Here is a 57671-nt window from a genome sequence, read left to right as displayed (position 1 = left end):
AGTGGAGTATGCCAACGGTGTATCGCGTGGGCGACAAACCGGCGGCAGGACTGTTTATCTTCAGTCAGCAGGATAACGAACCGGTGGCGCTGGTGACTAAATTTGCAGGCGCTGAGATGCGCCAGACGCTGACGCTGCACAAAGGGGCGAATTATATTTCGCTGACGCAGAATATTCAGCAATCTGGCTTGTTAAGTGCAGAACTGCAACAAAATGGGCAAGTGCAGGACAGCATTAGCACAAAACTGTCTTTTGTGGACAACAGCTGGCCCGTTGAACAGCAGAAAAATGTCATGCTCGGCGGTGGCGAGAACGCGCTGATGTTGCCCGAGCAGGCGAGTAATATCCGGCTACAAAGTAGTGAAACGCCGCAGGAGATTTTCCGCAACAATCTTGATGCGTTAGTCGATGAACCGTGGGGTGGGGTGATCAACACCGGTAGCCGTCTGATCCCGCTCAGTCTCGCCTGGCGTTCGCTTGCCGATCATCAAAGTGCCGCCGCTAACGACATTCGTCAGATGATTCAGGATAACCGTCTGCGGCTGATGCAACTGGCGGGGCCCGGAGCGCGCTTTACCTGGTGGGGTGAAGATGGCAATGGTGACGCCTTCCTTACGGCATGGGCATGGTACGCCGACTGGCAGGCCAGCCAGGCGCTCGGCGTAACGCAACAACCGGAATACTGGCAGCATATGCTCGACAGTTATGCCGAGCAGGCGGATAATATGCCGTTATTGCATCGGGCGCTGGTGCTGGCGTGGGCACAGGAGATGAATCTGCCGTGCAAAACGTTGTTGAAAGGGGGGGATGAAGCTATCGCCCGGCGCGGAACTAAAGATGAAGATTTCTCTGAGGAAGACATCCGCGATATCAATGACAGCCTGATCCTCGATACACCGGAATCTCCACTGGCAGATGCGGTGGCAAACGTCTTAACCATGACGTTGCTGAAAAAAGCGCAGTTGAAGTCCACGGTGATGCCACAGGTTCAGCAATATGCGTGGGATAAAGCGGCAAACAGCAATCAGCCGCTGGCGCACACGGTTGTGCTGCTCAATAGCGGTGGTGACGCTACCCAGACGGCCGCTATTTTAATGGTTTGACCGCTGAGCAATCCACTATTGAGCGCGCGCTGGCCATGAACTGGCTGGCGAAATATATGGCGACAATGCCTCCAGTTGTTTTGCCTGCGCCTGCGGGCGCATGGGCTAAACATAAGTTAACTGGAGGGGGCGAAGACTGGCGTTGGGTTGGTTAGGGTGTGCCGGACATTCTCTCTTTTGGTGACGAATTATCGCCGCAAATGTGCAGGTCCGCTGGCGTGAACCGGCAAAAACGGCTCAACAAAGTAACATTCCGGTGACCGTTGAACGCCAGTTGTATCGGCTTATCCCCGGTGAAGAAGAGATGAGCTTTACTCTGCAGCCGGTGACCAGCAATGAGATTGACAGCGATGCGCTGTATCTCGATGAAATTACGCTTACCAGCGAGCAGGATGCAGTTCTGCGCTATGGTCAGGTGGAAGTACCGCTCCCGCCGGGAGCTGACGTTGAGCGCACAACATGGGGCATTTCAGTCAATAAACCCAACGCCGCGAAACAGCAGGGGCAATTGCTGGAAAAAGCGCGTAATGAAATGGGCGAACTGGCCTATATGGTGCCGGTGAAAGAACTGACGGGAACGGTCACTTTCCGCCATTTGCTGCGCTTCTCGCAAAAAGGGCAATTCGTTCTGCCTCCTGCTCGTTATGTGCGTTCCTATGCACCTGCGCAGCAAAGTGTCGCGGCAGGGAGTGAATGGACCGGGATGCAGGTGAAATAAGTGAACTGGCGCAGAATCGTCTGGCTATTGGCGTTGGTTACTCTGCCAACGCTTGCGGAGGAGACGCCGTTACAACTGGTGCTGCGCGGTGCGCAGCACGATCAACTGTATCAGCTGTCGTCATCAGGCGTGACCAAAGTCTCAGCATTACCTGACTCGCTCACCACGCCGTTAGGGAGTTTGTGGAAACTGTATGTTTACGCCTGGCTGGAGGATACCCATCAACCGGAGCAGCCCTACCAGTGTCGCGGAAACTCCCCGGAAGAGGTTTATTGTTGTCAGGCTGGGGAGAGCATAACGCGCGATACCGCGCTGGTACGTTCCTGTGGGCTCTATTTTGCGCCGCAGCGGTTGCATATTGGCGCAGATGTGTGGGGGCAATACTGGCAACAGCGTCAGGCACCTGCGTGGTTAGCGTCTCTTACAACGCTGAAGCCAGAAACCTCGGTAACGGTTAAATCGCTGCTTGATTCATTAGCGACGTTACCTGCGCAAAACAAAGCTCAGGAAGTCTTACTGGATGTGGTGCTGGACGAGGCGAAAATCGGTGTCGCATCCATGCTCGGTAGTCGGGTACGGGTGAAAACCTGGAGCTGGTTTGCCGATGATAAACAGGAAATCCGTCAGGGTGGTTTTGCTGGCTGGTTAACCGATGGTACACCGCTGTGGGTTACTGGCAGTGGCACCAGCAAAACGGTACTAACCCGTTATGCGACGGTGCTTAATCGGGTTTTGCCAGTGCCGACGCAGGTTGCCAGTGGGCAATGTGTAGAGGTGGAGCTGTTTGCCCGCTATCCGCTGAAGAAAATCACAGCGGAAAAGAGTACGACGGCAGTAAAACCCAGCGTACTTAATGGGCGCTATCGTGTGACGTTTACTAATGGTAACCACATTACGTTTGTCAGCCACGGTGAGACGACCTTACTGAGCGAAAAGGGCAAACTGAAATTGCAGTCGCATCTCGATCGTGAAGAGTACGTTGCCAGAGTTCTGGATCGCGAGGCGAAAAGTACGCCACCTGAGGCAGCGAAAGCCATGACTGTGGCGATACGTACTTTTTTACAGCAAAACGCCAATCGGGAAGGTGATTGCCTGACCATCCCCGACAGCAGCGCCACGCAGCGTGTTTCTGCTTCGCCAGCGACCACGGGGGCGCGAACGATGACCGCCTGGACGCAGGAGCTCATCTATGCAGGCGATCCGGTTCATTATCATGGCAGTCGCGCTACCGAAGGGACACTTTCCTGGCGGCAAGCCACGGCCCAGGCGGGGCAGGGGGAGCGTTACGACCAGATACTCGCGTTTGCTTATCCCGACAACAGCCTTAGCCGCTGGGGAGCTCCACGCTCAACCTGCCAGTTATTACCCAAAGCGAAAGCCTGGCTGGCGAAAAAAATGCCGCAGTGGCGGCGTATATTACAAGGCGAGACGGGGTACAACGAACCAGACGTGTTTGCGGTCTGTCGTTTAGTCTCAGGTTTCCCCTATACCGATCGGCAGCAGAAACGGCTGTTTATTCGTAACTTCTTTACGCTTCAGGATCGGCTGGATTTAACCCATGAGTATCTGCACTTGGCCTTTGATGGTTATCCCACCGGGCTTGATGAGAACTATATCGAAACGCTGACCCGACAATTATTAATGGACTAATGCTATGCGAAAGATTTTTCTTCCGTTGTTACTGGTGGCACTTTCGCCTGTCGCTCACAGTGAAGGTGTGCAGGAAGTCGAGATTGACGCACCGCTCTCTGGCTGGCATCCGGCAGAGGGCGAAGATGCCAGTTTTTCACAATCGATCAATTACCCGGCGTCGTCCGTCAACATGGCAGATGATCAAAATATCTCAGCGCAGATCCGCGGCAAAATAAAGAATTATGCTGCGGCGGGTAAAGTTCAGCAGGGCCGGCTGGTGGTCAACGGTGCCAGTATGCCGCAGAGAATTGAATCCGATGGTTCATTTGCACGCCCTTATATTTTCACTGAAGGCAGCAACAGCGTGCAGGTCATCAGCCCGGATGGGCAAAGCCGGCAAAAAATGCAGTTTTACTCAACGCCGGGTACAGGAACTATTCGTGCACGTTTACGGCTGGTTCTCTCGTGGGATACGGACAATACCGATCTCGATCTCCATGTTGTCACGCCCGATGGCGAACACGCCTGGTACGGTAACACCGTGCTGAAAAACAGTGGTGCACTGGATATGGATGTCACGACGGGGTACGGACCCGAGATTTTCGCCATGCCAGCACCAGTTCACGGGCGCTATCAGGTGTATATCAACTACTATGGTGGGCGCAGCGAAACGGAATTGACGACCGCCCAACTGACGCTGATCACCGATGAAGGATCGGTCAATGAGAAACAGGAAACATTTATTGTACCGATGCGTAATGCTGGCGAGCTGACGCTGGTGAAAAGTTTTGACTGGTGATCCATCCCTTCACACAACCTGGCTCTCTCTTTTTTCAGATAAGACTGCTGGGCGATCTGCCGACGCCAGGATATAACCATTAACAAGCGTCGGCAGATTGGTCATTTCTTATTTTTCGTACTGAGAACTGTCCATCTACTCCGGCTTTCCTGGTTAAGGCAATGGTTTCTAAGCGATACGCATTATTGCAATGGTGACAGAACATTGCGGTAACACGCTTTTACCGCTACCTTAACCACACTCCATCGGTCACCTGAGGCGGAGCTTCTCCCCTTTGAAATACCTTGCTTCTTTTCGTACAACCCTGAAAGCCTCGCGCTACATGTTCAGAGCATTGGCGTTAGTGCTCTGGCTGTTGATTGCTTTTTCATCCGTTTTTTACATCGTTAATGCGTTACATCAGCGAGAATCGGAAATTCGTCAGGAATTTAATCTGAGTTCCGATCAGGCTCAGCGCTTTATTCAACGCACCTCTGATGTGATGAAAGAGCTTAAGTACATCGCCGAAAATCGCTTATCGGCAGAAAACGGTGTGCTTTCCCCGCGTGGACGAGAAACGCAGGCGGATGTGCCTGCGTTTGAACCGCTGTTTGCCGACTCCGATTGTTCCGCAATGAGTAACACCTGGCGAGGTTCTCTGGAGTCATTGGCGTGGTTTATGCGCTACTGGCGCGATAATTTTTCTGCGGCTTACGATCTCAACCGGGTATTTTTAATCGGCAGTGATAACCTCTGCATGGCCAATTTCGGTCTGCGTGATATGCCAGTGGAACGCGATACCGCGTTGAAAGCGTTGCATGAACGCATCAATAAATATCGAAATGCACCACAAGATGATAGCGGCAGTAACCTCTACTGGATCAGCGAAGGTCCGCGCCCTTGCGTCGGGTATTTTTACGCGTTGACGCCAGTTTATCTGGCGAACCGGTTGCAGGCGCTTTTGGGTGTCGAGCAGACCATCCGGATGGAGAACTTTTTCTTACCGGGTACGTTGCCGATGGGGGTTACCATTCTTGATGAAAATGGTCATACCCTGATTTCGCTTACCGGACCAGAAAGTAAAATTAAGGGCGATCCTCGCTGGATGCAGGAACGCTCCTGGTTTGGCTATACGGAAGGGTTCCGGGAGCTGGTGCTGAAGAAAAATCTGCCACCCTCATCGCTAAGCATCGTGTATTCGGTGCCGGTTGATAAGGTGCTGGAACGCATTCGCATGTTGATCCTTAACGCAATTTTGCTGAATGTGCTTGCCGGAGCTGCATTGTTTACTCTCGCGCGGATGTACGAGCGACGTATTTTCATTCCGGCGGAAAGCGACGCCCTGCGACTGGAAGAACATGAGCAGTTCAATCGCAAGATTGTCGCCTCCGCGCCAGTGGGTATCTGCATTTTGCGTACCGCTGATGGCGTCAATATTTTAAGTAACGAACTGGCGCATACCTATCTCAATATGCTTACGCATGAGGACCGCCAACGACTGACGCAAATTATCTGTGGGCAGCAGGTCAATTTTGTTGATGTCCTGACCAGCAACAATACCAATCTGCAAATCAGCTTCGTCCATTCGCGCTATCGTAATGAAAACGTGGCCATTTGTGTGCTGGTGGATGTTTCTTCGCGCGTGAAGATGGAAGAGTCGTTGCAGGAGATGGCACAAGCAGCGGAACAGGCGAGCCAGTCAAAATCGATGTTCCTTGCCACCGTCAGTCATGAGCTGCGAACGCCGCTGTATGGCATTATCGGTAACCTGGATCTGTTGCAAACCAAAGAGTTACCGAAAGGCGTCGATCGTCTGGTGACGGCAATGAACAACTCTTCCAGCCTGTTGTTGAAAATTATCAGCGATATTCTCGATTTCTCGAAGATTGAATCGGAACAGTTGAAGATCGAACCGCGTGAGTTTTCACCGCGTGAAGTGATGAACCACATCACCGCCAACTATTTACCGCTGGTGGTACGCAAGCAGTTAGGCTTGTACTGCTTTATTGAACCGGATGTGCCAGTGGCCTTAAATGGCGACCCGATGCGTTTACAGCAGGTCATCTCCAACCTGTTGAGTAACGCCATAAAATTCACCGATACCGGCTGTATAGTTTTGCATGTTCGCGCTGATGGCGATTATCTCTCTATCCGTGTTCGCGATACCGGCGTGGGGATTCCGGCGAAAGAAGTGGTGCGCTTGTTTGATCCCTTCTTCCAGGTTGGAACGGGCGTACAGCGAAACTTCCAGGGGACCGGTCTGGGTCTGGCGATTTGTGAAAAACTGATCAGCATGATGGACGGCGATATCTCGGTAGATTCAGAACCGGGAATGGGCAGCCAGTTTACCGTGCGTATTCCGTTGTACGGCGCTCAGTACCCGCAGAAAAAAGGCGTGGAAGGGTTGAGTGGTAAACGCTGCTGGCTGGCGGTCCGCAATGCGTCGCTCTGTCAGTTCCTGGAAACCAGTTTGCAGCGCAGCGGCATCGTCGTTACAACATACGAAGGGCAGGAACCGACTCCCGAAGATGTGTTAATCACTGACGAGGTAGTGAGTAAAAAATGGCAGGGCAGAGCGGTAGTGACCTTCTGTCGTCGCCATATTGGTATTCCGCTGGAGAAAGCGCCAGGGGAGTGGGTACACAGTGTGGCTGCTCCGCATGAGCTACCGGCATTGTTGGCGCGTATTTATTTGATCGAGATGGAGAGCGACGATCCTGCTAACGCTCTGCCGTCGACGGACAAAGCGGTCAGCGATAACGACGATATGATGATTCTGGTCGTGGATGATCATCCGATTAACCGACGTCTGCTGGCAGATCAGTTGGGATCGTTGGGCTATCAATGTAAAACCGCGAATGATGGCGTCGATGCGCTTAATGTACTTAGTAAGAATCATATTGATATCGTGCTTAGCGACGTCAACATGCCAAATATGGATGGTTACCGCTTGACGCAACGCATTCGTCAGTTGGGACTGACGTTGCCGGTAATCGGAGTAACTGCTAATGCGTTGGCTGAAGAGAAGCAGCGGTGTCTGGAGTCCGGTATGGACAGCTGCCTCTCGAAGCCGGTAACGCTGGATGTGATAAAACAGACGCTGACGGTATATGCCGAGAGGGTCAGGAAATCGCGGGATTCGTAGGACGGATAAGGCGTTTACGCCGCATCCGGCATTCAGTGCAAATGCCAGATAAGACACTGACGCGTCTTATCTGGCCTACTTTAATGTAATCTGTTGAAATAATGGGAATCGTAGGCCGGATAAGGCGTTTACGCCGCATCCGGCAATCGGTGCAAATGCCAGATAAGACACTAACGCGTCTTATCTGGCCTACAGATGATTAGTCTTTATCTGCCGGACTTAAGGTCACAGAAGAGAGATAATTCAGCAGGGCGATATCGTTCTCGACGCCCAGCTTCATCATCGCAGATTTCTTCTGGCTACTGATGGTTTTAATACTGCGGTTCAGCTTTTTAGCGATCTCGGTCACTAGGAAGCCTTCCGCAAACAGGCGCAGAACTTCACTCTCTTTTGGCGAGAGACGCTTGTCACCGTAACCACCAGCACTGATTTTTTCCAACAGGCGAGAAACGCTTTCCGGGGTAAATTTCTTCCCTTTCTGCAGCGCGGCGAGAGCTTTCGGCAGATCGGTCGGTGCACCTTGTTTCAGCACGATCCCTTCGATATCCAGATCCAATACCGCACTAAGAATCGCCGGGTTGTTGTTCATAGTCAGAACAATGATCGACAGGCTTGGGAAATGGCGCTTGATGTACTTGATTAAGGTAATGCCATCGCCGTACTTATCGCCAGGCATGGAGAGATCGGTAATCAACACATGCGCATCCAGTTTCGGCAGGTTGTTGATCAGTGCTGTAGAGTCTTCAAATTCGCCGACAACATTCACCCACTCAATTTGCTCAAGTGATTTGCGAATACCGAACAAGACTATCGGATGGTCATCGGCAATAATTACGTTCATATTGTTCATGTAATAGGCTACCTTGCTACAGCAAGCTCTTGACATAACTGTCAATGTCGCTGATGTATTTTTCTATTCCTGGAACATCCTTCTCACGAATCAGATGTTCCAGCGTTTCACATAACTGCTTGCCGGGTACCAGATTTAGCATGGCAAATACGCCTTTAAGACGATGAGCCGTTTGGGCTAACGCAGCAAAGTCACTGGTTGCTGCTTCAGTATACAGCCTCTTAACATCATCCGGTACTGTGTCTACAAAGAGCGCATAATAGCCGCTGGCATGGAGTTGCGCATTTTCATCTCCGCCCAGAGGCGATTCTGTCACCTCTTCCTGTGCCAGTTGCACTTCAATTAATTGTAAGACCGCTTCCTGCATAGCGTTGCTCATATTGAAGTTGACGCACAATTGACCAGGCCCAATTTCTCGTACGCCAGACTCATCATCGCTTAAAAGCAAGCCAGAGGCAGTAAGATTAGACGGATTATCCGTTAAAAAGATATCATAATCTTGACTAATTAATCTTTCATCGGGTGTGATACAGGTTGCACCCCAATTTTCTAACAGGCGAGTGACAATATTCCGAATTTCTGCCGAAGTAACATCCACCATTACGCAGACATCATCCAGTAAACGCTCTTCTTCCTCTTCAACTTCCGGGTCAGCGGCGAGCATTTTGATATGCACAGAGTAGCGTGTACCAAGCCCATCCCGCGTTTTGATGTTTAAATGACCGCCCAGTTTACGTGCCAGTTGATCGCTCAGCCAGAATGCCAGCGGGTCCGCCTTTCCATAACGATCGTTTTGGGTCTGGTTGATAAACGGGAAGTGCAAATTATCCATTTCATGAATACTTACGCCTTCTCCCGTGTCCAGAATGCGGAATGTCAGGCGGTCTTCAGAGGACTCATCCTGATCAACCTCAAGGGTGATTTTTCCCAATTGCGTTGAGGTCACGGCATATTGCATCAGTAGCAGCAAAATACGTCGTAAGGCATCGCGATCGCCGCGGCGCATATCGTGTGCTTTCAGATGATTGTTAATCAGCAGTTGCAGACCTTTACGCTTGATGGCAGGCAACACTGAAGGCACAACTTCATCAATTAAATCCTGCACGGAGAACAGCACCGTCTCACTTTTCCAGCTATCATCCGCAAGCATGTTCGCTAACTGTATTTCTTCGACCAGCCGCACCAGCACATCTGCCTGATTCGCCAGTTGTTTGCTTTCCGGGGCGTTGAGTTTAGCCGCACTCTCCGCCAGGGACTGTGCGGGTTCTTTCAGCGCATCGCCAATGTTTTTCATAAAGGTCATCCGCCCCTGCTGGTTTTTCTCATACAGACGCTGCGCCTGCTTGAGTTTCTTGTTTACCAGCACTTCGCGATCCTGATCGCGAATAATGAAAATTTGTGTGCGCGGCGCGACCTGGCTGCGGAACATGCGGATCTCATACAGCTCGTTATTGATCGTCGCCTGAATAATCCCCTGATGCTGTTCCGCCATGGTGGTGATGTTTTGCAGATTCAGATGCGGCAGCAAATGATCGGCAATTTTGTTACTTATGACAGTGCGGTTCGATTCCTGATCGTGAACCAGCAGGCCGAGCGGCAACAGTGAGACTATCTCTTCATTGATTGCCCGTAAAATGCGCAATTCGTTATTGACCGCCGTGCTGGGGACGCTTTCTGTACTGCGGCTGGAGAAATGGCGGAATGTGGTATAGCCAAATAACGCCAGCGCCAGCAAACCGATGTTCAGCAGCAGTGGCAGCAGAATGTTTTGCAACGTATCCAGCAATAAGGTGCCATAAGGAACCTGCCAGACCAGGCGCATATCGGTAGAGTTGAGTGCCGAGGAGATTTCAATCTTCGTACTGTTAAAGTGGATACTGACGCTATCCGTCCCTTCTTTCTCATTATCATTGTTTCCCGTTGCCGTCGCGTCTGGCTCAAGGCGGAAACTGTCCAGCGGCATACCCGGTGGGATCAAATCATTAATCGGCAGATCAAAAGCCACGACCGTTGCCAGATGTCCCGGCTGGTTGAACGTGGTACGCAAGGTAAAGTAATGACCGTTCTGCCAGGCTAGGCGGCGCATGTTAGAAAAACTTTCGCGTTCATCGAGGGCGTTGGCCTGTTGTAACATTTCTGCACGACGTGAATCAACAATGTCACTGACGGTCGATTCTTTAAATCCGGAGGTGAGATCTTTAAGGGGTAGGGTTGAGATCAGCACCAGACTGTTATCCTGACCATTCAGGTAATACATCGACCACGGTACATTTTCTGCACCCCACAATGTATCCAGATAAGTGGACATCCGCTGAGTCATCTCAAGCGTTGAGTTGTCGTGAGAGCCAAAGATTAACGCTTCCGTTTTGCGGCGTGGTTTCTCCAGATAGTAGACATCCTGTTTCAGGCGCGTCTCTTGTAAACCTTCGCCGGAGGAGGGGGAGGTCGTCGCGGCAATGTTGTCGTAGATCTGCCTGGTCACGTAACGCCAGGTATCGACGCGCTTTTGGATTGCGTGGGTAATGTCGACAATCTGGTAACTTTTATCTTTCAGCCAAGCGTTAACGGCACTTTGTACCATTACCCCCATCGTCACCAGTAACACAATGATCAACAGTAAAAAGAAGCGGGTAATGCTCCCCGGTAGGAGTGAAAAGCGGGTCGTGGCCGTTGTCTCTTTCTGACGCATTCGTGTTTATGACCTGTTAAAACTTCGCGAAGTGATAGGGCAGTATAAAGGGTACAGTGTGAAATTCCAGACTCTTACCTGATTGATGATTCTCTATTCTCCCGTGATATTTATCATCCTGTATGGGGGGAAATAGATGTACAAGCGCCATTTTGCTGTACAAATAACCTACAAAAAGCCCAACGAAATTAATTGCAAATAAACAAAGATTGCTGGAAATTATGCTGATGTTAATTATTTGTGAAATAGTTAACAAGCGTTATAGTTTTTCTGTGGTAGCACAGAATAATGAAAAGTGTGTAAAGAAGGGTAAAAAAACCGAATGCGAGGCATCCGGTTGAAATAGGGGTAAACAGACATTCAGAAATGAATGACGGTAATAAATAAAGTTAATGATGATAGCGGGAGTTATTCTAGTTGCGAGTGAAGGTTTTGTTTTGACATTCAGTGCTGTCAAATACTTAAGAATAAGTTATTGATTTTAACCTTGAATTATTATTGCTTGATGTTAGGTGCTTATTTCGCCATTCCGCAATAATCTTAAAAAGTTCCCTTGTATTTACATTTTGAAACGTCTATAGCGATAAATGAAACATCTTAAAAGTTTTAGTATCATATTCGTGTTGGATTATTCTGCATTTTTGGGGAGAATGGACTTGCCGACTGATTAATGAGGGTTAATCAGTATGCAGTGGCATAAAAAAGCAAATAAAGGCATATAACAGAGGGTTAATAACATGAAAGTTAAAGTACTGTCCCTCCTGGTCCCAGCTCTGCTGGTAGCAGGCGCAGCAAACGCTGCTGAAGTTTACAACAAAGACGGCAACAAATTAGATCTGTACGGTAAAGTAGACGGCCTGCACTATTTCTCTGACGACAAGTCTGTAGATGGCGACCAGACCTACATGCGTCTTGGCTTCAAAGGTGAAACTCAGGTTACTGACCAGCTGACCGGTTACGGCCAGTGGGAATATCAGATCCAGGGCAACAGCGCTGAAAACGAAAACAACTCCTGGACCCGTGTGGCATTCGCAGGTCTGAAATTCCAGGATGTAGGTTCTTTCGACTACGGTCGTAACTACGGCGTAGTTTACGACGTAACTTCCTGGACCGACGTACTGCCAGAATTCGGTGGTGACACTTACGGTTCTGACAACTTCATGCAGCAGCGTGGTAACGGCTTCGCAACCTACCGTAGCACCGACTTCTTTGGTCTGGTTGACGGTCTGAACTTCGCTGTTCAGTATCAGGGCAAAAACGGTAGCCCGGAAGGTGAAGGCATGACCAACAACGGTCGTGAAGCTCTGCGTCAGAACGGTGACGGCGTTGGCGGTTCTATTACTTATGATTACGAAGGCTTCGGTATCGGTGCTGCAGTTTCCAGCTCCAAACGTACTGATGACCAGAACTTCGGTCTGAACCGTTATGATGAGCGTTACATCGGTAATGGCGACCGCGCTGAAACCTACACCGGTGGTCTGAAATACGACGCGAACAACATCTACCTAGCTGCTCAGTACACCCAGACCTACAACGCAACTCGCGTAGGCAACTTGGGTTGGGCGAACAAAGCACAGAACTTCGAAGCTGTTGCTCAGTACCAGTTCGACTTCGGTCTGCGTCCGTCCCTGGCTTACCTGCAGTCTAAAGGTAAAAACCTGGGTGTCATCAATGGTCGTAACTACGACGACGAAGATATCCTGAAATATGTTGATGTTGGTGCGACCTACTACTTCAACAAAAACATGTCCACCTACGTTGACTACAAAATCAACCTGCTGGACGACAACCAGTTCACTCGTGACGCTGGCATCAACACTGATAACATCGTAGCTCTGGGTCTGGTTTACCAGTTCTAATCTCGATGGATATCGAACAAAGGGCCTGCGGGCCCTTTTTTCATTGTTTTCAGCGTACAAACACAGTTTTTTGGTGTACTCTTGCGACCGTTCGCATGAGGATAATCACGTATGGAAATAAGCTTTACCCGCGTGGCACTGCTGGTTGCCGCGCTCTTCTTTGTTGGTTGCGATCAAAAACCACAACCCGCCAAAACCCACGCTACTGAAGTTACCGTTCTTGAAGGCAAAACCATGGGTACCTTCTGGCGTGCCAGCATCCCGGGCATTGATGCCAAACGCAGTGCCGAACTTAAAGAAAAGATTCAGACCCAGCTGGACGCCGACGATCAGCTGCTTTCGACCTATAAAAAAGATTCCGCGCTGATGCGCTTTAACGACTCGCAAAGTTTGTCGCCGTGGCCGGTAAGTGAAGCGATGGCCGATATCGTCACCACCTCGCTGCGCATTGGGGCAAGGACCGATGGTGCGATGGATATTACCGTCGGGCCGCTGGTGAATCTGTGGGGCTTTGGCCCGGAACAACAGCCGGTTCAAATTCCGAGCCAGGAACAGATCGATGCGATGAAAGCCAAAACCGGCTTACAGCACCTGACGGTCATCAATCAGTCGCATCAGCAATATCTGCAAAAAGACCTGCCGGATTTATATGTCGATCTCTCCACCGTCGGTGAAGGTTATGCGGCGGATCACCTGGCACGCTTGATGGAGCAGGAAGGGATTTCCCGCTATCTGGTGTCGGTGGGCGGCGCGCTGAACAGCCGTGGTATGAACGGTGAAGGCCAGCCGTGGCGGGTAGCGATTCAAAAACCAACCGATAAAGAAAACGCGGTTCAGGCTGTGGTGGATATCAACGGTCATGGGATTAGCACCTCTGGCAGCTACCGTAACTATTACGAACTGGACGGCAAACGTCTTTCCCATGTTATCGATCCGCAAACCGGGCGTCCCATCGAACACAATCTGGTATCCGTGACGGTGATTGCTCCGACGGCGCTGGAAGCCGATGCCTGGGATACTGGCTTGATGGTACTCGGGCCGGAGAAAGCCAAAGAGGTTGTTCGCCGGGAAGGGCTGGCGGTTTATATGATCACCAAAGAAGGCGATAGCTTTAAAACCTGGATGTCACCACAGTTTAAAAGCTTCCTTGTCAGCGAAAAAAATTAAAGCGCAAGATTGTTGGTTTTTGCGTGATGGTGACCGGGCAGACTAAAGGCTATCCTTAACCAGGGAGCTGATTATGAAAAACGCCACATGCTTAACTGACGATCAACGCTGGCAATCTGTCTTAGCCCGCGACCCGAATGCCGACGGCGAATTCGTTTTCGCCGTGCGCACCACGGGTATCTTTTGCCGTCCTTCTTGCCGCGCCAGACATGCCTTGCGGGAAAATGTCTCCTTCTACGCAAATGCCAGCGAGGCACTCGCCGCCGGATTTCGCCCCTGCAAACGTTGTCAGCCAGACAAAGCCAATCCCCGGCAACATCGGTTGGATAAAATCACCCACGCGTGTCGACTGCTGGAACAGGAAACGCCTGTAACGCTGGAAGCCTTAGCCGACCAGGTGGCGATGAGTCCATTTCATCTACATCGGTTGTTTAAAGCTACTACCGGAATGACGCCTAAAGCCTGGCAACAGGCCTGGCGCGCTCGCCGTTTGCGCGAATCGCTGGCGAAAGGGGAGAGCGTGACGACGTCTATTCTTAACGCCGGATTCCCCGACAGCAGCAGTTACTACCGCAAAGCCGATGAAACGCTGGGCATGACGGCTAAACAATTCCGTCACGGTGGCGAAAATCTGGCGGTGCGTTACGCGCTGGCTGATTGTGAGCTGGGTCGTTGCCTGGTGGCAGAAAGCGAGCGGGGGATTTGCGCGATATTGCTGGGCGATGATGACGCGACATTAATCAGCGAGTTGCAGCAGATGTTTCCCGCTGCCGACAACGCGCCTGCCGATCTGACGTTTCAGCAACATGTGCGTGAAGTGATCGCCAGCCTCAATCAACGCGATACGCCGCTGACGTTACCGCTGGATATTCGCGGCACTGCTTTTCAGCAACAAGTCTGGCAGGCACTGCGCACGATACCTTGTGGTGAAACCGTCAGTTATCAGCAACTGGCTAACGCCATCGGCAAACCGAAAGCGGTACGGGCCGTTGCCAGCGCCTGTGCCGCCAACAAGCTGGCTATCGTAATACCCTGTCATCGGGTGGTCCGTGGTGATGGCACACTTTCCGGTTACCGCTGGGGCGTGTCGCGTAAAGCGCAACTGCTGCGCCGCGAAGCTGAAAATGAGGAGAGGTAATGTTGGATCTGTTTGCCGATGCTGAACCGTGGCAAGAGCCACTGGCGGCTGGTGCGGTAATTTTACGGCGTTTTGCTTTTAATGCTGCGGAGCAACTAATCCGCGATATTAATGACGTTGCCAGCCAGTCGCCGTTTCGCCAGATGGTCGCTCCAGGCGGATATACCATGTCGGTGGCGATGACCAACTGTGGGCATCTGGGCTGGACGACCCATCGGCAAGGTTATCTCTATTCGCCCATTGATCCGCAAACAAATAAACCGTGGCCCGCTATGCCACAAAGCTTTCATGATTTATGTCAACGTGCGGCTACGGCGGCGGGCTATCCAGATTTCCAGCCAGATGCTTGTCTTATCAACCGCTACGCTCCTGGCGCGAAACTGTCGCTGCATCAGGATAAAGACGAACCGGATCTGCGCGCGCCAATTGTTTCTGTTTCTCTGGGCTTACCCGCGATTTTTCAATTTGGTGGCCTGAAACGTAATGATCCGCTCAAACGTTTGTTGTTGGAACATGGCGATGTGGTGGTATGGGGCGGTGAATCGCGGCTGTTTTATCACGGTATTCAACCGTTGAAAGCGGGGTTTCATCCACTCACCACCGACTGCCGCTACAACCTGACATTCCGTCAGGCAGGTAAAAAAGAATAAAAATAAGAATTATTATTGCTGTGCGCGCGAAGATGTTTAAACTGCGGGCTGTAATTCATTGTCCGGGTTTTCTGCATGGAACTTCTTGTACTTGTCTGGCGGCAGTATCGCTGGCCATTTATCAGTGTGATGGCGCTAAGCCTCGCCAGTGCGGCATTAGGCATTGGCTTAATTGCTTTTATCAATCAGCGCCTTATCGAAACGGCGGATACCAGTCTGCTGGTGTTACCGGAGTTTCTGGGATTATTGCTGCTGTTGATGGCAGTCACTCTCGGATCGCAACTGGCGCTCACCACTTTGGGGCATCACTTCGTTTACCGACTGCGTAGTGAATTTATCAAGCGGATTCTGGATACCCACGTCGAGCGCATTGAACAACTCGGTAGCGCCTCGTTGCTGGCGGGATTAACCAGCGATGTGCGCAATATCACCATTGCTTTTGTGCGTCTGCCGGAACTGGGGCAGGGGATCATTCTCACTATCGGTTCATCGGCGTATCTGTGGATGCTGTCGGGCAAAATGTTGCTGGTAACGGCTATCTGGATGGCGATCACCATCTGGGGCGGTTTTGTGCTGGTGGCGCGGGTGTACAAACATATGGCGACCCTACGTGAAACCGAAGACAAGCTGTACACGGATTTTCAAACTGTACTTGAAGGGCGCAAAGAGCTGACTCTGAACCGGGAACGCGCCGAGTATGTGTTTAACAACCTCTACATCCCCGATGCGCAAGAGTATCGCCATCATATTATTCGCGCAGACACCTTCCATCTTAGTGCCGTGAACTGGTCAAACATCATGATGCTGGGCGCTATCGGCCTGGTGTTCTGGATGGCGAACAGTCTCGGTTGGGCTGATACCAACGTTGCTGCGACCTATTCGTTGACGCTGTTATTCCTGCGTACGCCGCTGCTTTCGGCGGTTGGCGCATTGCCGACGCTGCTGACGGCGCAGGTGGCGTTTAACAAGCTGAACAAATTCGCGCTCGCGCCTTTCAAAGCTGAGTTTCCGCGCCCGCAGGCGTTTCCCAACTGGCAAACGCTGGAGCTGCGTAACGTGACGTTTGCTTATCAGGATAACGCGTTTTCCGTTGGTCCGATTAATCTCACCATCAAACGTGGCGAGCTGCTGTTTCTGATTGGCGGTAACGGTAGCGGAAAATCGACGCTGGCGATGTTGTTGACGGGCTTGTATCAGCCACAAAGCGGCGAAATCTTGCTGGATGGCAAACCTGTCAGCGGCGAACAACCGGAAGATTATCGCAAACTGTTTTCGGCAGTGTTTACCGATGTCTGGCTGTTTGATCAACTGCTGGGGCCGGAGGGGCAACCCGCTAACCCGCAACTGGTTGAGAAGTGGCTGGCGCAGCTGAAAATGGCTCATAAGCTTGAGTTAAGCAACGGGCGTATTGTTAACCTGAAGTTATCAAAAGGGCAGAAAAAACGCGTGGCGCTGTTGCTGGCGCTGGCAGAAGAACGCGATATTATCCTGCTGGATGAATGGGCGGTGGATCAGGATCCACACTTCCGTCGTGAGTTTTATCAGGTGTTGCTGCCGCTGATGCAGGAGATGGGTAAAACTATTTTCGCTATCAGTCATGATGATCATTACTTTATCCACGCCGACCGCCTGCTGGAAATGCGCAATGGGCAACTTAGCGAGCTGACGGGCGAAGAGCGCGATGCCGCTTCGCGTGATGCCGTTGCCCGGACGGCATAATATTACGACGCTGACCTGGCGGACTGCTGCCGTCAGGTCAATATGCTAAAAATCCCTTCATTTCTAATAACCCTATAATTAATCAACGAAATTATAATGTTTCTAAAATTAGAATATAATTTATAAACATTATTTAAATGTTGTTACTTAAGTGTTACCGTTGATGCCGCGCAAATCTCACCTGCAATAAAGCGACTAAAAGTAAGGCATTAACAAGATGAAAAAAGTGACTGCCATGCTCTTCTCGATGGCCGTGGGGCTTAATGCCGTTTCGATGGCGGCAAAAGCGAAAGCGTCCGAGGAGCAGGAAACTGATGTACTGTTGATTGGCGGCGGCATTATGAGCGCCACGTTGGGGACCTATTGACGCGAGCTGGAGCCTGAATGGTCGATGACCATGGTGGAGCGCCTGGAGGGGGGCGCGCAGGAGAGTTCGAACGGCTAGAACAACGCCGGAACCGGGCATTCTGCACTGATGGAACTGAACTACACCCCGCAAAACGCCGATGGCAGCATCAGTATTGAAAAAGCAGTCGCCATTAACGAAGCATTTCAGATTTCCCGCCAGTTCTGGGCGCACCAGGTCGAGCGCGGCGTGCTGCGTACTCCGCGTTCATTTATCAATACCGTTCCGCATATGAGCTTTGTCTGGGGCGAGGATAACGTTAATTTCCTGCGCGCCCGTTACGCCGCGTTGCAACAAAGCTCGCTGTTTCGCGGTATGCGTTACTCTGAAGATCACGCGCAGATCAAAGAGTGGGCACCGTTAGTGATGGAAGGGCGCGATCCGCAACAGAAATTGGCACTGATGTGAACTATGGTGAGATCACCCGCCAGTTAATTGCTTCCTTACAGAAGAAATCTAACTTCTCGCTGCAACTCAGCAGCGAAGTCCGCGCCCTAAAGCGTAATGACGATAACACCTGGACCGTTACCGTTGCCGATCTGAAAAACGGCACTGCACAGAACATCCGCGCCAAATTTGTCTTTATCGGCGCGGGCGGTGCGGCGCTGAAGCTGTTACAGGAATCGGGGATTCCGGAAGCGAAAGACTACGCCGGTTTCCCGGTGGGCGGACAGTTCCTTGTTTCGGAAAATCCAGACGTGGTTAATCGCCATCTGGCGAAAGTTTACGGTAAAGCATCCGTTGGCGCACCACCGATGTCGGTTCCGCATATCGATACCCGTGTTCTGGACGGTAAACGCGTAGTGCTGTTTGGGCCATTTGCCACCTTCTCAACCAAATTCCTCAAAAACGGTTCATTGTGGGATCTGATGAGTTCCACCACCACCTCTAACGTGATGCCGATGATGCACGTCGGGCTGGATAATTTCGATCTGGTGAAATATCTGGTGAGTCAGGTGATGTTGAGTGAAGAGGATCGTTTTGAAGCGTTGAAAGAGTACTATCCGCAAGCGAAAAAAGAGGACTGGCGTTTGTGGCAAGCGGGGCAGCGTGTGCAGATTATCAAGCGTGATGCCGAGAAAGGTGGCGTACTGCGTCTGGGTACCGAAGTGGTCAGTGACCAGCAAGGGACCATTGCGGCGCTGCTGGGGGCATCGCCAGGGGCGTCAACCGCCGCGCCGATTATGTTGAATCTACTGGAAAAAGTATTTGGCGATCGCGTTTCCAGCCCGCAATGGCAGGCTACGTTGAAAGCGATCGTTCCGTCTTATGGACGCAAGCTGAACGGTGATGTAGCGGCAACAGAACGCGAGTTGCAGTACACCAGCGAAGTGCTGGGGCTGAAATACGACAAACCGCAAGCAGCAGATAGTACGCCGAAACCGCAGTTGAAACCGCAACCCGTTCAAAAAGAAGTGGCGGATATTGCGTTGTAATGATGTGGCGTATACTGATAAGACGCGCCAGCGTCGCATCAGGCAACCGGCTCGGGCGTTAGATGTTGGATGCGGCGTAACCGCCTTATCCAACCAACGGGGTGCCGTACTTCACAACAGTTTAGCGAACTTCCGCGTTGTCAATTTTCTCTTCCGCCTTCCAGACGCGGTATTTCACATCTACATTGTCTGGCGTATACACCACGATCGGCAGCTTGCTGTTGTAACGCAGCATTCCAGCATCGCCCAGATACGCGGTGACAAATTTCTTCTCTTTCTTGCCATCCGGGCAGGCCATCATCGTGGAAACCGGCGAGCTAACTTTATCAAAGACATAATAATCATAGCCCCAGCCTTCCAGCGTTTTGCTTTCCAGCTTCCCGCCGAGACGATGCAAATTGCAATCGACTTCCAGCGTCTGACCGATTAACAGTTCTACTTTCAGGGTAGATTCATCTTCTTGCGGGGTTAACTGAATCACCTGACGCTTCATGCCTGTTTCAGCTTGTGGATAAGGCGCGATTTTTTCCAGTGGCTGGACGCTTTCTGCCGCCCAGGCGGAAGTGGTAGCGAAAGCGGCAAACAATACTTCAGGTAGAATGGTCTTCATTTTTTTGCTTTCCTTCTTCATTTATAGGTTTTCACCGATGATGTCGCTGAAGGTTAACATATTCATCAGATTTATTAATTTGCTTTATGAATAACTTAAAGAACATTCAGACAATTTTACCTGCTCTTTTAGTGTTAAATTCTGATGAGGGAGCAAACCAGCAGAAATATCTCTGGTGAATTAATCGCTATATAAATATGTTTATAACCATTTGAAATGTGAGCAAAAGCCCGTTTTTGCCACGCTTCCCGCCACTCTTTTGATCCTGCTACAGGTTTTACCCCGATCGGGGTATGCATCTTTGACACATCCTTTAATATCTTAGCGGCTATAAAAATGGCTTATTAATTATGCGGTCTATTTGGTCGCTCTCAATTTTCAGAGCGCGTTAATGATGGAAGGTCAATGTGAAGATTGATGCATCCCGTCGGGGCATACTCACTGGTTGCTGGCGCAAAGCCAGTAACGGTATCCGTCCGCCCTGGTCCGGTGATGAATCTCATTTTCTGACCCATTGCACCCGCTGCGACGCCTGTATTAATGCTTGTGAAAACAACATTCTGCAACGCGGCACGGGTGGCTATCCGAGCGTTAATTTCAAAAATAACGAGTGCAGCTTCTGTTACGCCTGCGCGCAGGCTTGCCCCGAATCGCTATTTTCTCCGCGCCACACCAGGGCCTGGGATTTGCAGTTCACCATCGGGGACGCGTGCCTGGCGTATCAGTCAGTTGAATGCCGCCGCTGTCAGGATAGCTGTGAGCCAATGGCAATTATCTTTCGCCCGACGCTCTCCGGGATCTACCAGGCGCAACTTAATAGCCAACTTTGCAACGGATGTGGAGCATGTGCAGCCAGCTGTCCGGTATCAGCCATAACTGCGGAGTATCTCCATGCACACTAACTGGCAAGTTTGCAGCCTGGTCGTGCAGGCCAAAAGCGAACGAATTTCAGACATCAGCACCCAACTGAACGCCTTTCCCGGCTGTGAAGTTGCTGTCAGCGACGCGCCGAGCGGTCAGTTGATTGTGGTGGTGGAAGCAGAAGACAGCGAAACGCTGATCCAAACCATTGAGTCAGTACGCAACGTAGAGGGCGTGCTGGCGGTGTCGCTGGTTTATCACCAGCAGGAAGAGCAAGGTGAGGAAACACCATGAAACTCAGTCGTCGTAGCTTTATGAAAGCTAACGCCGTTGCGGCCGCTGCGGCGGCTGCCGGTCTCAGCGTGCCGGGCGTTGCCCGCGCCGTTGTTGGTCAGCAGGAAGCCATTAAATGGGATAAAGCGCCGTGCCGTTTCTGCGGTACTGGTTGCGGCGTTCTGGTCGGAACGCAGCAGGGGCGTGTGGTGGCCTGTCAGGGCGACCCGGACGCACCGGTTAACCGTGGCCTGAACTGCATTAAGGGCTATTTCCTGCCCAAGATCATGTACGGTAAAGACCGTTTGACGCAGCCGCTGCTGCGTATGAAAAACGGTAAATATGACAAAGAAGGCGAATTTACCCCAATCACCTGGGATCAGGCCTTCGATGTGATGGAAGAGAAATTCAAAACCGCCCTGAAAGAAAAAGGGCCGGAATCGATCGGTATGTTCGGTTCTGGTCAGTGGACTATCTGGGAAGGTTATGCCGCGTCCAAGCTGTTCAAAGCGGGCTTCCGTTCGAACAACATCGACCCGAACGCACGTCACTGTATGGCGTCGGCAGTAGTTGGCTTTATGCGTACCTTTGGTATGGATGAGCCGATGGGCTGCTATGACGACATCGAGCAGGCTGACGCGTTTGTGCTGTGGGGCGCTAACATGGCGGAGATGCACCCGATCCTCTGGTCACGCATCACTAACAGTCGTCTCTCTAACCAGAACGTCACCGTGGCGGTGCTTTCTACCTACCAGCATCGTAGCTTCGAGCTGGCGGATAACGGCATCATCTTTACGCCGCAATCTGACCTGGTGATCCTGAACTACATCGCCAACTATATCATTCAAAACAATGCGATAAATCAGGACTTCTTCAGCAAGCACGTTAACCTGCGCAAAGGGGCGACGGACATCGGCTACGGTTTACGTCCGACCCATCCGCTGGAAAAAGCAGCGAAGAATCCGGGTTCTGACGCCTCCGAACCGATGAGCTTTGAAGATTACAAAGCCTTCGTTGCTGAGTATACGCTGGAAAAAACCGCTGAAATGACCGGCGTGCCGAAAGACCAGTTAGAACAACTGGCGCAGCTGTATGCCGATCCGAACAAGAAAGTCATCTCCTACTGGACGATGGGCTTCAACCAGCATACCCGTGGTGTGTGGGCTAACAACCTGGTCTACAACCTGCACCTGCTGACCGGCAAAATTTCCCAGCCGGGTTGCGGTCCGTTCTCCCTGACCGGGCAACCTTCTGCGTGTGGTACTGCGCGTGAAGTGGGCACCTTTGCTCACCGTCTGCCTGCGGACATGGTGGTAACTAACGAGAAACATCGTGATATCTGTGAGAAGAAGTGGAATATCCCGAGCGGCACCATTCCGGCGAAAATCGGTCTTCATGCGGTGGCACAAGACCGTGCGCTGAAAGACGGCAAGCTGAATGTTTACTGGACCATGTGTACCAACAACATGCAGGCCGGGCCGAACATCAATGAAGAGCGTATGCCGGGCTGGCGCGATCCGCGCAACTTCATCATCGTCTCCGATCCGTATCCGACAGTCAGTGCGCTGGCCGCCGACTTGATCCTGCCGACCGCAATGTGGGTAGAGAAAGAGGGCGCTTACGGTAACGCCGAACGCCGTACTCAGTTCTGGCGTCAGCAGGTACAGGCGCCAGGCGAAGCGAAATCGGATCTCTGGCAGTTAGTCCAGTTCTCCCGCCGCTTCAAAACTGAAGAAGTATGGCCGGAAGAGCTGCTGGCGAAGAAACCGGAACTGCGTGGCAAAACGCTGTACGAAGTTCTGTATGCCACCCCCGAAGTGAGCAAATTCCCGGTATCCGAACTGGCGGAAGATCAGCTGAACGATGAATCCCGCGAGCTGGGCTTCTATCTGCAAAAAGGGCTGTTCGAAGAGTACGCATGGTTTGGTCGCGGTCACGGTCACGATCTGGCACCGTTCGATGACTACCACAAAGCGCGCGGTCTGCGCTGGCCGGTGGTGAATGGTAAAGAAACACAGTGGCGTTACAGCGAAGGTAACGACCCGTACGTGAAAGCGGGCGAAGGCTATAAGTTCTACGGTAAACCGGATGGCAAAGCGGTGATCTTCGCACTGCCGTTCGAACCGGCGGCGGAAGCACCGGATGAAGAGTACGACCTGTGGCTCTCTACCGGACGCGTTCTGGAGCACTGGCACACCGGCAGTATGACTCGCCGTGTGCCGGAACTGCACCGCGCCTTCCCGGAAGCGGTCTTGTTTATTCACCCGCTGGATGCGAAAGCGCGCGATCTGCGCCGTGGCGACAAAGTGAAAGTGGTTTCTCGCCGTGGCGAAGTGATCTCGATTGTTGAAACGCGCGGTCGTAACCGTCCGCCACAGGGCCTGGTGTACATGCCGTTCTTCGACGCCGCACAGCTGGTTAACAAACTGACGCTGGATGCGACCGATCCGCTCTCGAAAGAGACGGACTTCAAGAAGTGCGCGGTCAAACTGGAGAAGGTGTAAGCCATTATGTCCCGGTCAGCGAAACCTCAAAATGGTCGCCGCCGCTTTCTGCGCGATGTCGTTCGCACAGCAGGCGGGCTGGCTGCCGTGGGTGTGGCGCTGGGGTTACAACAGCAAACCGCACGCGCATCTGGCGTGCGGTTGCGCCCGCCCGGAGCCATAAACGAGAACGCCTTTGCCAGTGCCTGTGTGCGTTGCGGTCAGTGTGTTCAGGCTTGCCCTTACGACACCTTAAAACTGGCGACGCTGGCCTCTGGTCTGTCGGCGGGCACGCCATATTTTGTCGCACGGGATATTCCTTGCGAAATGTGTGAGGACATTCCGTGCGCCAAAGTGTGCCCAAGCGGTGCGCTGGATCGTGAGATTGAATCGATCGACGACGCGCGGATGGGGCTGGCGGTACTGGTGGACCAGGAAAACTGTCTCAACTTTCAGGGGCTGCGCTGCGATGTTTGTTATCGCGAATGCCCGAAAATTGATGAGGCCATCACCTTGGAGCTGGAGCGCAACACGCGTACCGGTAAGCACGCCCGCTTTCTGCCGACGGTTCACAGCGACGCCTGTACCGGTTGCGGTAAGTGCGAAAAAGTATGCGTGCTGGAACAACCGGCAATCAAGGTGTTACCGCTGTCACTGGCGAAAGGGGAGTTAGGTCACCATTACCGCTTCGGCTGGCTGGAGGGGAACAATGGCAAATCGTAAACGTGACGCCGGGCGCGAGGCGCTGGAGAAAAAAGGCTGGTGGCGCAGTCACCGTTGGCTGGTGTTACGTCGCCTTTGTCAGTTCTTCGTGCTGGGGATGTTTTTGAGCGGTCCATGGTTTGGTGTGTGGATCTTGCACGGCAACTACAGCAGTAGCCTGTTATTCGACACCGTTCCGCTGACCGATCCGCTGATGACGCTGCAAAGTCTTGCCAGTGGTCATCTGCCTGCTACGGTGGCGTTGACCGGTGCGGTGATTATCACCGTGCTCTACGCCCTGGCGGGAAAGCGATTATTTTGCAGCTGGGTCTGCCCGCTGAACCCGATTACCGACTTAGCGAACTGGTTACGCAGGCGCTTTGACCTCAATCAGTCTGCGACGATCCCTCGCCACATTCGCTACGTGCTGTTGGTGGTCATTCTGGTGGGATCAGCCTTAACTGGCACGCTCATTTGGGAATGGATCAACCCCGTTTCTCTGATGGGGCGTAGCCTGGTAATGGGCTTCGGCAGCGGCGCGCTGCTTATTCTCGCGCTGTTTTTATTTGATCTACTGGTCGTTGAACACGGCTGGTGCGGGCACATTTGTCCGGTTGGCGCGCTGTATGGCGTGCTGGGTAGCAAAGGTGTGATTACCGTTGCGGCCAGCGATCGGCAGAAATGTAACCGCTGTATGGATTGTTTTCATGTTTGCCCGGAACCGCATGTGCTACGTGCCCCGGTGCTGGATGAACAAAGCCCGGTGCAGGTCACCAGCCGCGATTGCATGACGTGCGGTCGCTGCGTGGATGTCTGTTCTGAGGATGTATTTACAATAACTACACGATGGAGTTCGGGAGCGAAATCATGAAAAGCCATGACCTGAAGAAAGCGCTGTGTCAATGGACGGCGATGCTGGCCCTGGTGGTAAGCGGCGCGGTTTGGGCGGCTAATGGCGTCGATTTTAGCCAGTCGCCGGAAGTATCCGGGACGCAGGAAGGGGCCATTCGGATGCCAAAAGAGCAGGATCGGATGCCGCTGAACTATGTGAATCAGCCGCCAATGATCCCGCATAGCGTTGAAGGTTATCAGGTAACGACCAATACCAATCGCTGCTTGCAGTGCCACGGTGTCGAAAGCTATCGCACCACTGGCGCGCCGCGTATCAGTCCTACTCACTTTATGGACAGCGACGGCAAAGTGGGCGCGGAAGTGGCTCCGCGTCGTTATTTCTGTCTGCAATGTCACGTACCGCAGGCCGATACCGCGCCAATCGTGGGGAATACCTTTACCCCATCAAAAGGTTACGGGAAATAAGAGGTTATTATGGGAAATTCTGACCGTAAGCCTGGTCTGATTAAGCGCCTGTGGAAATGGTGGCGTACCCCCAGCCATCTGGCGCTGGGGACGCTGCTGTTGATCGGTTTTGTTGGCGGCATCGTCTTCTGGGGGGGCTTTAACACCGGGATGGAAAAAGCCAATACCGAAGAGTTCTGCATTAGCTGCCACGAAATGCGCAACACGGTGTATCAGGAATACATGGATTCCGTGCACTACAACAACCGTAGCGGCGTCCGTGCGACCTGTCCGGATTGTCACGTTCCGCACGAGTTTGTGCCGAAGATGATACGCAAGCTCAAAGCAAGTAAAGAGCTGTATGGTAAAATTTTTGGCGTTATTGACACGCCGCAGAAATTTGAAGCTCATCGTCTGACGATGGCACAGAATGAGTGGCGGCGCATGAAGGACAATAACTCGCAGGAGTGCCGTAACTGTCACAACTTCGAGTATATGGATACAACCGCCCAGAAATCGGTTGCCGCGAAGATGCATGACCAGGCGGTGAAAGATGGGCAAACCTGTATTGATTGCCATAAAGGGATCGCGCACAAGCTGCCCGATATGCGTGAAGTCGAGCCAGGTTTTTAACAGGGTTATTGCGTGGGTATGCTTGAAGCCAGAGAGTTACTTTGTGAGCGGGATGAACGAACCTTATTTAGTGGCTTGTCATTTACGCTGAACGCAGGAGAGTGGGTACAAATCACCGGTAGCAACGGCGCGGGGAAGACAACGCTTCTCCGTTTGCTGACGGGGTTGTCTCGCCCTGACGCTGGCGAGGTTCTCTGGCAAGGGCAGCCCTTGCATCAGGTACGCGACAGCTACCATCAAACCCTGTTATGGATAGGCCATCAGCCGGGGATCAAAACCCGGCTGACGGCGTTAGAAAATCTGCACTTTTATCATCGCGATGGCGATGCCGCACAATGTCTGGAAGCCTTGGCGCAGGCCGGGCTTGCCGGATTCGAAGATATTCCGGTAAATCAACTTTCTGCCGGGCAACAACGCCGCGTCGCTTTAGCGCGTCTGTGGTTGACCCGTGCCACATTATGGATCCTCGACGAGCCTTTTACCGCGATTGACGTTAACGGCGTCGATCGTCTGACCCAGCGTATGGCGCAGCATACGGAGCAGGGGGGGATTGTGATTCTGACTACCCACCAGCCGCTCAACGTTGCTGAAAGTAAAATTCGCCGCATTTCACTGACGCAAACGAGGGCCGCATGATGTTCTGGCGTATTTTCCGTCTTGAACTGCGCGTAGCGTTTCGCCATAGCGCCGAAATCGCCAACCCGCTGTGGTTCTTCCTGATTGTAATTACCCTTTTTCCGCTCAGTATCGGTCCGGAGCCGCAACTGCTGGCGCGTATTGCACCGGGCATTATCTGGGTTGCTGCGCTGCTTTCATCCTTGCTGGCGCTGGAACGACTGTTCCGTGACGATTTGCAGGACGGCAGTCTTGAACAATTGATGTTGTTGCCGTTACCCTTGCCCGCCGTTGTGCTGGCGAAGGTGATGGCGCACTGGATGGTAACCGGTCTGCCGTTACTCATCCTTTCGCCACTGGTAGCAATGCTACTGGGAATGGATGTTTATGGCTGGCAAGTGATGGCGCTGACGCTGCTGCTGGGAACGCCTACGCTTGGCTTTCTCGGTGCACCGGGCGTGGCGCTGACAGTGGGACTTAAGCGCGGTGGTGTGCTGCTCAGCATACTGGTGTTACCGCTGACTATCCCATTACTCATCTTTGCCACCGCCGCGATGGACGCGGCTTCTATGCATTTGCCCGTTGATGGGTATCTGGCAATTTTAGGCGCGTTGCTGGCAGGCACCGCGACATTAAGTCCTTTTGCGACGGCGGCAGCGTTACGAATCAGCATTCAATAACGCTGGATTACTGATTTTTGTTCGAGTCTGGTATCGAAACTATGTGGAAAACACTGCATCAACTGGCGATCCCACCACGGCTGTATCAAATCTGTGGCTGGTTTATACCGTGGCTGGCAATTGCCAGTGTGGTCGTGCTTACCGTCGGCTGGATCTGGGGATTCGGCTTTGCTCCGGCTGATTATCAGCAGGGAAATAGCTACCGCATTATCTACCTGCATGTGCCTGCGGCGATCTGGTCGATGGGCATTTATGCATCAATGGCGGTGGCGGCGTTTATTGGCCTTGTCTGGCAGATGAAAATGGCCAACCTGGCGGTGGCGGCGATGGCCCCCATTGGTGCCGTGTTTACCTTTATTGCCCTGGTTACCGGCTCTGCATGGGGAAAACCGATGTGGGGCACCTGGTGGGTATGGGATGCACGTCTGACTTCTGAACTGGTGCTGCTGTTTTTGTATGTGGGTGTGATTGCCCTGTGGCACGCCTTCGACGACCGCCGTCTGGCGGGCCGTGCGGCAGGTATCATGGTGCTGATTGGCGTGGTGAATCTGCCGATTATTCATTACTCCGTGGAGTGGTGGAACACCCTGCATCAGGGATCAACGCGGATGCAGCAAAGTATCGATCCGGCGATGCGTTCGCCGCTGCGCTGGTCGATTTTTGGCTTCCTGCTCCTGTCTGCCACGCTGACGCTGATGCGGATGCGTAATTTGATTTTGCTGATGGAAAAACGCCGTCCGTGGGTGAGTGAACTGATACTGAAAAGAGGCCGTAAATGACCCCTGCATTTGCTTCCTGGAATGAATTTTTCGCAATGGGCGGTTACGCCTTTTTTGTCTGGCTGGCGGTGGTGATGACCGTTATTCCGCTGGTGGTTTTGGTCGTGCACTCGGTGATGCAACATCGCGCAATTCTGCGTGGTGTGGCGCAACAGCGGGCGCGTGAGGCGCGTTTACGTGCTGCGCAACAGCAGGAGGCTGCATGAATATTCGCCGTAAAAACCGCTTGTGGATTGCCTGTGCCGTGTTGGCAGGGCTAGCGCTGACTATCGGTCTGGTGCTATATGCGCTGCGCTCGAATATCGATCTCTTTTATACGCCGGGGGAAATTCTCTACGGCAAGCGTGAAACTCAGCAGATGCCGGAAGTCGGTCAGCGTCTGCGCGTTGGCGGGATGGTGATGCCGGGTAGCGTGCAGCGCGATCCCAATTCGCTGAAAGTGACCTTCACCATTTACGATGCTGAAGGCTCAGTGGATGTCTCTTACGAAGGCATTTTGCCGGATCTGTTCCGTGAAGGGCAGGGCGTTGTGGTGCAGGGCGAGCTGGAAAAAGGCAATCATATCCTCGCGAAAGAAGTGCTGGCGAAACACGACGAAAACTACACGCCGCCAGAAGTTGAGAAAGCGATGGAAGCTAACCACCGTCGCCCGGCGAGTGTTTATAAGGACCCAGCATCATGATGCCGGAAATTGGAAACGGGCTGCTGTGCTTGGCGTTAGGGATTGCGCTGCTGCTGTCCGTGTATCCGCTATGGGGCGTGGCGCGCGGAGATGCGCGCATGATGGCGTCTTCCCGCTTGTTTGCCTGGCTGCTGTTTATGTCTGTGGCTGGCGCATTTCTGGTGCTGGTCAATGCTTTCGTGGTCAACGACTTTACCGTCACCTATGTTGCCAGCAACTCCAATACCCAGCTTCCGGTGTGGTATCGCGTGGCGGCTACTTGGGGCGCGCATGAAGGTTCGCTTCTGCTGTGGGTGCTGCTGATGAGCGGCTGGACCTTTGCGGTGGCGATTTTTAGTCAGCGTATTCCGCTGGATATTGTGGCCCGTGTACTGGCGATAATGGGGATGGTCAGCGTCGGCTTTTTGCTGTTCATTCTCTTTACCTCTAACCCGTTCTCACGCACGCTGCCGAACTTCCCGATTGAAGGGCGCGATCTTAACCCGCTGTTACAGGATCCGGGGCTGATCTTCCATCCGCCTCTGCTTTATATGGGGTACGTGGGTTTCTCGGTGGCGTTTGCTTTTGCCATTGCTTCTTTGCTGAGCGGGCGTCTGGACAGCACTTATGCGCGTTTTACTCGCCCGTGGACGCTGGCGGCGTGGATTTTCCTAACGCTCGGCATTGTGCTCGGTTCCGCATGGGCCTATTACGAACTCGGCTGGGGTGGCTGGTGGTTCTGGGATCCGGTAGAAAACGCCTCGTTTATGCCGTGGCTGGTGGGGACTGCACTGATGCACTCACTGGCGGTCACTGAACAACGCGCCAGCTTCAAAGCGTGGACATTACTGCTGGCAATCAGTGCCTTCTCGTTGTGTCTGTTGGGGACTTTCCTCGTGCGTTCCGGCGTGCTGGTATCGGTACACGCGTTTGCGTCTGATCCGGCGCGCGGTATGTTTATCCTCGCCTTTATGGTGCTGGTGATTGGCGGTTCGCTGCTGCTGTTTGCCGCGCGTGGACACAAAGTTCGCTCACGCGTAAACAATGCGCTGTGGTCGCGGGAATCTTTGCTGTTAGCGAACAACGTTTTGCTGGTCGCCGCGATGCTGGTGGTGTTGCTGGGGACGCTGCTGCCGCTGGTGCACAAGCAACTTGGACTGGGCAGTATTTCGATTGGCGAACCGTTCTTCAACACCATGTTTACCTGGCTGATGGTGCCGTTTGCGCTACTGCTTGGTGTCGGTCCTCTGGTGCGCTGGGGGCGCGATCGCCCACGTAAAATCCGCAATTTATTGATTATCGCCTTCATCTCTACGCTGGTGCTGTCTCTGCTGTTGCCGTGGCTGTTCGAAAGCAAAGTTGTGGCGATGACGGTGCTCGGCCTGGCAATGGCCTGCTGGATTGCGGTGCTGGCAACTGCGGAAGCTGCGCTGCGTATTTCACGCGGCACGAAAACCACCTTCAGTTATTGGGGGATGGTGGCGGCTCACCTGGGGCTGGCAGTGACAATTGTTGGCATTGCCTTTAGCCAGAATTATAGCGTTGAGCGTGATGTGCGCATGAAGTCCGGCGATAGCGTCGATATTCATGAATATCGCTTCACCTTCCGTGATGTCAAAGAGGTGACTGGCCCGAACTGGCGCGGCGGTGTGGCGACTATTGGCGTAACGCGAGAGGGTAAACCGGAAACGGTGCTGTATGCGGAAAAACGTTATTACAACACTGCCGGGTCGATGATGACCGAAGCGGCAATTGACGGCGGCATCACGCGTGACCTGTACGCCGCGCTCGGTGAAGAGCTGGAAAACGGCGCGTGGGCCGTGCGTCTTTACTACAAACCATTTGTTCGCTGGATTTGGGCGGGCGGGCTGATGATGGCGTTGGGCGGACTGCTGTGTCTGTTTGATCCTCGCTATCGTAAGCGCGTGAGTCCGCAAAAAACTGCGCCGGAGGCCGTATGAAGCGCAAAGTATTGTTAATTCCGTTGATTATCTTCCTGGCGATTGCCGCGGCGCTGCTGTGGCAGCTGGCGCGTAATGCCGAAGGGGATGATCCGACCAATCTGGAATCGGCGCTCATTGGCAAGCCTGTGCCGAAGTTTCGTCTCGAATCACTGGACAATCCGGGGCAGTTTTATCAGGCGGATGTGCTGACTCAGGGCAAACCAGTACTGCTTAACGTCTGGGCGACTTGGTGTCCGACCTGCCGTGCGGAACATCAATATCTGAATCAGCTTTCAGCGCAGGGCATTCGCGTGGTCGGCATGAACTATAAAGACGATCGCCAGAAGGCAATCAGCTGGCTGAAAGAGCTGGGCAATCCTTACGCGCTAAGCCTGTTTGATGGCGACGGCATGTTAGGGCTGGATCTCGGTGTCTATGGCGCGCCAGAAACCTTCCTTATTGACGGCAACGGTATCATTCGCTATCGCCATGCGGGCGATCTCAATCCTCGCGTCTGGGAAGAAGAGATCAAGCCGCTGTGGGAGAAATACAGTAAGGAGGCCGCACAATGAGGTTTTTATTGGGCGTGCTGATGCTGATGATCTCCGGCTCAGCGCTGGCGACCATCGACGTGTTGCAGTTTAAAGATGAAGCACAGGAACAACAGTTCCGTCAGCTCACTGAAGAACTGCGCTGCCCGAAATGCCAGAACAACAGCATTGCCGATTCCAACTCGATGATTGCCACCGACCTGCGTCAGAAAGTGTATGAACTGATGCAGGAAGGTAAAAGTAAAAAAGAGATTGTCGATTATATGGTGGCGCGTTACGGCAACTTCGTCACTTACGATCCGCCGTTAACGCCGCTGACCGTGCTGCTGTGGGTGCTGCCAGTAGTGGCTATTGGCATTGGCGGTTGGGTCATATACGCCCGCTCGCGGCGTCGGGTACGCGTGGTGCCGGAAGCGTTTCCTGAACAAAGCGTGCCGGAAGGTAAGCGTGCCGGATATGTTGTTTATCTGCCGGGTATTGTGGTGGCGTTAATTGTGGCTGGCGTCAGCTACTACCAGACTGGCAATTATCAGCAGGTGAAAATCTGGCAGCAGGCCACGGCACAGGCTCCGGCGTTGCTGGACAGGGCGCTGGACCCGAAAGCCGATCCGCTCAACGAAGAAGAGATGTCGCGCCTTGCGCTGGGGATGCGTACTCAACTGCAAAAAAATCCGGGAGATATAGAAGGCTGGATTATGTTGGGCCGCGTTGGCATGGCGCTGGGTAACGCCAGTATCGCCACCGATGCATACGCTACTGCGTATCGCCTCGATCCGAAGAACAGCGATGCCGCACTGGGATACGCTGAAGCGTTGACTCGTTCATCTGATCCCAACGACAACCGCCTCGGCGGTGAACTGCTACGTCAGCTGGTGAGAACGGACCATAGCAATATCCGTGTGCTAAGCATGTATGCGTTTAATGCCTTTGAGCAGCAGCGATTTGGCGAAGCCGTTGCCGCGTGGGAGATGATGTTGAAACTCTTACCTGCCAACGATACTCGCCGTGCGGTGATTGAACGTAGTATCGCGCAGGCGATGCAACATTTGTCGCCGCAGGAGAGTAAATAAAAAGAGGCCCGATGGTGATGCCATCGGGCTAGACTGATGACAAAGTGCGCTTAGTTTATGCCGGATGCGGCGTGAACGCCTTATCCGGCCTACAAAATTGTGTAAATTCAATAAATTGATCGATCCACGTAGGCCTGATAAGCGTAGCGCATCAGGCAGTTTTGCGTTTGTCATAAATCTCAGCCCGATGATAAATCCATCGGGCTATTTTTATTGTGCCCCGCGTTGTTGCAGGAACAGAATGGTGGCCGCCACGCGTGAGCGGACATTGAGTTTACGCAGCAGATTGCGAATATGTACTTTTACTGTCTGCTCGGAAATATTCAACACCGATGCAATCTGTTTATTTGACAGCCCCTGTGCCAGCTCGTGCAGAACATCCAGCTCGCGCTCCGTCAGCACGCTGAAGGGATCTTCTTCCGCGCCAAACATTTCACGTTCACGTAAGTACTGATTGACGCGTTCGCTAAAGACTTTGCTGCCTTTCGCTCCGGTACGAATCGCTTCCAGCAATACTTCCGGGTCGCTGTCTTTCAACAGATAACCGTCTGCGCCTGCGTCTATCAGCGCAAAGACATCGCTGGAGGCATCGGATACGGTCAGGATAATAATTTGCGCGGTAACGCCATCCCTGCGCAAGGCATTGAGGGTATCCAGGCCACTCATACCTTTCATATTGAGATCCAGCAAGATCACGTCGATATCCAGTCTATTCGCCAGATCGATCGCGCTCGCGCCTTCGCCCGCTTCGGCGACCACTTCAAAGCCAGGATCAAGCTCCAGTAACTGACGAACACCGCGTCGCATAAGTGGATGATCATCCACAATCATCACCTGAAAAGGCGTTGCTTCAGGCATAGTAGTCTCCTGAGGTTTTATTAGAATCATTATGTTTGAGCGTAGCGTTGGTAACGCTACCAGGCGCGTGAATGTTACCCCATTTTATGTATGGACATGTAGTGAAAACTACAACCTTGTCGTTCGCTTTGGCATCATTTTTATTATAAAGACGGAATTTTGCATCAGCTTCTCATCAAGAAAAACAACTAAAAAATCAATCACAATACTTGTGCATTTCTTTAAACAGTTTTTAAAAACTGACTCCGGGTATGGAGCTATGGGTATTTTCTGTACCCAATGCTTTTAACTGCAATTAATTTCATAGGATGAAAGCTCAATGCATCAATCTGGTTCTGTTTCTCTTTGTCGTTCCGCAATATCTGTTCTGGTGGCTACAGCGTTATATTCACCCATAGCATTGGCATCAACAGTTGAGTATGGTGAGACAGTTGATGGTGTTATCCTGGAAAAAGATATCCAGCTGGTTTATGGGACCGCCAATAATACGAAAATCAATCCTGGCGGAGAACAGCATATAAAAGAATTTGGTGTAAGTAGTAATACTGAAATTAACGGAGGGTATCAATACATTGAAATGAATGGTACCGCAGAATACTCAGTATTAAATGATGGTTATCAAATTGTTCAAATGGGTGGCGCGGCAAACCAGACTACCCTCAATAATGGTGTGCTACAGGTTTATGGCCCAGCGAATGATACCACGATTAAAGGCGGGCGCTTAATCGTTGAAAAAGATGGGGGGGCCGTTTTTGCCGCTATCGAAAAGGGAGGACTACTGGAGGTTAAAGAGGGGGGATTTGCGCTTGCGGTAGATCAGAAAACAGGCGGTGCTATTAAAACAACCACGCGGGCCATGGAGGTATTCGGAACAAACCGTCTCGGTCAGTTCGATATCAAGAATGGTATTGCTAATAATATGTTGTTGGAAAACGGCGGAAGTTTGCGAGTTGAAGAAAATGACTTCGCTTATAATACTACTGTGGATAGTGGCGGCTTACTGGAGGTTATGGATGGCGGGACTGCAACTGGCGTTGATAAAAAAGCAGGCGGGAAATTAATTGTCTCAACGAATGCGCTGGAAGTGAGTGGTACAAACAGTAAAGGCCAATTTAGTATAAAGGATGGTGTGTCAAAAAATTATGAACTGGATGATGGTTCCGGGCTCATTGTTATGGAGGACACGCAGGCCATTGACACTATCCTTGATGAGCATGCCACTATGCAATCGCTGGGAAAGGATACTGGTACGAAAGTGCAGGCAAATGCGGTATATGATCTCGGTCGATCAGACCAGAATGGAAGTATCACGTATTCCTCAAAAGCCATCTCTGAAAATATGGTAATCAACAATGGCCGCGCTAATGTCTGGGCTGGCACAATGGTTAACGTGTCAGTCAGAGGGAATGATGGCATTCTTGAGGTCATGAAGCCGCAAATAAATTATGCACCCGCTATGTTGGTGGGTAAGGTAGTGGTTTCTGAGGGCGCTTCTTTTAGAACGCATGGTGCCGTGGATACCAGCAAAGCGGACGTTTCGCTCGAAAATAGCGCATGGACCATCATTGCCGATATCACTACGACGAACCAAAACACTCGCCTCAACTTAGCCAACCTTGCGATGTCCGGCGCAAATGTGATTATGATGGCTGAGCCAGTGACTCGTTCATCTGTGACGGCAAGTGCGGAAAATTTCATTACGTTGACCACCAATACCCTGTCGGGAAACGGCAATTTTTATATGCGTACCGATATGGCCAATCATCAGAGCGATCAGCTCAACGTCACCGGTCAGGCAACAGGTGATTTCAAAATATTCGTGACGGACACCGGTGCCAGCCCGGCAGCAGGAGATAGCCTTACACTGGTAACAACGGGCGGCGGTGATGCTGCATTTACGTTGGGCAATGCCGGAGGCGTTGTTGATATCGGTACGTATGAATATACCTTGCTGGATAATGGCAACCATAGCTGGAGCCTCGCAGAGAATCGCGCGCAAATTACCCCTTCAACCACTGATGTGCTGAACATGGCAGCCGCACAACCGCTGGTATTTGATGCAGAACTGGACACCGTGCGTGAGCGTCTTGGTAGCGTAAAAGGCGTTAGTTACGATACGGTGATGTGGAGTTCGGCAATTAACACCCGCAACAACGTGACCACTGATGCGGGAGCTGGTTTTGAGCAAACATTGACGGGCCTGACGCTCGGTATCGATAGCCGTTTCTCCCGTGAAGAAAGCAGTACAATTCGCGGCTTGTTCTTTGGTTACTCTCATTCTGATATTGGTTTTGATCGCGGCGGAAAAGGTAATATCGATAGCTATACCCTGGGGGCTTATGCCGGTTGGGAGCATCAGAACGGTGCCTATGTTGATGGGGTGGTGAAAGTTGACCGTTTTGCCAACACCATCCATGGCAAGATGAGTAATGGGGCAACAGCGTTTGGCGATTACAATAGTAACGGCGCGGGTGCTCATGTTGAGAGCGGGTTCCGTTGGGTTGACGGATTGTGGAGTGTTAGACCCTATCTGGCCTTTACCGGCTTTACCACAGATGGTCAGGACTACACGTTATCAAACGGCATGCGCGCGGATGTGGGAAATACCCGGATATTACGCGCTGAAGCGGGAACGGCGGTAAGCTATCACATGGACCTGCAAAACGGTACGACGCTGGAACCCTGGCTGAAAGCCGCCGTGCGTCAGGAATACGCCGATTCTAACCAGGTGAAAGTTAATGACGATGGCAAATTTAATAATGATGTGGCTGGAACCAGTGGCGTTTATCAGGCTGGGATAAGGTCATCGTTTACCCCGACGTTAAGCGGTCATTTGTCAGTCAGCTATGGCAATGGCGCAGGGGTAGAATCGCCGTGGAATACTCAGGCGGGTGTGGTCTGGACGTTCTGATAACAGAAAATAAACAGGCTGTGATGTGTCACGGTCTGTTTATCGAATTAATTGCAGATATAAAAAAACCAACCGTAAGGGTTGGTTTTTTCTTGGGATTTTTGGTCGGCACGAGAGGATTTGAACCTCCGACCCCCGACACCCCATGACGGTGCGCTACCAGGCTGCGCTACGTGCCGACTCGTGGCTGCTAATACTACCGTTTTCCACACCGATTGCAAGTAAGATATTTCGCTAACTGATTTATAATTAATCAGTTAGCGATAAAACGCTTCTCGTCTGTCAGCACTTGCAATAACAAACTTAACTGTGGTTTTTCATCTTTCACTCTTTCACCACGTAAGTTGTAAGTGCGGTATTTACCGTTATTGTTCAGCACCAGCGTCTTTTTCGGGGTGGTAATTGCCAGCGTATCGTTATCCGCAGCAGTAACCCAGTAATGACGGCGTTGAGGGTTGAACAAATCCTGACCTTGCGAATATTCGCTGGCAGGTGTGCTGACATGCAGCAGGCGTTGCATCAGCGTCGTCATCAGATCGGTATGATCAGTCAGAGCATTAATACGCTGCGCCGGCGTGCCTGGCCAGTGAATCACTAATGGCACCTGCAGATGACCGTGGGACCAGTCAAAGGTTTCTTCCTCTTCGCTCAGTGGAATACCCCGACCGGCAGTGATAATCACCACCGTATTGTCCAGTTTGCCAGAATCACGCAGTGCATTGAGCACGCGTTTGATCTGGTCATCGACATTGCCTGCCGCCCGGCTATATTTCCGTGCAAATGCCTGCTGATTGCTGTCGTCAATGTTAGTGCCATTGAAAGAAACCCACGAGAACCAGCGGTTATCTTCTTGTGCGTAGCGGCCCAGCCAGTTGATCCACTGCGTGGCGGTCTGATCGTCAGATTGGGTGCGTACGCTCGGCATCGAGAAATCTGACAACAATGCCTGGCGATACAGCGGGCTGGTAAAGCCATCTGATGAGAATAACCCCAGCTGATAGCCTTGCTGATTAAGCGCAGTAATTAATGCCGCAGGCGTACGGGTCGACAGAATGCCGTCCATATAGCTCGGCGAGATGCCATAGAACAGGCCAAAGATGCCGTTGTCTGTAGTGTTGCCGGAGCTCATATGGCGCGTGAACGAAATATTTTGCTCAGCAAAACCTGCCAGCGCAGGCATCTGCTTCTCGAAGCGTGAGTAGTTCAGGCCATCGACAGTAATCAACAGCACATTCTGCCCGGTGCCCATATCGCGATAGCGCAGTTCGCTTAACGGATACTGTACGGAAACGGCGTCTGGATTACCTTGCTCAATAAGACGGCGTTGATACTCCTGCGCATCAAGCAGGCCATGCTTCTCAAGGAAACGTCGCGCCGTCATCGGGTACGAAAGCGGCAGGTTAGCGCGCTGCATGGTGATCGGGCGATAGAAGTTGGCATCGGCCCAGATATACACCACATGCGAGGCGATAAAGGCGATAAATAAGAATGCGGCCAGCGGGCGCGCGAAGCGTCGACGACGCGTCAGGCTGCGCAGCTTTTGCCAGCTCCACGTCGCAAACACCAGTTCAAGCAATAAAATAACCGGCACGCTGATGAACATCAGCTGCCAGTCGCGCGCCATCTCATTTTCGTCTGGGTTGATAACCAACTGCCAGACGATGGGATTAAGATGGAGATGGAAACGAGTAAAGACTTCGCTATCGATCAGTAATAGCGTCATTCCCGCCGTCGCCAGAATGACGGACAAAAACCTCATCAGCCTCTGGGAGCCGACGATAAAGGTCAGCGGGAAGAGGATCAGCAAGTAGGTGGCGAACACTAGGAAGCTGAAATGGCCGATAATGCTTACGTAGGAATAAATGCGACCAGCAAGCGTTGTCGGCCAGTCGGCGATAAACAGGTAACGGCTGCCAATGACGAGCGAAAGCAGAATATTGAACAGTGCAAACCAGTGCCCCCAACTGACCATCTGGGAGACTTTTTCACGGTAGCGCTGACGATGAGTTACCATAACCTGTTATCTGTTTCCCTTAGTGCGCTTTGTCTTCGTTGATAGAGGACTGTAAGGCGCTGGCAAAAGAGTTGGCAATTGCCTGGCGTTGGGCCGGGGCAATGCTGGTGTTGATAAGGTTAGTGACCATGTTGCCTAACACCATCAGGGAAAGGTCGGTCGGAGCCTTATGTTTTTCCAGTACGTTGAGCAGCTCTGCGAGCAATTGTTCAACCTGTTCATTACTGTAGCGGGAAATTTGTGGCATAAATCGAAATCAGTTAGTTGATGAAAGGGCAACATATTACCGTAGCAACGGTTTTTTTTCTGCTTTTTTATGCGTTAAATCATTCTCGTTACGCTGCCTTCTGTAAAATGACCGCCATCTTTTATTGCGTCGCTTAACTGGCGGTGGTTGAATACCGCCCGGTCTTAAAGGAGAGTTTATCATGAGTCTGGATATCAACCAGATTGCTCTGCACCAGCTTATCAAGCGTGATGAGCAGAACCTTGAGCTGGTGTTGCGCGATTCATTGCTGGAACCGACAGAAACCGTCGTTGAGATGGTGGCAGAACTGCATCGGGTCTATAGCGCCAAAAATAAAGCTTACGGCTTGTTTAGCGAAGAGAGTGAACTGGCGCAGACGCTGCGCTTACAGCGTCAGGGCGAAGAGGACTTTCTGGCATTTAGCCGCGCGGCAACCGGTCGCCTGCGTGACGAATTAGCGAAATATCCTTTTGCTGACGGTGGATTCGTGCTGTTTTGCCACTACCGTTATCTGGCGGTGGAGTATTTGCTGGTGGCAGTTCTGAGCAACCTGAGCAGTATGCGCGTTAACGAAAATCTCGACATCAACCCAACCCATTATCTTGATATCAATCATGCGGATATTGTTGCGCGTATCGATTTAACCGAATGGGAAACCAATCCAGAGTCCACCCGCTATCTCACTTTCCTGAAAGGGCGAGTAGGGCGCAAAGTGGCGGATTTCTTTATGGATTTCCTCGGGGCCAGCGAAGGATTGAACGCGAAAGCGCAAAACCGTGGGCTGTTGCAAGCGGTTGATGATTTCACTGCCGAAGCACAACTGGATAAAGCAGAGCGACAGAACGTGCGCCAGCAGGTTTATAGCTACTGTAATGAGCAGCTGCAGGCAGGCGAAGAGATCGAACTGGAATCGCTGTCGAAAGAGCTGGCAGGCGTAAGCGAAGTGAGCTTCACGGAGTTTGCGGCTGAAAAAGGCTACGAACTGGAAGAGAGCTTCCCGGCAGACCGTAGCACACTGCGTCAGTTGACGAAGTTTGCCGGTAGCGGCGGTGGCTTGACTATTAACTTTGATGCGATGCTGTTAGGTGAACGCATCTTCTGGGATCCAGCAACCGATACCTTGACCATTAAAGGCACGCCGCCGAATTTGCGCGACCAATTGCAGCGCCGGACGTCTGGCGGCAATTAATCGGTTTTGTGTTCTGAATGCCAGATGCGGCGTGAACGCCTTATCTGGCCTGCAAAAAATAGCAATACCGTAATCAGGCATAATCTGCAGATACAAAAAACCCCGCCGGAGCGGGGTTTTTTACAACTTATTCAGCAATTAAGCGCGAACGAAGTCGATGTGCTGCAGCTTCGGTTTGTACGGGTGACGCTGTACGTCCTGAGCTTTAACTTTGATTTCTTTACCGTCAACAACGATGGTTAGAACTTCGCTGTAGAATTCAGCTTTAGCTTGCATGTTCATGACTTTGTCGTGATCCAGCTCGATAGCCAGCGGTGCTTCTTTGCCACCGTAGATGATTGCCGGGAACTTGTTAGCGGCACGCAGGCGGCGGCTCGCACCCTTACCCTGCTCTTTACGTACTTCTGCGTTGATAGTAAACATTTCTTTCTCTCTTAAATTAATCCTGCTACAGGCGACCCAGCAACAGGTAAGTGATCTGCTTTGCGTATGCAAAAGCGGGCGAGATTCTATACTCAATCGCCTTATACATCAATCAAAACTACCATTAACCGCGTAATTCGTGCGCCCGACGAAAACGACCTTCGTAATCGAACACTTTTTCACGCACTTGCCAGTACTGACCTTTCATGCGGGCGACGACAAAATCCGGATGTCGCAGTAAGGCTTGCTGGGCGAGGATATCGGCGGCGGTGATCCAGCGCAGAGGGATGCCCGGTGTGCGCGTATGCGGGCGGATAAAAAGCTGCTCGAAGGCGGTACGCTGGGCGGGCGTTTGCAGACGGAAACGCTCACTCACATCCGCGCCGTCTTCATCGTAATAGGTGATTTTCAACCATTCGCCTTTCTCGTCGTGCCCATGCTGCAAAGACATGCCGCTACAGCGTAATACCAGCGCATCTTTCAGTCGTAGCGCCGCTTTTAACATATCATCCGGATCAACCAGTACCGTGTCACATTCGCGGCAGCGGCGAGCGGCAATATCATTTTCTGCGTTACATTGCGGGCAATTTTTAAAACGGAAACGGAAGTCACACTGTTCGCGATGACCGTCGTCATCTTCAAACCATCCCTGACAGCGGCGACCAAAGTGTTCAATCAATGTCCCGTCGGCGGTCGTTTTCCCCCAAAAGGTGTTGGCAAAACCGCAGGCAGGGCAGAAAACCTGTACCGGAACGTTGTCACTTTTGCCTTTCGGTGTACCAACTTCCGGCGCGTAGAGATCGTGAGGATTACCCGCATAATCAAGAATTAAACAATCAGTCTTGCCCGGAGCGAGACGCAGACCGCGCCCGACAATTTGTTGGTAAAGACTCACTGATTCGGTAGGGCGCAGAATGGCGATAAGATCGACGTGCGGGGCGTCAAATCCGGTGGTCAGTACTGCGACGTTGACCAGATAGCGAAAACGCTGGGCTTTAAAATCTTCAATTAACACATCGCGCTCAGCGCCGGGGTTGTCGCCAGTAATCAGTGCAGCATCTTCGGCAGGCAGTAATCCCACAATCTCTTTTGCGTGTTCAACGGTGGCGGCGAAAATCATTACCCCTTTGCGCTTTTCGGCGAACTCCATGATCTGGCTGATGATATGTGGCGTAATGCGTTGCTGTTTTTTCAGCTCACGGTTGAGATCAGCTTCGCTGAACAGCCCGTTACTCTGTGCCTGCAAGCGGCTGAAATCGTATTGCACTACTGGCATATCCAGTCGTTCTGGCGGCGTCAGATAGCCGTGTTTAATCATATAACGCAGCGGCAGCTCATAAATGCAGTCACGGAAAAGGGCTTTCTCATCGCCGCGTACCATGCCGTGATAATGGAACTGGTAGATCCAGCCTTTGCCCAATCGAAAAGGCGTGGCAGTCAGCCCCAGCAGGCGTAAGTGGGGATTCACTTTAGTCAGGTGAGTGAGGATTTGCTGATACTGGCTCTCTTCATCGTCACCAATACGGTGGCATTCATCGACAATCAACAGCGAAAATTCACCCTGAAAGGCATCAAGATTACGGGCGACCGACTGAACGCTGCCAAATACCACTTTACCGTGGCTCTCTTTGCGCTTTAGCCCGGCGGCAAAAATATCGGCTTCCAGCCCCAGCGCCTGATACTTTGCATGGTTTTGCGCCACCAGTTCTTTAACGTGTGCCAGCACCAGTACGCGACCACGCGCCAGCCGTGCCAGTTCCGCTATCACCAGGCTTTTACCTGCGCCGGTGGGCAGCACGATAACGGCAGGGGTTTTATGACGACGAAAATGGTTGAGCGTGGCATCCACGGCTTCTTGCTGATATGGGCGGAGTGTAAAAATCATGGTTTCGCGTAGGTAGATTATTCTGCTAATAGTATGCCACGGTTCTTTTTCCCTTGAGGGAAGTTATTAGACCGCTATACTGGGCAGACAACAGTTCAGATTTTCGGGTCATTACCCGACCTCCGTTTTTTACAGGCAAAATCACACACATGCGACTTGATAAATTTATCGCACAGCAACTCGGCGTTAGCCGTGCTATTGCCGGGCGTGAAATCCGCGGCAATCGTGTCACCGTCGATGGCGAAATCGTTCGTAATGCAGCGTTCAAACTGCTCCCTGAACATGATGTCGCTTACGATGGCAACCCGCTGGCGCAGCAACACGGTCCACGTTACTTCATGCTCAATAAGCCTCAGGGCTATGTTTGCTCCACGGACGACCCGGATCACCCGACGGTGCTCTATTTTCTGGATGAACCGGTAGCGTGGAAACTGCACGCCGCAGGACGTCTGGATATCGATACCACCGGTCTGGTGCTGATGACTGATGATGGTCAGTGGTCGCACCGCATTACTTCTCCGCGCCATCATTGCGAGAAGACCTATCTGGTGACACTGGAATCACCTGTAGCTGACGATACGGCAGAGCAATTTGCTAAAGGCGTGCAGCTGCATAACGAAAAAGATCTCACTAAGCCGGCGGTGCTTGAAGTGATTACCCCAACGCAGGTTCGTCTGACCATCAGCGAAGGGCGTTATCATCAGGTGAAACGCATGTTCGCCGCCGTGGGTAACCACGTGGTTGAGCTGCATCGTGAACGTATTGGCGGTATTACGCTGGATGCTGATTTAGCCCCCGGTGAATATCGTCCGTTAACTGAAGAAGAAATTGCCAGCGTCGTCTAACTTTTCAATGACTTTCAGGAGCCCGTTGTGACCACCCGACAGCATTCGTCGTTTGCTATTGTTTTTATCCTTGGCCTGCTGGCCATGTTGATGCCGCTGTCGATTGATATGTATCTGCCCGCGCTACCGGTAATTTCAGCGCAGTTTGGCGTATCGGCGGGCAGTACGCAGATGACCCTCAGTACTTATATTCTGGGCTTTGCGTTGGGGCAGTTAATCTACGGGCCGATGGCAGACAGCTTCGGGCGTAAGCCGGTGGTTCTTGGCGGGACGCTGGTGTTTGCCGCCGCCGCGGTGGCGTGTGCGTTGGCACAAACCATCGATCAGCTGATTGTGATGCGTTTCTTCCACGGGCTGGCTGCGGCTGCGGCCAGCGTGGTTATCAACGCTTTGATGCGTGATATTTACCCGAAAGAAGAGTTCTCGCGGATGATGTCGTTTGTCATGCTGGTGACGACCATTGCACTGCTGATGGCACCGATAGTTGGCGGCTGGGTGCTGGTGTGGCTGAGCTGGCATTACATCTTCTGGATCCTGGCATTAGCGGCGATTCTGGCTTCGGCAATGATTTTCTTCCTGATTAAAGAAACCTTACCACCGGAGCGTCGTCAGCCATTTCACATTCGTACCACTATTGGTAACTTTGCGGCGCTGTTCCGCCATAAACGTGTCCTGAGCTACATGCTTGCCAGTGGTTTCAGCTTTGCCGGGATGTTCTCATTCTTAAGCGCCGGACCGTTTGTTTATATTGAAATTAACCACGTCGCGCCGGAAAACTTTGGTTATTACTTTGCGCTAAACATTGTTTTTCTGTTCGTGATGACCATCTTTAACAGCCGCTTCGTCCGCCGCATTGGCGCGTTAAATATGTTCCGCTCGGGGTTGTGGATACAATTTATTATGGCTGCGTGGATGGTCATCAGTGCGCCGCTGGGGCTGGGATTCTGGTCGCTGGTGGTTGGCGTTGCGGCGTTTGTGGGCTGCGTGTCGATGGTGTCATCCAATGCGATGGCGGTCATTCTTGATGAGTTTCCCCATATGGCGGGAACGGCATCTTCGCTGGCAGGAACCTTCCGTTTTGGCATAGGGGCAATTGTTGGCGCATTGCTTTCTCTTGCGACCTTTAACTCTGCATGGCCGATGATTTGGTCAATTGCATTCTGCGCAACCAGCTCCATTCTCTTCTGTCTGTACGCCAGTCGGCCGAAAAAACGGTGATCTATTGCACAACGAGGAAGGTAAAAGGCTTCCTTTGTTGATGCATGTCAACCACAAATCTATCATTTCCCCGATATATGTTTATTTTATGTAAAATCAATTTATGTAAAAAGTCACATCATTGTAGTTAAAAAGGTTGAGTTAGATCGCAGAAACGGGTACATATAGCCCCGCAAACGTGACCACGCCCGCAGATATTACTTAAATCAGAGCCATAGAGGCCACGCAGGCGAGGCATCAATCTTTACGATCTGTATAAAGACGGATTGTTGATGATGTGTTAAAATTGATGTAAACAAATTGTGAAGTGAATGTACTTCCGGGGAAAATAAGTGACTTCATTACAACTCTCAATCGTCCATCGACTGCCGCAGAACTATCGCTGGTCTGCTGGTTTCGCAGGTTCGAAGGTTGAACCGATTCCTCAAAATGGACCGTGCGGTGACAACAGCCTGGTGGCGCTTAAATTGCTTAGCCCGGATGGTGATAATGCATGGTCGGTGATGTATAAACTAAGCCAGGCGTTAAGCGACATCGAAGTTCCATGTTCGGTGTTGGAGTGTGAAGGTGAGCCGTGCCTGTTTGTAAATCGCCAGGACGAGTTTGCTGCAACATGCCGATTGAAAAATTTTGGTGTGGCAATTGCCGAACCCTTTTCAAACTACAATCCTTTTTAAGCGTCAGCTCAACGCCAGTAACTGACGCGTATACTCCTGCTGCGGTGTGGCAAACACGCGCGCGCACGGTCCTTGTTCCACTACTTCCCCTTGTCGCAGTACGATAACCTGATGACATAACGCGCGGACAACGTGCAAATCGTGGCTGATAAACAAATAGGCCAGTTGATGCTTTTGTTGCAATGATTTCAAAAGCGTCAATATTTGCGCCTGTACCGTTTTGTCGAGTGATGATGTCGGTTCATCAAGTATGATCAGCGAGGGCTTAAGAATTAATGCCCTGGCAATCGCAATACGTTGTCGCTGACCACCAGAGAACTCCGCCGGATAACGGTGGCGTGTTTCAGGATCTAATCCCACTTCATGCATCACGGCTATCACTTGTTGTTCGCGTTGTGCGGCAGAAAGCGTCGGCTGGTGAACCCGTAAGCCTTCCTCAATAATCTGCAAAACGTTGAGTCGTGGGTTGAGCGAGGAGTTTGGATCCTGAAATACCACCTGAATACGATGACGAGTAGGTAACAGCTGGCGGCGATTTAAATCTTGCAGTGGCTGACCGTCAAAGACGATGCTGCCCTGAGAGGTAATCAGTCGCAGCAGCGCCAGTCCCGTCGTGCTTTTCCCGGAACCAGACTCGCCCACTAAACCCAGTGTTTCACCCGCCCGTAGCGTAAAACTGATGTTTTTCACCACCACATTATGATCCACAATGCGCTTCAAAATCCCTTTGCGAATGGGGAAGGCAACCTGAAGCTGTTCAACATCCAGCAACGTTGAGGCAGGTTCTGGCAACGGTACCGGATCGCCTGACGGTTCACTGTTGAGTAGCTTTTGTGTGTAAGGATGAGTGGGTGAGGCAAATAGCGTAGCGGCGTTATTTTGCTCGACACAGCGACCGTTTTGCATTACCGCCACGCGGTGGGCCAGTTTTCTGACAATGCTGAGGTTATGAGTAATAAACAGCATGCCCATATTCAGCTCGCCTTGCAGTTCGCGCAACAGCTGTAAAATCTGCGCCTGGACAGAGACGTCCAGTGCGGTGGTCGGTTCATCGGCAATTAATAATTCCGGTCGCGTTAACAGCGCCATCGCAATCATCACCCGCTGGCGTTCGCCGCCGGAGAGCTGATGCGGATAATCTGTCAGCCGTTTTGCCGCCTGGCGGATACCGACGCGATCAAGGCAGTTAAGAATTTCGCCACGAGCCGCTTCCCGACGCATCCCGCGGTGGAGTGAAAGCACTTCATAAAGCTGTTTTTCCAGGGTATGCAATGGATTTAACGACACCATCGGTTCCTGAAAAATCATGGCGATCTTATTACCGCGTACACCGCGCAACGTTTGATCGCTGGCATGAAGCAGCGATTCGCCATGAAAACGAATATCGCCGGAGAGATATTCAACCGGCGGGGAAGGGAGCAGGCGTAAAATTGACAGCGCGGTAACGCTTTTGCCTGAACCTGACTCACCCACCAGCGCCAGCGTTTCGCCAGCCTCAATCTGTAGTGAAACATCATTGACTACTGTACGTACGGTTTGCTGATGGCGAAAACCCACCGACAAATTTTCAATCGCTAACAGAGTTTGCGTCATGCTACACCGCCTTATTAGGATCAAATGCGTCGCGGACGGCTTCACCAATAAAGATCAGCAAAGACAATAATATCGCCACCGACAAGAAGGCGGTGATCCCAAGCCACGGGGCCTGAAGGTTATTTTTCCCTTGTAACAGCAGTTCACCGAGTGACGGTGAACCGAGCGGTAGACCGAAGCCGAGGAAATCGAGCGAGGTCAGGGTGGTTATCGAACTACATAAAATAAACGGTAAAAAGGTGAGGGTCGCGACCATGGCATTAGGCAACATATGACGCAGGATGATACTGCGATCGCTGACGCCAAGCGCCTGTGCCGCACGAATGTAGTCGAAATTACGAGTACGTAAAAACTCCGCCCGCACCACGCCGACCAGACTCATCCAGCCAAACAAGACAGTAATTGCCAGCAGCCACCAGAAGTTAGGCTGTACGACGCTGGAAAGTAAAATAATCAAAAACAGCGTCGGCATCCCCGACCATACTTCAATAAAGCGTTGCCCCCAGAGATCGACTTTACCGCCGTAATAGCCTTGTAGCGCCCCCGCCAGCACGCCCATCACGCTGGAACAGAGAGTCAGCATCAGGCCAAACAGAACCGAGATCCGCGTGCCATAGAGAATGCGTGCCAGCACATCGCCGCCGTTTGCATCCGTTCCCAGCCAGTTTTGCCGGGAGGGTGGAGAAGGGAAGGGCTTATCGGTAGCAAAGTTGATACTGGTAGCACCAAAGCGAATCGGTGCCCACAGTACCCAGCCGTTATTTTCCAGCCGTTGTTTCAGCCACGGGTCCTGATAATCAGCCTGACTTGCCAGCGGGCCGCCAAAATCGCTTTCGCTGTAGTTTTTCAACAACGGGAAATACCAACTGCCGTCATAACGCACCAGCAACGGTTTATCGTTAGCGATAAGTTCAGAACACAAACTCAAACCAAACAAAACGAGGAAAATCCATAACGACCAGTAGCCGCGACGGTTATGACGAAAACGCGCCCAACGGGCCTGATTGACGGGGCTGAGTCGCGACATTAACGTCCCTCAAAATCTATACGCGGATCAACCAGCGTATAGCTGATATCACTGACAATATTCAGCAGCAGGCCAATCAGGGTGAAAATATACAAGGTACCAAACATTACAGGATAATCGCGCGAGACGGTCGCTTCGTAGCCCAGTAAGCCAAGACCATTGAGTGAAAACATCACCTCAATCAGCAGCGAGCCGGTAAAAAACATGCTGATAAACGTCGCCGGAAAACCGGCAATCACCAGCAGCATGGCGTTGCGGAACATATGTTTCCAGAGAATGTTTTTCTCACTTACCCCTTTCGCACGCGCGGTCACCACGTATTGCTTGCGCACTTCATCAAGGAATGAGTTTTTGGTCAGCATGGTCAGCGCCGCAAAGCCACCAATCACTGTCGCCAGCACCGGTAGCGTGATATGCCACAGATAATCGGTGATTTTCTGATACCACGGCAGCGAATCAAAGTTAGCGGAAACCAGGCCGCGTAGAGGGAACAGGTCGAAATAGCTGCCGCCCGCGAAGAAGACAATCAGCAGGATGGCAAACAAAAAGGCCGGAATGGCGTAGCCGATGATGATAAATGCGCTACTCCAGACGTCAAAGCGACTCCCATTATAAACAGCTTTGCGAATGCCTAACGGAATCGACACCAGATAGATAATCAGCGTGCTCCACAATCCGAGGGTGATGGAAACCGGCAGACTGTCTTTAATCAGCGTCAGCACCGAGGCGCTGCGAAACAGGCTATCACCAAAATCAAAGCGGATGTAGTCCCAGAGCATTTTGAAGTAACGTTCGTGGATCGGCTTATCGAAACCGTAGCGATGAGTGATCTCAGCGATCACTTCTGGATCTAATCCGCGTCCGCCACGGTAATTACTGTCGCTGATATTGCCGACACCCGTTTGCGCATGGCTGGCACGAACACCTTCACCGCCTGCGCCGGGTAATACTCCGGCATTACCAAACTCAATGGCGGCGATGGCCTGATCGACCGGACCGCCAGGCGCAATTTGCACGATGAAAAAGTTGATAGTGATAATAGCCCATAACGTTGGGATCACCAGCAACAGACGGCGAATCAGGTAAGCGCCCATCTACTCTCCCTGTTGTCTGGCTGACGGCAGTTTGGCCGCTTTATTAACGTCATACCACCAGGTATCGATACCCAGGCTGTAAACAGGGCGTACAGCGGGTTGGGAGAATTTATCCCACCAGGCGAGACGGTCTTCCGCCATGTACCACATTGGCAGCATGTAATAATTCCACGTTAATACGCGATCCAGTGCTCGCCCCAACGGCAGTAATTTTTCTTTATTTCCCTGCGCGGCAATAATTTGGTTGATCAGTGAGTCGATAACCGGGCTTTGCACGCCGGGGGCATTATAAGTGGAATTGATATATTCCGATGACCAGGAAATCTGTAAATCGGAACTGGGCCACGGCATCGCCCGCCATAGTCGCGGCATCATGTCATAGTCGCGATTGCGCATGCGGTTAGTGATTTGCGAGTTATCCACCTTGCGAATGTCCATATTGATACCCAGCCGTTGCAGGCTGTGCTGGAACGGCAATACCCACTGACTATTGCTGCTTGCGGGAAGCAATAATTCAAAGCTGAGCGGCTGACCCGTTGTGGCATTAACGCGTTGCTGACCCTTCAGCACCCAGCCCGCTTCGTTGAGAAGTTTGTCGGCTTTTAACAGGTTGTCACGATCGTAGCCATCGCCTTTAGATACCGGCGGCTGGTAGATTTGTGTGAAGACTTCTGGCGGTAGATCTTTTTTCATTGGTGCCAGAAGCACCAGCTCCGCGGCGTCGGGGTAATTTCTGGCCGCGTATTCGGTATTTTGAAAATAACTGTTCGTGCGACTCCAGGCGTTGTAAAACAACGCCTTGTTCATCCATTCAAAGTCAAAGGCGAGAGTGATTGCTTCCCGCACCCGGCGATCGCTGAATACCGCACGTTGGATATTAAACGCCAGCCAGCGCGTATCCTGGGCTGATTCGTTCTTTTGCTCATCTTTGATGATGTATTTTTTATCGAAATTTTTACCGGTATAACGCGTGGCCCAGTTTTTAGCGTCGTTTTCCATACGCAAATCAAAGGCACCTGCTTTAAACGCTTCAAAGGCGACATTATCATCGAGGTAATAATCGTAGCGAATGGTGTCGAAATTCCAGCGTCCACGGTTTACCGGTAAGTTTGCTGCCCAGTAATCTTTCACGCGGGAATAGACAATATTTTGCCCCATTTTCCAGGACGTAACGTGGTACGGACCACTGGCAAGCGGAGGCGTGGCGAGCGGGTCGCTAAGTTTGTGATCCTTCCAGTACTTTTCTGGAAATACCGGCAGCGAAAACAGACTCAACATATCTTCTTTGCCGGGTTTAGCTAACTCAATGCGCACGGTTAACGGCGCAATGGCTTTGACGGTGGTGCCTTTGTAGACCAGACGAAATTGCGGCACGCCTTCGGTCAGAAATTTTTGAAAAGTAAACTCTACATCGCGGGCAGTAATGGGAGAACCATCATGAAAACGGGCGCGCGGATTAATAGCGACCTCCACCCAGGAATAATCGTCAGCATAGCGTGCACTTTCAGCAATCAGCGGGTAATAACTGCCTGGTTCGTCATCGGAAGTCGTAAATAACGTGTCGTACAGCTGCTCGGTGCGTGCGCCCGGGTTGCCGCGCAGTGCATAGCGGTTGAAATTATCGAAGGTACCGAGGGCTGACAACGTTATCTGCCCACCTTTTGGCGCGGCGGGGTTCACATAATCAAAATGGTTGAAATTAAACGCGTACCGGGGTTCGCCCAGCACGGCAAAGGTATAGCTTTCCTTGATAGCCTGCGCCTGCGCACCGAAGGTGAACAGAGCGATAAACAGCAGCAGTATGCGCACAATCATCTGCAACGGATTTCCTTTTACTCATCATTAGCCGCAATCCGGCATGCTTTCACTATGAATAATAAGGGACGTAAGCACACCTTACCACTGCGGCGTATACGGTTTCTTCAGCCAGCGAACAAAATCGTCCAGCGGTAACGGGTGACTAATCCAGTAGCCTTGCATGAAATTAACGCCGCGTTCGCTTAGCCATCGCGCTTGTTCCGGCGTTTCGACCCCTTCAGTAACTGTCAGCATATTGAGACGTTTCGCCAGCGTCAGCACCGCGTCAAGTACGGGTGAAGTGATCGTTTCCGTACCGATGGCGTTGATAAATCCACGGTCAATTTTCAGATAATCGAGCGTAAAACGCTCAAGATAGATAAGCGCGCTGTGCCCGGTGCCGAAGTCATCAATAGCAATTTCTACGCCGACCGAGTGCAGCCAGGCGAAGAGTTGTGTGGCTTCTTGCTCTTTCAGCATATCGCGCTCGGTAATTTCCAGCACAATCTGGAAATGGTGTGCGGGCAGGGAAGTGAGCAGTTTCTGGATATCTGCTTTAAAGCTTTCGCTGTGCAGATGGTCCGGCGCAATGTTAATGCCAAATTTGACGCCTACCGGCAGTACTTTTTCTAATTCTGCGGCATCGCGGGCAATTAACTCAAACAGGTGCTGAGTCAGCGGCACAATCATCTTTTGCGATTCGGCAAAGTTAATGAAGGCATCCGGGGGAATTTCTCCCGCTACAGGATGCCGCCAGCGTAGCAGTACTTCCAGGCCCGTTACCCGCAAAGCTTGTGTATCCACCACCGGTTGATACGCCACGTAAAATTGTTCGCGCTTGATGGCGGTCATGATTTCTCTGTCGGGGCGCATACGTACGCTCATCAGGTAATAGCAAAGCAGGCCAACGACAGTTCCACTCATGCCGCCCAGTAAAAATGCGTACCACACATCGTTCCATGTCCAGTCATCCGCATAAAGCCGAACGGTCAGAGGAATGCCCGCAATTTTAGTTTCATGGACCGGCATGTCGGTTAATTCATTAACGTTCATCAAACGTGAAGAAAAGGTAGATAGCGCAGTATTGCCAATAATGAGGGCGACGCCATCGTAATCTTCCTGCCGTGAACTATAAAAGAGAGAAGGCGTCAGGTTGAGATTCAGAGCGGCAAACACACCGCTATTTTTCAGCAAAGGGTTGCGATACCAGATGACGATTGCGGGTTTGTTCGGCACCATCGGCGTGCCGGGTAAGATCGCCATATCGACGTTTTTATTAATGTCGAGCGCCGGAATCAATTCATTGAGTGGAATGTCCATCTCACCAGTCGCAGATGAACAGAATGTTTTTTTATCTTTCACCAGCACAAACGTACGGACATTCATGCTAAACGCCGCGCGAGCGGTCAGTTCGGGGTTAGCCTGCTGGCAGGTATCTAAGGTCAGCGGCTGAAGCCGGTCAGTAGTGGATTTCAGGTCGGCAAAATAGGTATCGAGATACTTTTGTACGTCGATAATCAGTGTGTCGTATTTGACTTCGTGCTTATGCCAGGCCACTAAAAACTGAAGGCAGCTAACCAGTATCGCAATCATCACGCCTGCTACAATGCAGGTAAGCAGGAGCTTACGTCCAGAATTGGGAGCGCGTATGAACATGATTCCGTTAATTTCCTGAAATTACGACAACATTTAAAAGATAACAATGACCGGACTATAGCCTGGATCAAGACGCGGAAACATCATTTTCTCTGATGAATGAAAACAAAAAAGCACTGCCTAAGCAGTGCTTTCAGTTAACTCGTCAGGATAGCCAAGGGATTGCATCCAAACGGTTTATTAGCTGCGGCTGAGAACCCGGCGTGCTTCGTTGTAACGCTTCTTCCAGTACGGTTCATTCATGCTGGAAATAATAACACCACTGCTGGTGGAAGCATGGACAAACTGATTGTTGCCGATATAAATACCGACATGGCGTCCCGTTGAACCGGCACGGAACAGAACTAAATCACCCGTACGCAAATTACTGCGGGAAACAGATTTACCCATTTCCTGCTGTTCGTAAGTCGAACGCGGAAGTTCTAAGCCAAATTGCTCACGGAATGTACGCTGTACGAAACCAGAACAATCGATACCTTTTTTAGTGCTGCCGCCCAGACGATAACGTACGCCTTTCCAGTCAGCATACTGATCCATAATTCGCGATTTTACGTCGACATTACGAACCAGGTTTTCAAATTCATCCTGAGAAGCTTGCAGTGATGATGTTTCACTACCCACTGCACGTGTCTCAGGATGCATATTCTTTGCGGTGTTATTTGCACTACATGCAGAAAGCAGAACCGCTACTGCAATCGCGGGAATCCCGCGCAAGATATATCTCAAAATCGGTTGAGATTTGACCATGTTGTTTGTTTTCCCTTGAAGTCCTTAACGACAAATATCGTTATAAAAAAATGCCAAGCGACACGAGACTAATTACCTGGGCATGTTGAAACAATTCCTTAAGGCCAAATCTGTGGACTAACGCACAAAATTATATGCTGTGAGGATAATCTACCGCCGAGGCAAAACGAGTTCGAGATTACCCGATTGGTGCGGTCTTGGCGAGCGGTTTTACATGATTTTTTATAAGAAAAAGTGATACAGAAAGTTAATAAGCGGGGTTGGTCAATTAAAGTACAATTGAGTGAAACGCATGCAATCCATTCATTTACTTAGAGAATGATTTTTGCGTTCGATAGATGAAAGCACGGTGCGCATCATCAGGATTATCCTCACTATAAAAATAACCCTGATGATGTTAATTACTGTGAGTTATTTGTTTTGGAAATGTTTGTTTTTTCCTGGTAGTGATTTGTCAAAAAAGGTGATTAATCGATCACTTAATGGCGTCAGCAACACCCAGGGCAAACCGATCAATATCACGGTCATCGAACCGACAATGATGTCAGTAAACCAGTGTGCGCCAATCATTACTCTGGGAAATGCAAAAACCATAAAAATAATAAGGGCGATAAGGCCTGCAACTTTGCCGAAATAACGCCACATGAATGCCGAAAAAATAAGCAGCATCATGCCGTGATCGCCGGGAAAGCTATCTCGTGAGGCATCTTTCGTGGGAACAGAGAGCAGTTCGCTGACGCGGTTAATATCGGTAAAAGTCAATGTTGGGCTGGCCCGTTTTACAGGAATTAATGCCTGACCCAGCTGGTTTAATACCACTGCAGTTAATAGCATGACCAGACCCATAATCACGATACGTCGTCTGCCAGGGGCGTTTTCTTTCAGCCAGAAACTCAGCATCAACATACCCATCGCCAGCAGTGAACAACCGTCGAAGGCGCGATTGTTAGTCAATGCAACCAGCCATAAAAAGGCCTTACTTTCGACCAGTTTCTGATTAAAGAAATAAAAAATATCCGCATCAATCGGCAACCAGAATCCATGATTAACGGGAATATACCAGGAAAGAAACAGCGCGGGGCCGACAATATTCAACAACACTATTTGCGGCAAATTTTTAATCATATTTTCTCTAATTATCTTACTGAAAAACGCAGGCAACCTTACGCGGTAGTCGCTAAACGAAGCTTCAACAGCGCGCTCTGCAAGGCATTCCAGTCAGCTTCGCTGCTGGAAATCAGCTCAATACGGCTGTCCGGTGGCGCAACGTTTTGCGTTTCAATGTGCAGGTCATCGCCCTGACGGTTGATTCGTACCAGCCCTTCGGGAATACGCAGCACGCCTTTGACGCGTTCCACCGGTGCAAGTCGCGCCCATTCCAGAATGCCAATGGTGTCGAATACCGTATCAGCGTCGAATATCCAGCCGCAGGCCTGATATCCTTGCCCGCTGTTCAGACTGCGACGCCAGCGTTGATGCTCTGGCAGGCTTAACGCTGCTAACCCTTTTTTCACGACATGCTGATGAGAATGCGCGGCGCTGGCGGGCAACTCGGCTAAATTGCGACGCGGCAAATCCAGAAGATGACCGTCAACTTTCCCATGCTCACTGTGAATTAATTGTCGATCGCCACCATTTTGCTGCCACCAACGCTGTAGCGCTTGCTCACTTTCGGGCGTCGCACGGTCGGATTTATTGGCGACAATGATGTCTGCGGCAGCCAGCTGGTCACGGAAGTTTTCATTGCTGGCGCTTTTTTCGTCCAGCAGCAGGCGTGGATCGAGAATGCACAAGGTGGCGCGCAGATCTATCCACGGTTCATAGACTGGTGCGGTTAACAGATCGAGGATCTGTTTCGGATGGCCCAGCCCGGTCGGCTCTATCAACAAGCGGTCTGGTTTTCCCTGACGCAGTAAGGTATTCAACCCTACCTGCATGGGTAAACCATTAACGCAGCACATGCAGCCGCCGGGGATCTCTTTCAGCAATGCGCCGCTATCGGCGAGCAAAGCACCATCAATTCCGACTTCCCCAAATTCATTAACCAGTACCGCCCATTTTTCGTTGGGATCTTTATGGGCTAACAGATGAAGAATCGACGTGGTTTTCCCGCTGCCGAGAAAACCGGTGATGAGGTTGGTCCTGGTCACAACGGCTCCGCAATACTCTGGTAAGTTAACTGAGCGTTAATCCTGGCTAAAAAAGGCAGAAAAGAGAAGGGGAGAGCGGACGAAGGTGAGCTTCATCCGCTTTAACCGCAGAAATCGTTAAATTTTGAGGGTGTTTAATAGCGCCTGATGTGCGCCGAATTGTACGATTTGTTGCCAGGCTTGTTCGATGGCCTGCACAAAATGCGGGTTATCTGGCAGATCATCACCGAAAACTTCACGCAGGGAAAGCAGGGCGGTTACGCGTTGTTCACTGCTGCTGCCCGCAACAAGTTCGCGAATTTTATCGCTAAGCGGATCGCGAACATCAATGGCATTTCCGGCATCATCAACGCCGCTGACGTAACGCATCCAGCCAGCAACGCCTAATGCCAGCAACGACCAGTCCGTTTCACGCCCCAGATGTATGCGAATACCTGCCAGCATACGTTGCGGTAATTTCTGGCTGCCATCCATCGCGATTTGCCAGGTCTTATGTTTCAGCGACGGATTAGCAAAACGTGCAATTAACTTATCCGCATATTGTGTTAAATCGACATCTTTAATTTGCAGTGTCGGCGCTTGCTCATCCAGCATTAATGTTCTGGCAGCATAGCGAAATACGCGATCCTGCATGCAATCACTGATATAGGCGAATCCTGAGAGGTAACCCAGATAAGCGAGAAAAGAGTGGCTGCCATTAAGCATACGCAGTTTCATCTCTTCCCATGGCAGGACATCATTCACCATTTGTACACCTGCGACTTCCCAGGCAGGACGCCCAGCGATGAAGTTATCTTCAACCACCCACTGGATAAACGGTTCGCAGCTAATCGCGCAGGGATCATTTACCCCCAGATGCTGGCTGATTTCTGCCAGTGATTCGTCGGTTGCAGCCGGAACAATGCGGTCGACCATGGTTCCCGGAAAACTGACGTGTTCTTTTATCCACCCGGCGAGTTCTGGCGAACGTTTTTCTGCCATTCTCAGCACCGCGTTTTTCACCACATGGCCATTGTCGGGAATATTGTCGCAGGAGAGCACGGTAAACGGTGTAAGGCTGCGCTCACGGCGGCGTTTCAGTGCTTCGACGAGAATACCCGGTGCGGAGTGAGGTTCTTCAGGGGTTTGTAGATCGTGAATAATCCGCGGATTACTGGTGTCGAGTGCACCGGTGGCCGGGTCAATACAATAGCCTTTTTCGGTAATCGTCAGGGAAACAATTGCCACCTGTGGCTCGCAAAATTTCTCAATAATTGCCGCTAAGGAATCCAGTTTTGCATTAAGGCATTCGTGAACGGCACCGACAATTATCACCTGATTGCCGTCCGCACCTTTCTCCAGCACGGTATATAAATGGTTCTGTGCGCGGAGCTGGCTCATCAGTTGATCACCGCTGAACAAGCTGATTTCACAGATCCCCCAGTCGCCGCCCTGGGCATTCAGCACACGATCGGTCAGTAACGCCTGATGAGCGCGGTGAAAGGCGCCAAAGCCAAAATGAACGATACGTGATTGCAACTGCTGGCGATCGTAGCGTGGAGCGTGTACATGATGCGGGAGCGTAACGGAGGCAATTGTCTTCATAGGAGTCACGTCTTAGTAACGATAAATTAACAATGACAGTGTAAAGTTATATGACAGCAATTGAAATTGGTCTGGATTGTTAATGCGATGAAGTGTGAGGGCGATCAATCAACGAGTGAAAATTGAGGGCGTAAGGTGTTCAGGAAGCGCAAAATAGAAGATTGGTATAATAAATTAAAAAAGGGACAGCCTGAGCTATCCCTTTTCTGCATGCGGCTGAAGTTAGTCAGCACGCCCCATATAACGGCGTTCTTCGATATGGATACGAATTTTTTCGCCCGGGCTTAAGTATTCTGGTACCTGAATCACCAGACCAGTGCTCAATGTCGCCGGTTTGTTACGGGCGCTGGCAGATGCCCCTTTGATGCCTGGTGCGGTTTCAACGATTTCCAGATCAACGGTCTGCGGCAGCTCAAGCGCCAGCAGTTGACCGTCCCAGGTCAGCACCTGCATGTCCGGCATGCCGCCCTCTGGCATAAACAGCAACTCTTCTTCAATCTGATCTTTGGTGAAGGTATACGGGGTATAGTCTTCTTTATCCATAAAGACATATTCGTTGCCATCGACATAGGAGAAGTCAACGTAACGGCGGGTCAGCGTCACGGTGTCAACGATATCATCACCTTTGAAACGCTCTTCTACTTTCAGCCCGGTACGGACATCAGAAAAACGCATTTTGTACAGCGTAGCGGCACCGCGGGCAGTGGGCGACTGAATATCAATATCCTTAGCCAGCAGCAGTTTGCCGTTGTAATTCAGTACCATACCTTTTTTAATTTCGTTCGCTCTTGGCATCGAAAAATTCCTGTAGTCGAAAATGTCAAAAATATCGCGACAAAGTACTCGCGACGGGCCTTTCGGGCAAGTGGTATTCGCACTTTTGCTGGTGCAAAAAAGGTGGTACTGTGCGCGCTCATCAATCCGGTGGTTAACCTTAAGAGAACAACGTATGGAATGCCGTCCGGGTTGCGGGGCGTGTTGCACTGCCCCTTCAATTTCCAGCCCTATTCCCGGTATGCCAGATGGCAAGCCCGCCAATACGCCCTGCATTCAGCTTGATGAACAGCAACGCTGTAAAATTTTCACCTCGCCACTGCGACCGAAAGTCTGTGCAGGCTTACAAGCCAGCGCTGAAATGTGCGGTAACTCGCGTCAGCAGGCCATGACCTGGCTTATCGATCTGGAAATGCTGACCGCGCCTTAAACATCTTTAATCCGCAGTAAGCAAAACAGGGTAATGCTGCCAACTTACTGATTTAGTGTATGATGGTGATTTTAAGGTGCTTGCGTGGCTTCCATTTCCATCAGA

50 protein-coding genes, 1 tRNA gene and 1 pseudogene (1 of these 52 running past the window's edge) are annotated in these 57671 nt (G+C 51.5%); 32 read left to right on the top strand and 20 right to left on the bottom strand.

The genetic code is table 11. The features are described from left to right. The 5 genes from ABZJ92_RS04925 to rcsC all read left to right on the top strand — a co-directional run. On the top strand, positions 1-1103 hold the 3' portion of the coding sequence (locus tag ABZJ92_RS04925; RefSeq protein ID WP_005046839.1) for an alpha-2-macroglobulin family protein. The gene continues 457 nt to the left of window position 1, outside the view; the window shows 1103 of its 1560 coding nt (coding positions 458-1560); its start codon lies off the left edge, out of view; the stop codon is at positions 1101-1103. A 202-nt stretch (positions 1104-1305) separates the two neighbouring features. After that, positions 1306-1821 (top strand): alpha-2-macroglobulin family protein, encoded by a 516-nt coding sequence (locus ABZJ92_RS04920; RefSeq protein WP_005046832.1) that lies wholly within the window; start codon positions 1306-1308, stop codon positions 1819-1821. Next, positions 1822-3471: a YfaQ family protein gene (locus ABZJ92_RS04915; protein ID WP_001104543.1), complete on the top strand. Its 1650-nt coding sequence runs from the start codon at positions 1822-1824 to the stop codon at positions 3469-3471. 4 nt (positions 3472-3475) lie between these two features. Beyond that, the gene (locus ABZJ92_RS04910; RefSeq protein WP_001225855.1) at positions 3476-4252 is read left to right on the top strand and encodes a YfaP family protein; all 777 of its coding nucleotides are present in this window, start codon (positions 3476-3478) and stop codon (positions 4250-4252) included. Positions 4253-4526: 274 nt separating this feature from the next. Continuing rightward, complete coding sequence (gene rcsC, locus ABZJ92_RS04905) at positions 4527-7376, top strand: two-component system sensor histidine kinase RcsC (protein ID WP_000875997.1); 2850 nt, start codon at positions 4527-4529, stop codon at positions 7374-7376. A 199-nt stretch (positions 7377-7575) separates the two neighbouring features. Here the strand turns inward: rcsC and rcsB are convergent, their stop codons facing one another. Together rcsB and rcsD are read right to left on the bottom strand one after the other, a co-directional pair. Next, complete coding sequence (gene rcsB / locus ABZJ92_RS04900; protein ID WP_001061917.1) at positions 7576-8226, bottom strand: response regulator transcription factor RcsB; 651 nt, start codon at positions 8224-8226, stop codon at positions 7576-7578. A 16-nt stretch (positions 8227-8242) separates the two neighbouring features. Then, positions 8243-10915, bottom strand: coding sequence for a phosphotransferase RcsD (gene rcsD, locus ABZJ92_RS04895; RefSeq protein ID WP_001249092.1), 2673 nt, complete (start codon positions 10913-10915; stop codon positions 8243-8245). A gap of 737 nt (positions 10916-11652) precedes the next feature. Here rcsD and ompC point away from each other — a divergent pair. From ompC to mqo, 6 genes and pseudogenes are all read left to right on the top strand, one after another. Continuing rightward, positions 11653-12774, top strand: a complete 1122-nt coding sequence (gene ompC, locus ABZJ92_RS04890; protein ID WP_000865562.1) for a porin OmpC — start codon at positions 11653-11655, stop codon at positions 12772-12774. Positions 12775-12885: 111 nt separating this feature from the next. After that, positions 12886-13941 (top strand): FAD:protein FMN transferase ApbE, encoded by a 1056-nt coding sequence (gene apbE / locus ABZJ92_RS04885; protein WP_000406130.1) that lies wholly within the window; start codon positions 12886-12888, stop codon positions 13939-13941. Between the two features lie 73 nt (positions 13942-14014). Beyond that, a complete protein-coding gene (gene ada, locus ABZJ92_RS04880; protein WP_000786374.1) occupies positions 14015-15079 on the top strand; it encodes a bifunctional DNA-binding transcriptional regulator/O6-methylguanine-DNA methyltransferase Ada in 1065 nt (354 codons plus the stop codon). Further along, a complete protein-coding gene (gene alkB, locus ABZJ92_RS04875; RefSeq protein ID WP_000884947.1) occupies positions 15079-15729 on the top strand; it encodes a DNA oxidative demethylase AlkB in 651 nt (216 codons plus the stop codon). Before ada ends, alkB begins: the two co-directional genes overlap by 1 nt. 75 nt (positions 15730-15804) lie before the next feature. Next, entirely contained in the window at positions 15805-17448 is a 1644-nt protein-coding gene (gene yojI / locus ABZJ92_RS04870; protein WP_000422172.1) for a microcin J25 efflux ABC transporter YojI, read from the top strand. Positions 17449-17665: 217 nt separating this feature from the next. Next, positions 17666-19290, top strand: a pseudogene (mqo, locus tag ABZJ92_RS04865) (malate dehydrogenase (quinone)). Positions 19291-19411: 121 nt separating this feature from the next. Here the strand turns inward: mqo and eco are convergent. Further along, positions 19412-19921 carry a serine protease inhibitor ecotin gene (eco, locus tag ABZJ92_RS04860; RefSeq protein ID WP_000712259.1) on the bottom strand — a complete coding sequence of 170 codons (510 nt, stop codon included), beginning with the start codon at positions 19919-19921 and terminating at the stop codon, positions 19412-19414. 113 nt (positions 19922-20034) lie between these two features. Further along, entirely contained in the window at positions 20035-20199 is a 165-nt protein-coding gene (gene yojO, locus ABZJ92_RS04855) for a protein YojO (RefSeq protein WP_001296837.1), read from the bottom strand. A gap of 108 nt (positions 20200-20307) precedes the next feature. Between yojO and napF the strand changes: the two genes are divergently transcribed. From napF to ccmH, 15 genes are read left to right on the top strand one after another with little or no spacing between them, the layout of a single operon-like run. Then, positions 20308-20802 carry a ferredoxin-type protein NapF gene (gene napF, locus ABZJ92_RS04850; RefSeq protein WP_000686713.1) on the top strand — a complete coding sequence of 165 codons (495 nt, stop codon included), beginning with the start codon at positions 20308-20310 and terminating at the stop codon, positions 20800-20802. Further along, on the top strand, positions 20792-21055 hold the full coding sequence (napD, locus tag ABZJ92_RS04845) for a chaperone NapD (RefSeq protein ID WP_000557378.1): 264 nt from the start codon (positions 20792-20794) through the stop codon (positions 21053-21055). The genes napF and napD overlap by 11 nt, the downstream gene beginning before the upstream one ends. Beyond that, the gene (napA, locus tag ABZJ92_RS04840) at positions 21052-23538 is read left to right on the top strand and encodes a periplasmic nitrate reductase subunit alpha (protein ID WP_000778072.1); all 2487 of its coding nucleotides are present in this window, start codon (positions 21052-21054) and stop codon (positions 23536-23538) included. Before napD ends, napA begins: the two co-directional genes overlap by 4 nt. A 6-nt stretch (positions 23539-23544) precedes the next feature. Next, positions 23545-24240, top strand: a complete 696-nt coding sequence (gene napG / locus ABZJ92_RS04835) for a ferredoxin-type protein NapG (protein ID WP_000091291.1) — start codon at positions 23545-23547, stop codon at positions 24238-24240. Continuing rightward, positions 24227-25090, top strand: a complete 864-nt coding sequence (gene napH, locus ABZJ92_RS04830; protein ID WP_000013513.1) for a quinol dehydrogenase ferredoxin subunit NapH — start codon at positions 24227-24229, stop codon at positions 25088-25090. The genes napG and napH overlap by 14 nt, the downstream gene beginning before the upstream one ends. Next, entirely contained in the window at positions 25087-25536 is a 450-nt protein-coding gene (gene napB / locus ABZJ92_RS04825; RefSeq protein WP_000835174.1) for a nitrate reductase cytochrome c-type subunit, read from the top strand. The genes napH and napB overlap by 4 nt, the downstream gene beginning before the upstream one ends. A 9-nt stretch (positions 25537-25545) precedes the next feature. Further along, complete coding sequence (napC, locus tag ABZJ92_RS04820) at positions 25546-26148, top strand: cytochrome c-type protein NapC (protein WP_000528367.1); 603 nt, start codon at positions 25546-25548, stop codon at positions 26146-26148. A gap of 12 nt (positions 26149-26160) precedes the next feature. Further along, on the top strand, positions 26161-26784 hold the full coding sequence (gene ccmA, locus ABZJ92_RS04815) for a cytochrome c biogenesis heme-transporting ATPase CcmA (RefSeq protein ID WP_000525596.1): 624 nt from the start codon (positions 26161-26163) through the stop codon (positions 26782-26784). Then, positions 26781-27443 carry a heme exporter protein CcmB gene (gene ccmB, locus ABZJ92_RS04810; RefSeq protein WP_000971730.1) on the top strand — a complete coding sequence of 221 codons (663 nt, stop codon included), beginning with the start codon at positions 26781-26783 and terminating at the stop codon, positions 27441-27443. Before ccmA ends, ccmB begins: the two co-directional genes overlap by 4 nt. A gap of 41 nt (positions 27444-27484) precedes the next feature. Then, a complete protein-coding gene (gene ccmC / locus ABZJ92_RS04805; protein ID WP_005085159.1) occupies positions 27485-28222 on the top strand; it encodes a heme exporter protein CcmC in 738 nt (245 codons plus the stop codon). Further along, positions 28219-28428, top strand: coding sequence for a heme exporter protein CcmD (gene ccmD, locus ABZJ92_RS04800; protein WP_000186540.1), 210 nt, complete (start codon positions 28219-28221; stop codon positions 28426-28428). Before ccmC ends, ccmD begins: the two co-directional genes overlap by 4 nt. Beyond that, the gene (gene ccmE, locus ABZJ92_RS04795; RefSeq protein ID WP_001026418.1) at positions 28425-28904 is read left to right on the top strand and encodes a cytochrome c maturation protein CcmE; all 480 of its coding nucleotides are present in this window, start codon (positions 28425-28427) and stop codon (positions 28902-28904) included. The genes ccmD and ccmE overlap by 4 nt, the downstream gene beginning before the upstream one ends. Further along, positions 28901-30844, top strand: a complete 1944-nt coding sequence (ccmF, locus tag ABZJ92_RS04790; protein ID WP_000982459.1) for a cytochrome c-type biogenesis heme lyase CcmF — start codon at positions 28901-28903, stop codon at positions 30842-30844. Before ccmE ends, ccmF begins: the two co-directional genes overlap by 4 nt. Beyond that, positions 30841-31398 carry a thiol:disulfide interchange protein DsbE gene (gene dsbE / locus ABZJ92_RS04785; protein WP_000824439.1) on the top strand — a complete coding sequence of 186 codons (558 nt, stop codon included), beginning with the start codon at positions 30841-30843 and terminating at the stop codon, positions 31396-31398. Before ccmF ends, dsbE begins: the two co-directional genes overlap by 4 nt. Beyond that, the gene (ccmH, locus tag ABZJ92_RS04780) at positions 31395-32447 is read left to right on the top strand and encodes a cytochrome c-type biogenesis thiol:disulfide oxidoreductase CcmH (protein WP_001211575.1); all 1053 of its coding nucleotides are present in this window, start codon (positions 31395-31397) and stop codon (positions 32445-32447) included. Before dsbE ends, ccmH begins: the two co-directional genes overlap by 4 nt. Before the next feature lie 210 nt (positions 32448-32657). Here the strand turns inward: ccmH and narP are convergent, their stop codons facing one another. Then, on the bottom strand, positions 32658-33305 hold the full coding sequence (gene narP / locus ABZJ92_RS04775) for a nitrate/nitrite response regulator protein NarP (protein ID WP_005046798.1): 648 nt from the start codon (positions 33303-33305) through the stop codon (positions 32658-32660). Positions 33306-33624: 319 nt separating this feature from the next. On the opposite strand from narP, the gene yejO reads away from it, so the two are divergent. After that, the gene (gene yejO, locus ABZJ92_RS04770; protein WP_014532300.1) at positions 33625-36216 is read left to right on the top strand and encodes an autotransporter YejO; all 2592 of its coding nucleotides are present in this window, start codon (positions 33625-33627) and stop codon (positions 36214-36216) included. A gap of 102 nt (positions 36217-36318) precedes the next feature. On the opposite strand, the gene ABZJ92_RS04765 is transcribed toward yejO, so the two are convergent. The 3 genes from ABZJ92_RS04765 to ABZJ92_RS04755 all read right to left on the bottom strand — a co-directional run bounded on the left by ABZJ92_RS04765 (position 36319) and on the right by ABZJ92_RS04755 (position 38477). Continuing rightward, positions 36319-36395 (bottom strand) — tRNA-Pro (locus ABZJ92_RS04765). Positions 36396-36469: 74 nt separating this feature from the next. Then, a complete protein-coding gene (gene yejM / locus ABZJ92_RS04760; RefSeq protein WP_000256188.1) occupies positions 36470-38230 on the bottom strand; it encodes an LPS biosynthesis-modulating metalloenzyme YejM in 1761 nt (586 codons plus the stop codon). A gap of 19 nt (positions 38231-38249) precedes the next feature. After that, positions 38250-38477, bottom strand: a complete 228-nt coding sequence (locus ABZJ92_RS04755) for a YejL family protein (RefSeq protein WP_001135673.1) — start codon at positions 38475-38477, stop codon at positions 38250-38252. Positions 38478-38658: 181 nt separating this feature from the next. On the opposite strand from ABZJ92_RS04755, the gene yejK reads away from it, so the two are divergent. After that, positions 38659-39666 (top strand): nucleoid-associated protein YejK, encoded by a 1008-nt coding sequence (yejK, locus tag ABZJ92_RS04750; protein ID WP_000050789.1) that lies wholly within the window; start codon positions 38659-38661, stop codon positions 39664-39666. 138 nt (positions 39667-39804) lie between these two features. Here yejK and rplY read toward each other — a convergent pair whose 3' ends face one another. Further along, entirely contained in the window at positions 39805-40089 is a 285-nt protein-coding gene (gene rplY / locus ABZJ92_RS04745; protein ID WP_000494183.1) for a 50S ribosomal protein L25, read from the bottom strand. A 124-nt stretch (positions 40090-40213) separates the two neighbouring features. Then, on the bottom strand, positions 40214-41974 hold the full coding sequence (locus tag ABZJ92_RS04740; protein ID WP_000578069.1) for a DEAD/DEAH box helicase: 1761 nt from the start codon (positions 41972-41974) through the stop codon (positions 40214-40216). A 149-nt stretch (positions 41975-42123) separates the two neighbouring features. Here ABZJ92_RS04740 and rsuA point away from each other — a divergent pair, with 149 nt between their 5' ends. The 3 genes from rsuA to ABZJ92_RS04725 all read left to right on the top strand — a co-directional run bounded on the left by rsuA (position 42124) and on the right by ABZJ92_RS04725 (position 44714). Beyond that, the gene (gene rsuA / locus ABZJ92_RS04735) at positions 42124-42819 is read left to right on the top strand and encodes a 16S rRNA pseudouridine(516) synthase RsuA (protein ID WP_001234850.1); all 696 of its coding nucleotides are present in this window, start codon (positions 42124-42126) and stop codon (positions 42817-42819) included. Positions 42820-42846: 27 nt separating this feature from the next. Next, positions 42847-44037, top strand: a complete 1191-nt coding sequence (bcr, locus tag ABZJ92_RS04730; protein ID WP_000213401.1) for a multidrug efflux MFS transporter Bcr — start codon at positions 42847-42849, stop codon at positions 44035-44037. A 332-nt stretch (positions 44038-44369) separates the two neighbouring features. Continuing rightward, positions 44370-44714 (top strand): YejG family protein, encoded by a 345-nt coding sequence (locus ABZJ92_RS04725; RefSeq protein WP_000202798.1) that lies wholly within the window; start codon positions 44370-44372, stop codon positions 44712-44714. 3 nt (positions 44715-44717) lie between these two features. Here the strand turns inward: ABZJ92_RS04725 and yejF are convergent, their stop codons facing one another. From yejF to yeiP, 10 genes are all read right to left on the bottom strand, one after another. Further along, on the bottom strand, positions 44718-46307 hold the full coding sequence (gene yejF, locus ABZJ92_RS04720) for a microcin C ABC transporter ATP-binding protein YejF (protein ID WP_000194922.1): 1590 nt from the start codon (positions 46305-46307) through the stop codon (positions 44718-44720). 1 nt (position 46308) lies between these two features. Further along, on the bottom strand, positions 46309-47334 hold the full coding sequence (locus tag ABZJ92_RS04715) for an ABC transporter permease (RefSeq protein WP_000088916.1): 1026 nt from the start codon (positions 47332-47334) through the stop codon (positions 46309-46311). Further along, positions 47334-48428 (bottom strand): microcin C ABC transporter permease YejB, encoded by a 1095-nt coding sequence (locus tag ABZJ92_RS04710; RefSeq protein WP_000501600.1) that lies wholly within the window; start codon positions 48426-48428, stop codon positions 47334-47336. Before ABZJ92_RS04710 ends, ABZJ92_RS04715 begins: the two co-directional genes overlap by 1 nt. Then, positions 48429-50243 (bottom strand): extracellular solute-binding protein, encoded by a 1815-nt coding sequence (locus ABZJ92_RS04705; protein WP_005046789.1) that lies wholly within the window; start codon positions 50241-50243, stop codon positions 48429-48431. It abuts the gene before it with no gap. A gap of 81 nt (positions 50244-50324) precedes the next feature. Beyond that, positions 50325-51881 carry a cyclic di-GMP phosphodiesterase gene (locus ABZJ92_RS04700; protein WP_000470567.1) on the bottom strand — a complete coding sequence of 519 codons (1557 nt, stop codon included), beginning with the start codon at positions 51879-51881 and terminating at the stop codon, positions 50325-50327. A gap of 180 nt (positions 51882-52061) precedes the next feature. Continuing rightward, positions 52062-52628, bottom strand: a complete 567-nt coding sequence (mepS, locus tag ABZJ92_RS04695) for a bifunctional murein DD-endopeptidase/murein LD-carboxypeptidase (RefSeq protein ID WP_000241011.1) — start codon at positions 52626-52628, stop codon at positions 52062-52064. 411 nt (positions 52629-53039) lie between these two features. Then, positions 53040-53753: a Kdo(2)-lipid A phosphotransferase gene (gene lpxT / locus ABZJ92_RS04690; protein ID WP_005046782.1), complete on the bottom strand. Its 714-nt coding sequence runs from the start codon at positions 53751-53753 to the stop codon at positions 53040-53042. A 38-nt stretch (positions 53754-53791) separates the two neighbouring features. Continuing rightward, a complete protein-coding gene (yeiR, locus tag ABZJ92_RS04685; RefSeq protein WP_000198822.1) occupies positions 53792-54778 on the bottom strand; it encodes a zinc-binding GTPase YeiR in 987 nt (328 codons plus the stop codon). A gap of 117 nt (positions 54779-54895) precedes the next feature. After that, positions 54896-56362 (bottom strand): mannitol dehydrogenase family protein, encoded by a 1467-nt coding sequence (locus tag ABZJ92_RS04680; RefSeq protein ID WP_000848228.1) that lies wholly within the window; start codon positions 56360-56362, stop codon positions 54896-54898. 222 nt (positions 56363-56584) lie between these two features. After that, positions 56585-57157, bottom strand: a complete 573-nt coding sequence (gene yeiP / locus ABZJ92_RS04675; RefSeq protein WP_001136824.1) for an elongation factor P-like protein YeiP — start codon at positions 57155-57157, stop codon at positions 56585-56587. Between the two features lie 154 nt (positions 57158-57311). Here yeiP and ABZJ92_RS04670 point away from each other — a divergent pair, with 154 nt between their 5' ends. After that, the gene (locus ABZJ92_RS04670) at positions 57312-57566 is read left to right on the top strand and encodes a YkgJ family cysteine cluster protein (RefSeq protein ID WP_000389030.1); all 255 of its coding nucleotides are present in this window, start codon (positions 57312-57314) and stop codon (positions 57564-57566) included. Positions 57567-57671: the final 105 nt, after the last annotated feature.

The organism is Shigella sp. FJ200513 (assembly GCF_040495915.1).
Taxonomy (GTDB): domain Bacteria; phylum Pseudomonadota; class Gammaproteobacteria; order Enterobacterales; family Enterobacteriaceae; genus ECMA0423.
Note: the sequence above shows the minus strand (reverse complement) of the source record. Positions and strands in the feature narration are given on the sequence as shown.

Bases quoted from the DNA above. Each gene is read 5' to 3' on its own strand.
- ABZJ92_RS04910 (WP_001225855.1), top strand. From the start codon at position 3,476: ATGCGAAAGATTTTTCTTCCGTTGTTACTGGTGGCACTTTCGCCTGTC.
- rcsB (WP_001061917.1), bottom strand. From the start codon at position 8,226: ATGAACAATATGAACGTAATTATTGCCGATGACCATCCGATAGTCTTG.
- rcsD (WP_001249092.1), bottom strand. From the start codon at position 10,915: ATGCGTCAGAAAGAGACAACGGCCACGACCCGCTTTTCACTCCTACCG.
- ompC (WP_000865562.1), top strand. From the start codon at position 11,653: ATGAAAGTTAAAGTACTGTCCCTCCTGGTCCCAGCTCTGCTGGTAGCA.
- apbE (WP_000406130.1), top strand. From the start codon at position 12,886: ATGGAAATAAGCTTTACCCGCGTGGCACTGCTGGTTGCCGCGCTCTTC.
- ada (WP_000786374.1), top strand. From the start codon at position 14,015: ATGAAAAACGCCACATGCTTAACTGACGATCAACGCTGGCAATCTGTC.
- alkB (WP_000884947.1), top strand. From the start codon at position 15,079: ATGTTGGATCTGTTTGCCGATGCTGAACCGTGGCAAGAGCCACTGGCG.
- yojI (WP_000422172.1), top strand. From the start codon at position 15,805: ATGGAACTTCTTGTACTTGTCTGGCGGCAGTATCGCTGGCCATTTATC.
- eco (WP_000712259.1), bottom strand. From the start codon at position 19,921: ATGAAGAAGGAAAGCAAAAAAATGAAGACCATTCTACCTGAAGTATTG.
- yojO (WP_001296837.1), bottom strand. From the start codon at position 20,199: ATGCATACCCCGATCGGGGTAAAACCTGTAGCAGGATCAAAAGAGTGG.
- napD (WP_000557378.1), top strand. From the start codon at position 20,792: ATGCACACTAACTGGCAAGTTTGCAGCCTGGTCGTGCAGGCCAAAAGC.
- napA (WP_000778072.1), top strand. From the start codon at position 21,052: ATGAAACTCAGTCGTCGTAGCTTTATGAAAGCTAACGCCGTTGCGGCC.
- napG (WP_000091291.1), top strand. From the start codon at position 23,545: ATGTCCCGGTCAGCGAAACCTCAAAATGGTCGCCGCCGCTTTCTGCGC.
- napH (WP_000013513.1), top strand. From the start codon at position 24,227: ATGGCAAATCGTAAACGTGACGCCGGGCGCGAGGCGCTGGAGAAAAAA.
- napB (WP_000835174.1), top strand. From the start codon at position 25,087: ATGAAAAGCCATGACCTGAAGAAAGCGCTGTGTCAATGGACGGCGATG.
- napC (WP_000528367.1), top strand. From the start codon at position 25,546: ATGGGAAATTCTGACCGTAAGCCTGGTCTGATTAAGCGCCTGTGGAAA.
- ccmB (WP_000971730.1), top strand. From the start codon at position 26,781: ATGATGTTCTGGCGTATTTTCCGTCTTGAACTGCGCGTAGCGTTTCGC.
- ccmC (WP_005085159.1), top strand. From the start codon at position 27,485: ATGTGGAAAACACTGCATCAACTGGCGATCCCACCACGGCTGTATCAA.
- ccmD (WP_000186540.1), top strand. From the start codon at position 28,219: ATGACCCCTGCATTTGCTTCCTGGAATGAATTTTTCGCAATGGGCGGT.
- ccmE (WP_001026418.1), top strand. From the start codon at position 28,425: ATGAATATTCGCCGTAAAAACCGCTTGTGGATTGCCTGTGCCGTGTTG.
- ccmF (WP_000982459.1), top strand. From the start codon at position 28,901: ATGATGCCGGAAATTGGAAACGGGCTGCTGTGCTTGGCGTTAGGGATT.
- dsbE (WP_000824439.1), top strand. From the start codon at position 30,841: ATGAAGCGCAAAGTATTGTTAATTCCGTTGATTATCTTCCTGGCGATT.
- ccmH (WP_001211575.1), top strand. From the start codon at position 31,395: ATGAGGTTTTTATTGGGCGTGCTGATGCTGATGATCTCCGGCTCAGCG.
- narP (WP_005046798.1), bottom strand. From the start codon at position 33,305: ATGCCTGAAGCAACGCCTTTTCAGGTGATGATTGTGGATGATCATCCA.
- yejO (WP_014532300.1), top strand. From the start codon at position 33,625: ATGCATCAATCTGGTTCTGTTTCTCTTTGTCGTTCCGCAATATCTGTT.
- yejM (WP_000256188.1), bottom strand. From the start codon at position 38,230: ATGGTAACTCATCGTCAGCGCTACCGTGAAAAAGTCTCCCAGATGGTC.
- ABZJ92_RS04755 (WP_001135673.1), bottom strand. From the start codon at position 38,477: ATGCCACAAATTTCCCGCTACAGTAATGAACAGGTTGAACAATTGCTC.
- yejK (WP_000050789.1), top strand. From the start codon at position 38,659: ATGAGTCTGGATATCAACCAGATTGCTCTGCACCAGCTTATCAAGCGT.
- rplY (WP_000494183.1), bottom strand. From the start codon at position 40,089: ATGTTTACTATCAACGCAGAAGTACGTAAAGAGCAGGGTAAGGGTGCG.
- ABZJ92_RS04740 (WP_000578069.1), bottom strand. From the start codon at position 41,974: ATGATTTTTACACTCCGCCCATATCAGCAAGAAGCCGTGGATGCCACG.
- rsuA (WP_001234850.1), top strand. From the start codon at position 42,124: ATGCGACTTGATAAATTTATCGCACAGCAACTCGGCGTTAGCCGTGCT.
- yejF (WP_000194922.1), bottom strand. From the start codon at position 46,307: ATGACGCAAACTCTGTTAGCGATTGAAAATTTGTCGGTGGGTTTTCGC.
- ABZJ92_RS04715 (WP_000088916.1), bottom strand. From the start codon at position 47,334: ATGTCGCGACTCAGCCCCGTCAATCAGGCCCGTTGGGCGCGTTTTCGT.
- ABZJ92_RS04710 (WP_000501600.1), bottom strand. From the start codon at position 48,428: ATGGGCGCTTACCTGATTCGCCGTCTGTTGCTGGTGATCCCAACGTTA.
- ABZJ92_RS04705 (WP_005046789.1), bottom strand. From the start codon at position 50,243: ATGATTGTGCGCATACTGCTGCTGTTTATCGCTCTGTTCACCTTCGGT.
- ABZJ92_RS04700 (WP_000470567.1), bottom strand. From the start codon at position 51,881: ATGTTCATACGCGCTCCCAATTCTGGACGTAAGCTCCTGCTTACCTGC.
- mepS (WP_000241011.1), bottom strand. From the start codon at position 52,628: ATGGTCAAATCTCAACCGATTTTGAGATATATCTTGCGCGGGATTCCC.
- lpxT (WP_005046782.1), bottom strand. From the start codon at position 53,753: ATGATTAAAAATTTGCCGCAAATAGTGTTGTTGAATATTGTCGGCCCC.
- ABZJ92_RS04680 (WP_000848228.1), bottom strand. From the start codon at position 56,362: ATGAAGACAATTGCCTCCGTTACGCTCCCGCATCATGTACACGCTCCA.
- yeiP (WP_001136824.1), bottom strand. From the start codon at position 57,157: ATGCCAAGAGCGAACGAAATTAAAAAAGGTATGGTACTGAATTACAAC.
- ABZJ92_RS04670 (WP_000389030.1), top strand. From the start codon at position 57,312: ATGGAATGCCGTCCGGGTTGCGGGGCGTGTTGCACTGCCCCTTCAATT.